At 32.2% G+C, this 57,671-nt stretch carries 50 protein-coding genes (1 of these 50 running past the window's edge); 33 read left to right on the forward strand and 17 right to left on the reverse strand.

The window, feature by feature from the left end; genetic code table 11:
• From infB to ABRY23_05570, 33 genes are all read left to right on the forward strand, one after another.
• On the forward strand, positions 1–610 hold the 3' portion of the coding sequence (gene infB, locus ABRY23_05410) for a translation initiation factor IF-2 (GenBank protein ID MFA3782486.1). The gene continues 2,048 nt to the left of window position 1, outside the view; the window shows 610 of its 2,658 coding nt (coding positions 2,049–2,658); its start codon lies off the left edge, out of view; its stop codon occupies positions 608–610.
• Between the two features lie 2 nt (positions 611–612).
• Positions 613–960, forward strand: coding sequence for a 30S ribosome-binding factor RbfA (rbfA, locus tag ABRY23_05415; protein MFA3782487.1), 348 nt, complete (start codon positions 613–615; stop codon positions 958–960).
• Complete coding sequence (truB, locus tag ABRY23_05420) at positions 950–1,684, forward strand: tRNA pseudouridine(55) synthase TruB (protein ID MFA3782488.1); 735 nt, start codon at positions 950–952, stop codon at positions 1,682–1,684. Before rbfA ends, truB begins: the two co-directional genes overlap by 11 nt.
• Complete coding sequence (locus ABRY23_05425; GenBank protein ID MFA3782489.1) at positions 1,659–2,600, forward strand: bifunctional riboflavin kinase/FAD synthetase; 942 nt, start codon at positions 1,659–1,661, stop codon at positions 2,598–2,600. The genes truB and ABRY23_05425 overlap by 26 nt, the downstream gene beginning before the upstream one ends.
• Positions 2,601–2,652: 52 nt before the next feature.
• Positions 2,653–2,922: a 30S ribosomal protein S15 gene (gene rpsO / locus ABRY23_05430; GenBank protein ID MFA3782490.1), complete on the forward strand. Its 270-nt coding sequence runs from the start codon at positions 2,653–2,655 to the stop codon at positions 2,920–2,922.
• A gap of 12 nt (positions 2,923–2,934) precedes the next feature.
• On the forward strand, positions 2,935–5,037 hold the full coding sequence (gene pnp / locus ABRY23_05435; GenBank protein MFA3782491.1) for a polyribonucleotide nucleotidyltransferase: 2,103 nt from the start codon (positions 2,935–2,937) through the stop codon (positions 5,035–5,037).
• Between the two features lie 46 nt (positions 5,038–5,083).
• Entirely contained in the window at positions 5,084–6,160 is a 1,077-nt protein-coding gene (gene dusB, locus ABRY23_05440; protein MFA3782492.1) for a tRNA dihydrouridine synthase DusB, read from the forward strand.
• Positions 6,161–6,183: 23 nt separating this feature from the next.
• The gene (locus ABRY23_05445; GenBank protein ID MFA3782493.1) at positions 6,184–7,779 is read left to right on the forward strand and encodes a ribonuclease E/G; all 1,596 of its coding nucleotides are present in this window, start codon (positions 6,184–6,186) and stop codon (positions 7,777–7,779) included.
• Positions 7,780–7,873: 94 nt separating this feature from the next.
• Entirely contained in the window at positions 7,874–8,518 is a 645-nt protein-coding gene (gene fsa / locus ABRY23_05450) for a fructose-6-phosphate aldolase (GenBank protein ID MFA3782494.1), read from the forward strand.
• 5 nt (positions 8,519–8,523) lie between these two features.
• Positions 8,524–9,606, forward strand: a complete 1,083-nt coding sequence (gene gcvT, locus ABRY23_05455) for a glycine cleavage system aminomethyltransferase GcvT (GenBank protein ID MFA3782495.1) — start codon at positions 8,524–8,526, stop codon at positions 9,604–9,606.
• Between the two features lie 2 nt (positions 9,607–9,608).
• Positions 9,609–10,337, forward strand: coding sequence for a 2-phosphosulfolactate phosphatase (locus ABRY23_05460; GenBank protein ID MFA3782496.1), 729 nt, complete (start codon positions 9,609–9,611; stop codon positions 10,335–10,337).
• 19 nt (positions 10,338–10,356) lie between these two features.
• Complete coding sequence (locus ABRY23_05465) at positions 10,357–12,834, forward strand: DNA translocase FtsK 4TM domain-containing protein (protein ID MFA3782497.1); 2,478 nt, start codon at positions 10,357–10,359, stop codon at positions 12,832–12,834.
• A 1-nt stretch (position 12,835) separates the two neighbouring features.
• Positions 12,836–13,450: an outer membrane lipoprotein carrier protein LolA gene (locus tag ABRY23_05470; protein ID MFA3782498.1), complete on the forward strand. Its 615-nt coding sequence runs from the start codon at positions 12,836–12,838 to the stop codon at positions 13,448–13,450.
• The gene (locus ABRY23_05475; protein ID MFA3782499.1) at positions 13,431–14,510 is read left to right on the forward strand and encodes a lysylphosphatidylglycerol synthase transmembrane domain-containing protein; all 1,080 of its coding nucleotides are present in this window, start codon (positions 13,431–13,433) and stop codon (positions 14,508–14,510) included. Before ABRY23_05470 ends, ABRY23_05475 begins: the two co-directional genes overlap by 20 nt.
• Complete coding sequence (locus ABRY23_05480; GenBank protein MFA3782500.1) at positions 14,507–15,148, forward strand: hypothetical protein; 642 nt, start codon at positions 14,507–14,509, stop codon at positions 15,146–15,148. Before ABRY23_05475 ends, ABRY23_05480 begins: the two co-directional genes overlap by 4 nt.
• A 10-nt stretch (positions 15,149–15,158) precedes the next feature.
• Entirely contained in the window at positions 15,159–16,007 is an 849-nt protein-coding gene (uppP, locus tag ABRY23_05485) for an undecaprenyl-diphosphatase UppP (GenBank protein MFA3782501.1), read from the forward strand.
• A gap of 8 nt (positions 16,008–16,015) precedes the next feature.
• A complete protein-coding gene (locus tag ABRY23_05490) occupies positions 16,016–16,633 on the forward strand; it encodes a peptidylprolyl isomerase (protein ID MFA3782502.1) in 618 nt (205 codons plus the stop codon).
• A 2-nt stretch (positions 16,634–16,635) separates the two neighbouring features.
• Entirely contained in the window at positions 16,636–18,105 is a 1,470-nt protein-coding gene (locus tag ABRY23_05495) for a sodium-dependent transporter (GenBank protein ID MFA3782503.1), read from the forward strand.
• Positions 18,106–18,225: 120 nt separating this feature from the next.
• Positions 18,226–19,242 carry a DNA polymerase III subunit delta gene (gene holA / locus ABRY23_05500; protein ID MFA3782504.1) on the forward strand — a complete coding sequence of 339 codons (1,017 nt, stop codon included), beginning with the start codon at positions 18,226–18,228 and terminating at the stop codon, positions 19,240–19,242.
• A 231-nt stretch (positions 19,243–19,473) separates the two neighbouring features.
• The gene (locus ABRY23_05505) at positions 19,474–20,064 is read left to right on the forward strand and encodes an RNA polymerase sigma factor (GenBank protein ID MFA3782505.1); all 591 of its coding nucleotides are present in this window, start codon (positions 19,474–19,476) and stop codon (positions 20,062–20,064) included.
• 5 nt (positions 20,065–20,069) lie between these two features.
• Positions 20,070–20,771, forward strand: coding sequence for a hypothetical protein (locus ABRY23_05510; protein ID MFA3782506.1), 702 nt, complete (start codon positions 20,070–20,072; stop codon positions 20,769–20,771).
• A 63-nt stretch (positions 20,772–20,834) separates the two neighbouring features.
• Complete coding sequence (gene rpmE, locus ABRY23_05515) at positions 20,835–21,044, forward strand: 50S ribosomal protein L31 (protein ID MFA3782507.1); 210 nt, start codon at positions 20,835–20,837, stop codon at positions 21,042–21,044.
• A gap of 137 nt (positions 21,045–21,181) precedes the next feature.
• On the forward strand, positions 21,182–22,546 hold the full coding sequence (gene rsmB, locus ABRY23_05520) for a 16S rRNA (cytosine(967)-C(5))-methyltransferase RsmB (protein MFA3782508.1): 1,365 nt from the start codon (positions 21,182–21,184) through the stop codon (positions 22,544–22,546).
• Positions 22,547–22,554: 8 nt separating this feature from the next.
• A complete protein-coding gene (locus tag ABRY23_05525; protein MFA3782509.1) occupies positions 22,555–23,406 on the forward strand; it encodes a helix-turn-helix domain-containing protein in 852 nt (283 codons plus the stop codon).
• 6 nt (positions 23,407–23,412) lie between these two features.
• Entirely contained in the window at positions 23,413–25,434 is a 2,022-nt protein-coding gene (ligA, locus tag ABRY23_05530; protein ID MFA3782510.1) for an NAD-dependent DNA ligase LigA, read from the forward strand.
• A 1-nt stretch (position 25,435) separates the two neighbouring features.
• Complete coding sequence (locus ABRY23_05535; protein MFA3782511.1) at positions 25,436–25,963, forward strand: hypothetical protein; 528 nt, start codon at positions 25,436–25,438, stop codon at positions 25,961–25,963.
• A gap of 71 nt (positions 25,964–26,034) precedes the next feature.
• On the forward strand, positions 26,035–26,394 hold the full coding sequence (locus ABRY23_05540; GenBank protein ID MFA3782512.1) for an STAS domain-containing protein: 360 nt from the start codon (positions 26,035–26,037) through the stop codon (positions 26,392–26,394).
• 81 nt (positions 26,395–26,475) lie between these two features.
• Positions 26,476–28,677 carry an HD family phosphohydrolase gene (locus ABRY23_05545; GenBank protein MFA3782513.1) on the forward strand — a complete coding sequence of 734 codons (2,202 nt, stop codon included), beginning with the start codon at positions 26,476–26,478 and terminating at the stop codon, positions 28,675–28,677.
• Positions 28,678–28,699: 22 nt separating this feature from the next.
• Positions 28,700–29,590 (forward strand): site-specific tyrosine recombinase XerD, encoded by an 891-nt coding sequence (xerD, locus tag ABRY23_05550; GenBank protein MFA3782514.1) that lies wholly within the window; start codon positions 28,700–28,702, stop codon positions 29,588–29,590.
• A gap of 54 nt (positions 29,591–29,644) precedes the next feature.
• Complete coding sequence (locus ABRY23_05555; GenBank protein ID MFA3782515.1) at positions 29,645–30,910, forward strand: hypothetical protein; 1,266 nt, start codon at positions 29,645–29,647, stop codon at positions 30,908–30,910.
• A 7-nt stretch (positions 30,911–30,917) separates the two neighbouring features.
• Positions 30,918–32,759 (forward strand): ABC transporter ATP-binding protein, encoded by a 1,842-nt coding sequence (locus tag ABRY23_05560; GenBank protein MFA3782516.1) that lies wholly within the window; start codon positions 30,918–30,920, stop codon positions 32,757–32,759.
• 216 nt (positions 32,760–32,975) lie between these two features.
• Complete coding sequence (locus tag ABRY23_05565) at positions 32,976–33,875, forward strand: NAD(+)/NADH kinase (GenBank protein ID MFA3782517.1); 900 nt, start codon at positions 32,976–32,978, stop codon at positions 33,873–33,875.
• Positions 33,872–34,378, forward strand: coding sequence for a thioredoxin family protein (locus ABRY23_05570; GenBank protein MFA3782518.1), 507 nt, complete (start codon positions 33,872–33,874; stop codon positions 34,376–34,378). The genes ABRY23_05565 and ABRY23_05570 overlap by 4 nt, the downstream gene beginning before the upstream one ends.
• 52 nt (positions 34,379–34,430) lie before the next feature.
• Here ABRY23_05570 and ABRY23_05575 read toward each other — a convergent pair whose 3' ends face one another.
• The 17 genes from ABRY23_05575 to ABRY23_05655 all read right to left on the reverse strand — a co-directional run bounded on the left by ABRY23_05575 (position 34,431) and on the right by ABRY23_05655 (position 57,385).
• On the reverse strand, positions 34,431–35,594 hold the full coding sequence (locus ABRY23_05575) for a KamA family radical SAM protein (GenBank protein MFA3782519.1): 1,164 nt from the start codon (positions 35,592–35,594) through the stop codon (positions 34,431–34,433).
• 12 nt (positions 35,595–35,606) lie between these two features.
• Positions 35,607–36,080, reverse strand: coding sequence for an N-acetyltransferase family protein (locus ABRY23_05580; protein ID MFA3782520.1), 474 nt, complete (start codon positions 36,078–36,080; stop codon positions 35,607–35,609).
• On the reverse strand, positions 36,058–37,116 hold the full coding sequence (locus ABRY23_05585; protein ID MFA3782521.1) for an ATP-grasp domain-containing protein: 1,059 nt from the start codon (positions 37,114–37,116) through the stop codon (positions 36,058–36,060). Before ABRY23_05585 ends, ABRY23_05580 begins: the two co-directional genes overlap by 23 nt.
• Positions 37,113–38,219 (reverse strand): ATP-grasp domain-containing protein, encoded by a 1,107-nt coding sequence (locus ABRY23_05590; GenBank protein ID MFA3782522.1) that lies wholly within the window; start codon positions 38,217–38,219, stop codon positions 37,113–37,115. The genes ABRY23_05585 and ABRY23_05590 overlap by 4 nt, the downstream gene beginning before the upstream one ends.
• Before the next feature lie 81 nt (positions 38,220–38,300).
• A complete protein-coding gene (gene recG / locus ABRY23_05595) occupies positions 38,301–40,478 on the reverse strand; it encodes an ATP-dependent DNA helicase RecG (GenBank protein MFA3782523.1) in 2,178 nt (725 codons plus the stop codon).
• A gap of 98 nt (positions 40,479–40,576) precedes the next feature.
• Positions 40,577–41,575 carry an NAD(P)H-dependent glycerol-3-phosphate dehydrogenase gene (locus ABRY23_05600; GenBank protein ID MFA3782524.1) on the reverse strand — a complete coding sequence of 333 codons (999 nt, stop codon included), beginning with the start codon at positions 41,573–41,575 and terminating at the stop codon, positions 40,577–40,579.
• Between the two features lie 20 nt (positions 41,576–41,595).
• Positions 41,596–42,261 carry a glycerol-3-phosphate 1-O-acyltransferase PlsY gene (gene plsY / locus ABRY23_05605; protein MFA3782525.1) on the reverse strand — a complete coding sequence of 222 codons (666 nt, stop codon included), beginning with the start codon at positions 42,259–42,261 and terminating at the stop codon, positions 41,596–41,598.
• Positions 42,262–42,335: 74 nt separating this feature from the next.
• The gene (gene ispD, locus ABRY23_05610; protein ID MFA3782526.1) at positions 42,336–43,010 is read right to left on the reverse strand and encodes a 2-C-methyl-D-erythritol 4-phosphate cytidylyltransferase; all 675 of its coding nucleotides are present in this window, start codon (positions 43,008–43,010) and stop codon (positions 42,336–42,338) included.
• A gap of 2 nt (positions 43,011–43,012) precedes the next feature.
• Complete coding sequence (gene queA, locus ABRY23_05615) at positions 43,013–44,050, reverse strand: tRNA preQ1(34) S-adenosylmethionine ribosyltransferase-isomerase QueA (GenBank protein MFA3782527.1); 1,038 nt, start codon at positions 44,048–44,050, stop codon at positions 43,013–43,015.
• Positions 44,051–44,195: 145 nt separating this feature from the next.
• Positions 44,196–46,973, reverse strand: coding sequence for a pyruvate, phosphate dikinase (ppdK, locus tag ABRY23_05620; protein MFA3782528.1), 2,778 nt, complete (start codon positions 46,971–46,973; stop codon positions 44,196–44,198).
• Positions 46,974–47,046: 73 nt separating this feature from the next.
• Positions 47,047–48,099, reverse strand: coding sequence for a tetraacyldisaccharide 4'-kinase (gene lpxK, locus ABRY23_05625; protein ID MFA3782529.1), 1,053 nt, complete (start codon positions 48,097–48,099; stop codon positions 47,047–47,049).
• Positions 48,087–48,752, reverse strand: coding sequence for a lysophospholipid acyltransferase family protein (locus ABRY23_05630; GenBank protein ID MFA3782530.1), 666 nt, complete (start codon positions 48,750–48,752; stop codon positions 48,087–48,089). Before ABRY23_05630 ends, lpxK begins: the two co-directional genes overlap by 13 nt.
• Complete coding sequence (gene lpxB / locus ABRY23_05635; protein MFA3782531.1) at positions 48,742–49,878, reverse strand: lipid-A-disaccharide synthase; 1,137 nt, start codon at positions 49,876–49,878, stop codon at positions 48,742–48,744. The genes ABRY23_05630 and lpxB overlap by 11 nt, the downstream gene beginning before the upstream one ends.
• Complete coding sequence (locus tag ABRY23_05640) at positions 49,875–50,462, reverse strand: isoprenylcysteine carboxylmethyltransferase family protein (GenBank protein MFA3782532.1); 588 nt, start codon at positions 50,460–50,462, stop codon at positions 49,875–49,877. Before ABRY23_05640 ends, lpxB begins: the two co-directional genes overlap by 4 nt.
• Before the next feature lie 14 nt (positions 50,463–50,476).
• On the reverse strand, positions 50,477–51,202 hold the full coding sequence (locus ABRY23_05645; protein ID MFA3782533.1) for an MtnX-like HAD-IB family phosphatase: 726 nt from the start codon (positions 51,200–51,202) through the stop codon (positions 50,477–50,479).
• Position 51,203: 1 nt separating this feature from the next.
• Positions 51,204–54,791 (reverse strand): chromosome segregation protein SMC, encoded by a 3,588-nt coding sequence (gene smc / locus ABRY23_05650; protein ID MFA3782534.1) that lies wholly within the window; start codon positions 54,789–54,791, stop codon positions 51,204–51,206.
• Positions 54,792–54,802: 11 nt separating this feature from the next.
• Entirely contained in the window at positions 54,803–57,385 is a 2,583-nt protein-coding gene (locus ABRY23_05655; protein ID MFA3782535.1) for a hypothetical protein, read from the reverse strand.
• Between the last annotated feature and the right edge of the window lie 286 nt (positions 57,386–57,671).

The following is a 57,671-nucleotide window of genomic DNA, read 5'->3' on the forward strand; positions in this document are numbered from 1 at the left end:
AGAATTGCCAATTATTGTTAAAGGTGATGTCGATGGTTCTATAGAAGCTCTGTCGGATTCTTTGATGAAATTATCTAATCAAGAAGTAATAGTGAGAGTTATTCATAAAGGCGTTGGCGCAATTAGCGAGGGTGATGTGCTGCTTGCCGCTGCTTCTAATGCTGTAATTATAGGATTTCATGTTCGACCTAATACTAATGCTAGAAAATTGGCTGAAGCCGAAAATGTAGAAATTCGGCTTTATAACGTGATTTACGATGCTATTAATGAAGTTCGCTCCGCTCTTGAAGGTATGCTTTCTCCAGTTGTATCTGAGGAATTAACGGGTACATTAGAAGTTAGACAAATATTTAAAGTGCCAAAAGCTGGTACTGTTGCAGGTTGTTATGTACAAGATGGGAAAATATCCAGGACCAATAAAATTAGATTGTTTAGAGACGGAATTGTAATTTATGAAGGTGAACTTTCCTCTCTGAAACGATTTAAAGATGATGTTAAAGAAGTTGATCAAGGATATGAGTGCGGACTTACAATTTCTAATTTTAATGATATCAAAGTCGGCGATATTATTGAATCTTATAAAATTGTAGAAACAAAAAAGAAATTATAGCTATGACCCCAAGAAGAGTAAGTAGAGTTGCTAGCTTAATTAAAGAAGAGCTTAGTTTAATTTTTCTTCATAAAATACAAGACCCGCAATTAGGTGTTATTACTATTACAAATGTTAAAGTTAGTGCCGATTTGCGTTATGCTAAGGTCTATATATCAGTCTATGATAAAAAAAATAGAAATGCACTACTAGATAAAGTAGACGAATTAAAAAGCATGATTAGAACCGAACTTGCCCACAGAATTACAATTAGATTTGTGCCAGAGCTGAACTTTTTTATAGATGATACAAATGACTACGTTGAAAGAATAGAAGATATTTTTAAAGAAATTCATAAAAATGATAACTAATAAAAGCAAATTGGAAATAATGCCAAATTTTCAAGAAGGTGAAACTATACTAATTGATAAAGAATTAGGCAGCACTTCTTTTGATGTGGTCTATAAAATCCGAAAAATTACTAAAGTCAAAAAAGTTGGGCATGCTGGTACGTTAGACCCTCTTGCAACAGGTTTGCTGATTATTTGTACAGGGAAAATGACTAAACAAATTTCTCAGTATTCTAACTTGGACAAAACTTACACAGGAATTATTACACTTGGAAAAACCACGCCCTCATTTGACTTGGAAACTGAGTTTGATTCAGAAAAACCATTAGATGATATTAAGGTTGATAACATATATCAAGCACGTAAAGAATTTTTAGGTGCTGTTAAACAGCAACCGCCTATTTATTCTGCAATTAAACATAAAGGGAAAACACTTTATAGCCTTGCAAGAAAAGGAATTGATGTCGAAAGGCAACCAAGAGAAGTTTTTATTTCAGAGTTCGAAATTCTTAATATAGATTTGCCCGACATTTATTTTAAAATCACGTGTTCTAAAGGAACTTATATAAGAGCATTGGCAAATGATTTTGGAAAAGTACTTGGCTGCGGAGCTTATCTAAAGAAACTTAGAAGAATTAAAATTGGTGATTTTCTTGTGAGTGATGCTTTAAGTGTAGATGGATTCAAAAAAATGATTAATCAATTTTTAGAACTAAATTATGAAAATATACTCCGATACAGTTAATATAAATAATAATACCATAAGATATGTGGTAACCGTCGGTACTTTTGATGGATTGCATATTGGCCATATGAAAATTATTGACTCTGTTGTTAGGAAAGCTCAAAGTGTTAATGGCCAATCTGTACTTGTAACTTTTGAGCCGCATCCACGACTGGTGTTGTCTAAAGATTACAATATAAAGCTGCTTACTACCTTTGATGAAAAAAGAAAATTATTGCAAGAGGCAGGAATTGATAATTTGATAGTGATTAATTTCACAAAACAGTTTTCGCAATTATCATCAGAAGAATTTATTTATCATTATATAGTGCAAAAAATAGGTGCACAGCACATGATAATAGGATACGACCATAAATTTGGGAAAGATAGAAACGGTGATGTCAACAAACTAAAACAATTAGGTGAAAAATGGAATTTTAGTGTTACTTCAGTGCCACCAGCAAAAATTAATGGTGAAATAATTAGCAGTACTTTAATTAGAAATGCATTGAATGATGGAGATATTGAAAAAGCTAATTTATTTCTCGGTAGAGCATATTCATTTTCTGGTACGGTTGTCGAAGGTGTCAAAAGAGGTAGAACTTTAGGATTTCCTACAGCTAATATTCATCTTAACAACGAAATGAAATTAATTCCCAAGCGAGGAGTTTATTTTTGTAGCGTTAAGTTAATGAACGAAAATTTATATGGACTGATGAACATTGGCATACGCCCTACGTTTGAAAATAAAAAAGAATTAGTAATTGAAGTGCACATTCTTAATTTTAATGATGATATATACGGACAAGAATTGGAAATTGATTTGATAAAAAGAATAAGAGACGAAAAAAAATTCGAATCAAAAGAACAATTGGTTAATCAAATTGAAAATGATAAAAAACAAGCTTTAGAGTATATAAACGTTTTAATTAATTAATTCCGGTTAAATAAACTGGAGTTGAATTGTATAATAATAAAAGGAGTGAAAAATGTCTTTAACAAAAGAAGAAAAAGCACAAATAATTAAAAAATTTGGTAAGAATGAAAAAGATAGCGGAACTGTTGAGGTTCAGGTTGCAATACTTACCGAAAGAATAAATAGATTAACAGAACACTTTAATTCTCATGCAAAAGACCATTCTTCCCGCAGAGGATTAATGCAATTAGTAGGCAAGAGAAGAAGACTTTTAGATTATCTTGCTGAAAAAGATATTAATCGATATAGAAATATTATCAAAGAACTAAATATTAGAAAATAAGAGGTGTATTTAATGCTGTATAAAAAAGAAGTTGAAATTGGCGGTAAGAAATTAATTTTTGAAACAGGAAAATTAGCTAAACAGGCTAACGGCGCAGTTACCGTTCAATACGGTGAGACTGTTGTGTTGGTTACTGCTGTAGCCGGAGAACTTAAAGAAGATGTTGATTTTCTTCCACTCTCAGTTGAATATAGAGAAAAATCATTCGCTGCTGGTAAAATTCCCGGAGGTTTTTTCAAACGTGAAGGTAAACCATCGGATAAAGAAATATTAAGCGCACGATTAATTGATAGACCAATTAGACCATTGTTCCCGGATAATTATTTTAATGAAACACAAGTTGTTGCTTTTGTCTATTCTTATGATAACGAAAATGATGCTGATGTTTTGGCAGCATGCGCTGCTTCTGCGGCATTGACAATCTCCGATATACCTTTTTTAGGTCCTATTGGAGAAGTAAGAGTAGGAAGAGTAAATGGACAATTTTTAATTAATCCTACTTACTCTCAAATTGAAGAAAGCGATCTTGAGCTGGTGGTTGCTGGTACCGAAAGTTCAATAATGATGGTTGAAGGCGAGGCAAAGGAAATTTCAGAAAATGATTTGCTTGAAGCATTGAAGTTTGCCCATGGTGAGATAAAAAAGATTGTACAGGTTCAAAATGAACTGCGAGAAATTTGTGGTAAACCTAAAATGGAAATCCAAGAAAATCAAATCGATGAAAATTTGCTTAACGATGTAAACATCTTAGCTTATGATAAAATGAAAGAACTTGTTGCTACTGTTCTTTCGAAGGAGGAAAGGAGTAAAAAGAATAAAGAGCTAACCGAATATGTGGTTAATTTGTTAAATGAAAAATATCCAGAATCTGAAAAGAAAATAAAATTAATTTTGCATGATATAGAAAAAGAATTGATGAGAAAAAGAATTCTAGAAGAAGGTTTGCGTTTGGATGGAAGAAAAACAAACGAGATACGACCGATAAGTATTGAACTTGGAATTCTTCCCAGACCACATGGAACTGCTCTTTTTACTCGCGGTGAAACTCAAAGTTTAACTACACTTACATTAGGCACTAAAGGAGATGAACAAATCATCGACGGATTGCAAACTGAATATAAAAAAAGATTTTTGCTTCATTACAATTTCCCCCCCTTCAGCGTTGGCGAAACTGGTAGGTTTAGTGGACCAGGTAGAAGAGAAGTGGGACATGGAAACTTAGCTGAAAGGTCGCTAAAGTATGTTATTCCACCTGAAGATAAATTCCCTTACATAATTAGAATTAATTCTGATATTCTTGAATCTAATGGTTCTTCTTCGATGGCAACAGTTTGTGCGGGTTCACTTGCATTGATGGATGGCGGAGTGCCAATAAAATGTGCAGTTGCCGGCATTGCAATGGGGTTGATAAAAGAGGGTGATAAATATTCTATACTTTCTGATATTCTTGGAAATGAAGACCACTTAGGCGATATGGATTTTAAAGTTGCGGGCACCGAAAATGGAATTACTGGTTTTCAGATGGATATAAAAATACAAGGTATATCTTATGAAATTATGGAAAAAGCCCTTCAGCAAGCCAAAGAGGGCAGACTCCATATTTTAAAAATTATGAATGAATCAATATCTCATTCACGCGCTAATATTTCAAAATTTGCACCTTCTATATTAATGACAAAAATTAGCCCAGATAAAATAGGTTCTGTAATTGGTCCAGGCGGTAAGGTTATCCAAAAAATACAAAAAGATTTTAACGTTGAGATTGTTATTGATGAGGATGGTACAGTTAATATTTCTGGACAAGATGCTGCACTTGCCAAAGAGGCACGCGAGTATATAAAATGGTTAACAGCAGATCCTGAAATTGGTAAAACTTATGATGGAAAAATTATTAAGATAACTGACTTCGGCGCTTTTGTTGAAATTTTGCCTGGTATTCAAGGTTTACTTCATATTTCCCAAATTGATAATAAAAGAATTAATAAAGTTTCGGATGTTCTAAAAGAGGGCGATTCAGTTAAAGTAAAATTAATTGGTATAGAAAATGGGAAGTACAGTTTATCAAGGAAGGTTTTGTTGAACGAGAAAACTGAAAAAGAAACAGCTGCTAATTAAATTACTATCTATCTTAATTTTAGTTCTTTTTTAGAATAGGCATTGTATGAGAATCGGAAACCTTGATTTAGGAAACAAACTTATTTTAGCCCCAATGGCTGAGGTTACCGATTCTTCTTTCAGAAAAATTGCTAAAGAATTTGGTGCCGGATTAACCTTTACCCAAATGGTTAATGCTGAAGGAGTAGTGAGAAATCATTTTGGCACTTTAAAACTTCTTTCTTTTAACCGCAGCGAAAAGCCCATCGGAGTGCAAATACTCGGTAATGAACCGGAAATAATTGGTGAATCTGTAAAAGAAATTTCAAAGTTCAATCCTGATATTATTGACCTAAATTGCGGCTGTCCTGTTGAAAAGGTTGTAAACAAAAAAATGGGCAGTGCTCTTTTAGATGATTTGAATTTGCTTGGCAAGCTTATTAGAAAGATGAAAGATAACTCAAACGGCATTCCAATTTCTATCAAAGTCAGACTTGGAAAAGATAGAAATCATATTAATATAATAGATACAGTAAGAACAGCACAAGACAACGGGGCTGATGTTGTTTTTGTGCATGCAAGAGCGCGTACTGATAAATATAACCAAGAGCCAAATTGGGAATGGGTTAAAAGGCTTAAAGAACAATTCGAAATTAATATTGTTGGGAATGGTTCAGTCTTTACGCCTCAACAAGCCAAAGACCTTATTGAAAGTACCGGTGCTGATTCTATAATGATTGCACGCGGCGCTTTAGGGAACCCGTTCATTTTTTCACGTTATGATCATTTAGTTCAATATGGAGAAGACCCAGGTGCAGCAGATATTCTAACCGTAAAAAACACTATACTTAGGCATTTAGATTATTTGGTTAATGACTTGGGTGAGTTTTGGTCATTGGATAAAGCAAAAAAAAATGTTATTTGGTATTTCCACTATTTCAATGGTGTTAAATTTATTTTAGATAGAATTTTCGCTTTAAATTCTATAAGCGAGATAAAAGAATTGGTAAATGAGCATTCATATAATTTGCTGAATTATAAGTATGAATATGATGACTTGTCTATAAACCATAAAAAATTTAAAAGGAAGGTGCTTTTTTGGTTGAATGAAATTAAGGAGGAAGTTACTTCAGAAGTTAACTAAAAAAGCCACAAAAAGAGATTGAAATGATTAAAGAAATTATTATTAGTTCATCTACTACTCAAAATAGAGTAGCAATTACAGAAGATGGTAATTTGGTCGATTTCTTTGTTGACCATTCCGAAAAGCAAAGAATGGTAGGCGATATTTATCTTGGTAAAGTTGCACGAGTATTGCCTGGCATTAGAGCTGCTTTTATTAATATCGGCTTAAAGCACGATGCATTTTTGCATTTCTCTGATATAGGAGATCGTTTAGAAGCTTTACAAGGAATTTTTGAGGAAGATGATGAAGAGACTTACGATGAAGAATCAACTGAAATTTCATCGGAAAATAATAATGTAGTAGTGCAACCCCATCCCAAAAAAGAAAAATTAGAAACTACCCAAAAAGAAATACCAAAATTGCATAAAGGTCAGGAAATTTTAGTACAGATTATTAAAGAACCTGTTAAAGATAAAGGTGTTCGAGTTACATCTTCGATTTCTATTCCAGGTAGGTTTTGTGTTCTTCTCCCTTTTGACAATAAAATTGGTGTATCGAAAAAAATTACCGACGTAAGAGAAAGAAAAAGATTAAGGAAAATTGCACGAGAAATTATTCCAGAGAATTGTGGACTTATCATTAGAACAGCTGCGAAAGACCAATCTGAAGAAACTCTTGCCGGTGACTTGAGGTATCTTGTAAAAAATTGGAAGGAAATTGAAGAAGAAGCTAAGAATAGCAATCCACCTGCATTGCTTTACAAAGACTTGAGTACAACAATTAGTGTAATAAGGGATTTGTTTACGCCGGATGTTTCTAAAGTTTTTGTCGATTCAAAAAAATTGTACCGTGAAATAAGAAATTACGTTGAATTCATACAGCCTGAGTTGTTAGACAGAATTGAACTTTATAAAAGTGAGCAGCCTATATTTGAGGCATTTAAAATTGATGAGCAGATTAAAGCCTTAATGGGCAGAAAAGTTCCTTTACCAAGCGGCGGACATATTGTTATCGAACACACCGAAGCTATGGTAGTTATTGATGTTAACAGCGGTAGATATGCAGCTAAAAAAGAACAAGAACTAAATTCTCTTAAAACTGACCTTGAGGCTGCAAGGGAAATTGTTAGACAACTTAGATTGAGAGATATCGGCGGTTTGATAGTGGTAGATTTTATTGACTTAGAAGAAGAAAAAAACCGCAAGAAAGTTTATGATGAGATGAAAAAAGAATTTAAAAAAGACCGCGCTAAAACTGCTATCCTTCCTATGACTGAATTTGGATTGATGCAAATTACAAGGGAACGTGTACGTGAAAATATCATTCAATCTATGTTTGAAGTTTGCCCGTTCTGTCAAGGAACGGGACTTTTAACTAAAAAGACTCATATTATTCATGAAATAGAAAAATGGCTGCAACGTTATAGTATTGAAGGCAAAAAATATAAATCGCTTACTATTAGAGTACATCCTAGCTTAGCAGAAGTGCTAAAGCAGGGTTTTATCTCTATGATTACAAAAATTCAGCTTAAGTACTTCATAAAAATTAAACTGGAAGAAGATGAGAAAATTAACCCGCAGATTTTTCAGGTATTTTCAACAAAGACAGGAGAAAATTTAACACAAGCATATTTATAAAAATCAATTACTTTTTTTGAATATTATTTATAATATTGAAATCACATAAATTTTATAAGATTGCATTCAATGCAATGTAAGTAAAGGAGGTATAATGAAATTTTTTATTGACACAGCTAATTTAGAACAAATCAAAGAAGCTGCCACATTAGGTTTGGTGGATGGCGTTACCACTAATCCTTCTTTAGTTTCTAAAGAGGGAAAAAATTTTAGAGAACTGCTTGATGAAATTGTTAAAGTTGTTGATGGACCTATTAGTGCTGAAGTTGTATCCACTGATTACAATGGAATTCTTAAAGAAGCTTTTGAATTGTCTAAGATACATAAAAACATAGTTGTTAAGGTGCCATTGATTAAAGAAGGAATTAAAGCAGTTAAAAAGCTTTCTGATGAAGGCGTTAAAACTAATGTTACTTTATGTTTTTCTCCTTCACAAGCAATTTTAGCTGCAAAAGCAGGAGCAACTTATATTAGTCCCTTCGTTGGCAGATTAGACGATATTAGTACTAATGGCATGGATTTAATACGACAAATAGTTCAGATATACAAAAATTATAGGTTTAAGACTCAGGTTTTGGTGGCGAGTGTTAGGCACCCACTGCATTTAGTTGAAGCTGCATTAATTGGTGCAGATGTTGCAACTATGCCTTATGATGTTATCATGAAGTTATTTAATCATCCTCTCACTGATATTGGATTGAATAAATTTTTAAGTGATTGGGAAAAATTACAGAAATAATTTTTATGAAATACACAAAACTTTACAATATTCACCAAAAATTAGGCGCTAAGATTGTGGACTTTGCTGGATTCAAAATGCCAGTTCAATATTCTTCAATTATAGCAGAACATAAAGCCGTTAGAAATTCTGTGGGAGTTTTTGATGTTTCTCACATGGGAGAAATTTTTATACGCGGCAGCAAAGCATTAGAATTTGTTCAATTTATTACGATTAACGATGCATCTGTGCTTTACAATGGAAGAGTTCAATATTCCGCTATGTGCTATGAAGATGGTGGCATAGTTGATGACCTCCTTGTTTACCGCATTAATGAAAAGGAATTTTTGTTTGTAGTTAATGCAGCGAATAAAGATAAAGATCTCAATTGGATGAAAAAGAACAATAATTTTGAAGTGGAAATTTCAGATGAAAGTGATGAGTACTCTTTGTTAGCGGTCCAAGGTCCAAACTCTAAAGAAGTTGTTCAAAGTGTATGTGAAAGAGCGGTTGACTTGGAATATTATCATTTTTTCTTTGCAAAGGTTGCCGGTGTTGATATGATAGTTTCACGAACAGGTTATACAGGTGAGTTAGGCTATGAACTCTACTTTAAGGGTAATGAAACAGTAGCTGAAAAAGTTTGGAACACAATTTTTGATGCAGGTAAAAAATTTGATATTCAACCAGCAGGTTTAGGTGCAAGGGACTCACTTCGCTTAGAAATGGGCTATTGTTTATACGGCAATGATATTGACCAAACTACAAATCCTCTTGAAGCTGGACTTGGTTGGATTACTAAACTCAAGAAAAATAATTTTATTGGTAAAGGCGCTTTAATCAAAATTAAAAATGAGGGATTAAAACGCCGACTGGTCCCCATCATTTCTGAAGAGAAAGCGTTTCCTCGACATGGCTATGAGCTGACTATTGATGGCCAAAAAGTGGGTAACGTAACAAGTGGTACTGTAAGTCCTATTTTAGACAAAGCAATAGCTCTTGGATATGTTGATTTTAAGTACGCATCGGAAGGCAATAAAATTAATTTTCTAATTAGAGGAAAAGAAATTCCAGCAGTAATTACTAAACTTCCTTTTATAAAGAAGTAAAAATGAAAGTAAACGTATTTTTTTCCCCAGCTAATGTGGATGAATTATTTTTTAGTGGCAAAACTACAGTTGTTATTGATGTTTTGAGGGCAACTACAGTTATAACTACTGCTTTGCATAATGGAGCGCGCGAAGTTATTCCTGTTAATACTGTCGATTTTGCTATGAAAGTTTCAGGAAGTGCATTCGGTGGACAAACAATTCTTGGTGGTGAAAGAAATACTAAAATGATTGAAGGCTTTAATATAGGTAATTCACCTCTTGAATATAATGCGGAAACAGTAGCAGGTAAGTCAATTATTTTGTATACTACTAATGGTTCTAAAGCAGTTGTTAAAGCTAAATTTTCAGAGAACCTTTTTGTTTGTTGTTTTAATAATCTTTCTGCTATTGTTAAACACTTATTTAATCTTGATAAAGATTTTTTAATTCTTTGCGCAGGAAATTCAGGAGCATTTTCCTTAGAAGATACAATTTGTGCCGGCAGATTAGTAAATGATATGCTTGAGATAAATAGTTCCATAGAGATTTCAGATTCTGCAAAAGCAGCAGTAGCTTTGAATAAAACATTTGGTAAAAATATTCTTAAGATGCTCAAAGAATCGGAACATGGGCAACTGCTTATACAAAATGGTTTTGCAGATGACTTAACCTATTGCGCAAATGTGGATTCAATTGATATTATTCCATATTATTCTACTGGTGTAATAAAAAAAATGATAGTTCAATAAAAGATGAACTATATTAACAATGGCTTCAAGAAAAAAATTAAAAGTAGTAAAAGAAAATACTTCCAATAGCAATTATTTTATTATATCAATAGAGAAAAAGAAAAAAATATTTGCAATTTTTCTAATTGTATTTGCTCTTTTAATATTTCTAAGCATACTCTCTTATTCAAGATTTGATGACGCTAATTTCTCATACAAGATTACAGACTTAATTAAAGTATTTTCTTCCAATCCAGAAATTGCAGCAAAAGCAAGTTCTACTCATAACTGGTTAGGCATTTTTGGTGCTTTTATCTCCAATTTTTTTATTCATGCAACCTTGGGCTACTTTTCAATTGTATTCCCAATCATCATGTTTATTTGGGGCTACTCGATTTTACGTTCCCAGAATTATAGAGCTGCTATCTACCTGTCTAACTTTTTAATTATTATGGGTGTGCTTTTAGCAACATTTTTTGGCATGCTGAGATTTACACCCGAAATCAGTTTATTTACTGATACCTTTGAACTCTCCGGTAATACTGGTGCGTTCTTAGGAAAAGCAATTGGAAAATTATTTGGTGGTTTAGGAAGTATAATTTTTCTTTCTGCAGCAATTTTTATTACTCTTTTAATCGCTTTTGATATTAAAATAACTAAAACTCTTGAATTTATAAAAAGTATATTTGTACACGAAGATAGTAACGATGCTGAACCTATAAAAATTAAAGCTCCTGTTGAAGAAAAAACTGAAGACAATCTTGAAAAAATTAAAGAACTTAGGAGAGAAAGCAGATTAAAATCCCTCTTTGAAAGCAAAAAAAGTAAAGAAGGATTGGCAAATGAAGAAGAAGCTGGTACAAAAATTAAGATTATAAAAAATGTCGATACCGATAAAATAATTGAGCCTTATTTAGAAGAAGAACTGGATAAGCCAAAAGAAAAGAAACAGAAAACTATAGCTGAAGATCAGATTGTACCTGAGATTGATAAAGATGAAGAAGCGAAACTGCCTGAGCAGTGGGAAGAGGAGATTGATTATGTATTTCCGAAGTTAGACCTATTAACAATGCCTGAAGATGAAGAAGTTAAAATTCATGAAGAAGAGTTAAAACGGAATGCTGAGTTATTAAAAGAGAAACTTTCATTGTTTGACATTCAAATTGAAGATATAACTGTAACCCCTGGTCCAGTGGTAACACTTTATGAAATTGTACCCTCACCTGGAGTTAAAATAAGCAGAATTGTTAGTCTTGAGCATGACATTGCATTAGCATTAGCAGCACGTGGAATAAGAATTATTGCTCCAATTCCTGGTAAAAGTGCAATAGGTGTAGAAATTCCAAATGCTGAAGCTTCACTTGTTAGAGCAAGATCAGTTATTGGAAAACTAAAAGAAGCAAAAGCTGAGCTCCCCTTAGCACTTGGGAAAACAATTTCTGGTGAAGTTTATATAACTGACCTTGCAAAAATGCCTCATTTATTAATTGCTGGTTCTACTGGTTCTGGAAAAAGCGTTGGTATAAACATGATTATAAACAGCTTAATTTTTTCCAAGCATCCTTCAGAGGTTAAATTTGTAATAATCGATCCAAAGAAAATTGAATTGTCCTTTTACAAAAAATTAAATAAACATTTTTTAGCAATATCTCCGGATATTGAGGAAGAGATAATTACATCTCCCTCTTATGCTCTTTTAGCATTGAAGGCAGTAGAATACGAAATGGAAAAAAGATATGATAAACTCGCAAAAGCAGGAGTTAGAAATATTGTTGATTACAATAAAAAAATCTCAAATCCCAAGACAAGACCTAAAGATACAGATGAAATGAAGCATTATAAGTTGCCGTACATAATAATTATAATTGATGAGCTTGCAGATTTGATGATAACCTCGGGTAAAGAAGTTGAAGAACCAATTGCAAGATTAGCGCAGCTTGCACGCGCAGTTGGAATTCATTTGATTGTTGCTACTCAAAGACCATCGGTTAATGTTATTACTGGTACTATTAAAGCTAATTTTAGTGCAAGAATGGCTTATCAGGTGGCAACTAAAATTGATTCAAGAACAATACTTGATATGAACGGGGCAGAACAACTTTTAGGTGCGGGGGATATGCTCTTTTTACCTGGTGGCGTACCTAAACCAATAAGAATTCAAAATGCTTTTATAAGCACTGAAGAAGTAGAACGAGTTACTAACTTTATTTATGCACAAAAAGGTTTTTCTAAACGATATTTTCTTCCCTCTTTATATGAAAAGAAAAAAGAAGGTGCTGGCGATTACCTTTCAGAACTTGACCCGATGTTTGAAGAAGCTGCTAGGATTGTTGTACGGCATCAACAAGGTTCAGTTTCTCTTCTTCAACGACGCCTTAAACTTGGTTATTCCCGTGCTGCAAGAATTGTAGACCAATTAGAGCAAGCAGGTATTGTGGGTCCTTCTGAAGGCAGCAAAGCAAGAGAAGTTATTGTAGAAAACGAAGAACAATTAGAAACCATATTAAGGTCCTTATAAAATGATAATTCGAAGCTTAATCCTTTTTTTCATTTCGACACTTTTATTCCCCCAGTCTGGTAAATCTATTCTAACTAAACTTCAACAGAAATATTCCAACATTAAAACTTTTTCCGCATCTTTCCAGCAAAAAATTAAAGGACAAAACAACTTCGAAGTAAATGCTAAAGGTAAATTTTATTACTCGCAAAAAAATAAGTTTATCATTGAATTTAATAATCAAGTTATTGTTAGTGACGGCAATACCGTGTGGAATTACAACAAAAAGAGCAAACAAGTTATAATAAGCTCAATTACTGATGAGCCGACTTCTTTATCTATTGATCGAATAATTTATGACTATCCTTCAATCTGCAATGTTACATTGGAAAAAAATTCTGATAAGAATCCTGCTTTTACAGTCTTAATGTTAACCCCAAAAGACGAAGACGCTCCTTTTAAGGATGTAAAGATATGGGTTACTCAAGATTATTTAATTAATAAATTAGAAATCAGTGATTTAAGTGGAAGTACATTTATTTTCGAATTGAGCAACATAGAACTGAATAAAGACTTATCAAATATGGATTTTGTTTTCACCCCCCCTAAAGGAGTACGTGTTATTGATCTTAGATAAAATAAATACTCGTTCTGTAAAGAAAATTTTAGGATTTATTTTACCGCTGGTCTTTACAATTTTCTTTTTGCTGCTTGCATTTCAAAATGTTGACTTGAAAAAGTCAATCTGGCTAATAACTAATACATCACTTCCTTGGCTTTTGGTTTTTATTTTTATTTTCTTTTTTTCTCATTTTATTAGAGCAATTAGATGGAAAATAATTATTAATTCCATTAAAAAAGAAACATCTTTGCTCAATCTTTTTAGTGCGGTAATGATTGGCTACGGTGTAGGTTGTGTTGCTTCCCGTCTTGGCGAGGTTTATAGAGGTTTTTTTTTAGGCAGATGGGAAAAGTTATCCAGAACGTCAATGTTCGCAACTGTTGTTGTAGAAAGAATTATTGATATGTTGGCACTCGGATTTTCATGTGTAGTAAGTATATATATTTATTCAGGCGACTTGTTAAATGAGGTTATTTGGTTGAAAGCATCACTAATTGTTGCTTTCAGCGTAATGGCTGTTTTTATTGCTCTTATTTATTTATTAATTGTGAAGAAAGAAAGTTTCTATAATGCTATCGTTAAATTTGTTGGGAGGTTTTCACATAAAATGGCTGACTTTTTAGCTAAGACCTTCACAACGCTCTTAGAAGGTTTTAGTAGTATTAAAGGAATTAAAAGTTATTTACTGATTTTAGTTTACTCTGTAATTATTATGCTGCTTTACGCATTAAATGCTTATATCGGTTTTTATATTTTAGAATTAGAGAATACATATACTATTACATTTGGAATGGCTTGGGTATTAATGACAATAAGTGCTTTTGGAGTTGTGATACCTACTCCGGGTGCAACGGGCTCGTATCATCTGATTACAATTTTTGTACTAACGCAGCTATATAATTTTAACTACACGGAAAGCGGTGCATATGCAATATTAACACACTTTATTTCTTATGTTTCTTTTATTGTTTCATCGTTGCTTTTACTATACGTAGTCAATAGAAGGAACTTTAAGAAAGGTATACCAAAAGAAAATTTTCTTTCTGTGTTTAGATTAAATATGGATGAGAAATGAAAAAACTATTTATGATTATATTGATATTTGCAACAGCTATTACAACAACAGCTCAAATAGATTTAAGTTTTGGAATGGGTTTAGATTTCAATAATGTTTCTTCTTACCGTGATTATGTGAACGAGAATTTTGCACCGGCAGATAATCAAATATCAACCTTTAAAAGTTCAGTAATGTTTTTGTCTGAAGTAGATTATTATTTGCCTGATAAATTCCAGATTGGACTTGAATATAACTTATTAATTGATTCTTATAATACTCCCGTAGGCGTAGCAGGTATTTATGAAATTTCTTACAATGTTCATCGACCCTCATTACTTGGTTATTATGTTATTTATGGTAAAGGGTATAAATTTAAATTTGGTGTGGGTGCGGGCCCTAGATTTGCTTCTTTAACCGAAAAAATTGTTACTCAAACTAACTATAATTCAACGGGACTGGGATTTCTTCTTAAGGCTGAAGGGCATACTGCCTTGAGTACTAATTTTTATGCAGTTATCGGTGTTGATGCGAGATATGATTTAGTAGGTGAGCCTTCCTATTCGAATGGTAAAATACATAACAACGTTAACGGAGAAAATCTTAATCTTAATTCTATTTCAGTAGGATTAAAACTTGGAATTTCACTTACTTTTTAAGGAGTAGTTTTTGAATATAATTGAGTCAATTTTTTTGGGAGTAATACAAGGACTTACTGAGTTCTTGCCAATCAGCAGTACAGGCCACTTAACTTTAGCTGGCAAATTAATGAAATTAATTTCAGATACTCATCCTGAGCAATGGACTGCATTTATTGCTGTTATTCAGCTTGGTACAATGATTGCCGTTTTTGTTTATTTTTGGAATGACCTTATTAGCATTGTAAAAGATTTTATCTGGCAAAGTTTAATTAAAAGAAAAAGTTTTGCAGAACAAAACATAAATTCTAAATTAGGCTGGTATTTAATTATTGGAACAATTCCAGTTGTAATTGTGGGCTTAGGATTTAAAAACATCATCGAGGGTGCAATTACAAAAAATCTTTTTGTAATTTCTTCGAGTTTAATTGTGCTTGCAATATTTTTAGCAGCAGCTGAAAAAATATCCTCTTTTAATAAAAAGATAGAAAATATTAAGTGGTACGATGCACTTTTAATAGGTATAGCCCAATGCCTTGCTTTAATTCCAGGCTCGTCAAGATCGGGTACCACAATAACAGCGGCTTTGCTTCTTGGATTTGAAAGAGAAACTGCTGCTAAATTTTCTTTTTTGTTGAGTCTTCCGGCTGTTTTAGGAAGTGGATTGTTAGAACTTTACGAGTCACTTAAATTTATAGACTCTTCAATAACAATTAATCTCATATTGGCTACAATTATTTCGGCTGCCGTTGGTTACCTTTCTATTGAGTTTTTATTGAAATATTTACGTAAACATACGACTTACGTTTTTGTTTATTACAGAATTACAATTGGATTGCTAATTCTTGCCCTAATATTATTTGGTGTAATTACTAAATAGGAGGAAACATGAAATTTGTTTCTGTATTATTGATTTTTTTGTTTATTATTACCTCAGGTTGTAATAATAAACGAAACGAAGGCGAACAAAAAATTAATAATAGCAGCGAGGACAAATTGAATGAATTAATGGATACGAAAAATGGTGAGAAACTTATTGCAACAGTCTACACTACAATGGGAAATTTTGAAATTGAACTTTACCCAAAACTTACTCCTGTTACAGTTAAAAACTTTGTTGGACTGTCGTTAAGAAAGTATTATAACGGTGTAACTTTTCATAGAGTAATAAAAGACTTTATGATACAAACAGGCGACCCTACAGGCACTGGTGAAGGGGGGGAAAGTATCTATGGCGGCGAGTTTCAAGATGAATTTAATTCATCGTTGAAACACGATTCACCAGGTGTTGTTTCAATGGCTAATAGTGGACCAAATACTAACACGAGCCAATTTTTCATTACTGTTGTTCCTACACCTTGGTTAAATGGTAAGCATACAATTTTTGGCAGAGTAGTTAAAGGCATGGATGTGGTTTTTGCTATTAGTAAAGTTAAAACGGGACCTATGGATAGACCAATAGAGCCTGTGGTAATTGACTCAATTGAAGTAGTTAAAAGAAAATAAAAATGAAAGATCCTGAGTTTTTTACTTCACGGTGGGGTTTAATTTTAGCAACTTTGGGGATTGCTGTAGGCACTGGTAATATTTGGAGATTTTCGCGGATAGTTGCTCAAAATGGGGGAGGATCATTTCTTATTCCATGGGTTATTTTTCTTCTAATTTGGTCAGTACCTTTAATAATAACAGAGTTCGCAATAGGTAAATTAACAAGATATGCCCCAGTAGGAGCATTTACAAAAACTGCAGGCAGTAAGTTCACATGGATGGGCGGCTTTGTGGCGTTTGTAACTATAGCTATAATGTTCTATTATTCTGTTGTGACTGGTTGGTGTATCAAATACATGATTTCTGCATTCACTGGAAATTTATTTAATGTGAGCGACCAGCTTCAGAATTGGAATGAATTTTCTTCCAGTTATTGGCCAATGTTTTTCCATTTTATCTCTATGCTGTTGGGTTCTGGAGTAGTTTATTTTGGTGTAGTTAAAGGTATAGAAAGAACAAGTAAATTCTTAGTTATTACTTTGCTTGTAATCTTATTTGTCCTTTTATTTCGTGCGTTAACTTTGCCAAATTCTTTTGAAGGTATTAAATTCTTTTTTACACCGCAATTAAAATATATTACTGATTATAAAGTTTGGCTAAGTGCATTAACACAAAATGCATGGGATACCGGCGCTGGCTGGGGCTTGATTTTAACTTATGCAACTTACATGCGGCAAAAAGAAGATATCCCTTTAAATGCAGCATTAATTGGTTTTGGAAATAATTCTGTATCCTTGATGGCAGGTATAATTATTTTTTCTACTGTTTTTGCATTAAGCAGTAATAACGCCATTGAACAAATTATGCAATCAGGTCCTGCAAATACAGGAATTACTTTTATTTATCTTCCAATTCTGTTTTCAAAATTTTCAAATAGTTATTTCGTTAACTCAATGTTTGCTTTCTTATTCTTTCTGGCGCTTTCTTTTGCCGCTATTTCATCATTAATTTCAATGATAGAACTTGCTACGCGAACTTTAATTGATTTTGGTTTAATAAGAAAAAAGGCAGTTATGATAGTTGGTATAGCGGGGTTTTTATTCGGTCTTCCAACCTCTCTTAGCTTAAAAATTTTTTTAAACCAAGATTGGGTTTGGGGTGTCGGTTTACTGATTAGCGGTGCATTTATGGCTTTTGCTGTTAATAAGTTTGGCGTGGATAAGTTTAGAGATGAGATAATTAATGGTATTGGCAGCGATGTAAAAGTAGGCAGCTGGTACAACTTCTTAATTAAATTTGTTATTCCAATAGAGGCAATAATATTAATTTTTTGGTGGCTAATTTCTTCTATTACATGGGATAGTGAATGGTGGAATCCTTTTCATATTGAAAATGCGGCTACGTGTATTTTTCAATGGGGAATAGTATTGATTGTATTAATTATTTTAAACGAAAAAATTACAAGACAAATACAGCGGGCAAGCAATTGAGCTTTTACGTCGTAATTAATATGGTCGTTGTGTTGAGTGTTGTATGGGGAGGTTTTACTTTTTTCTTGTATAAAGCAGTAAAAAAAGAAAACGAGAAACAAGCTAACGATTGATAAAAATATGTCTAAACCTAAGATTCAAAGTGTTAATGAACTGCCTAATTGTTTAACAAAAAAGAAATTACAGCCTGTATTTTTTTTCTTCGGGGAAGATTTTTATTCCATTGATAATGCAGTTAAAATGGTACTTGAGGCGGTGCAGCCTTTAATTGCTTCCGAGTTTGATAAAGAGATAATAAGCATAGAAAAGGGAGGAAAAAGCTTAAGCGAAATTTTAGACAACGCCTACACATTTCCTTTTGGCGGTAAGAAAAGATTAATTATTATAAAGAATTTTGAAAAAACAACAGATAAAAAATTGTTAATAAATTATCTTAAGCAACCCCCAGAATTTACTATTCTCGTAATAGCATATTATGATAAAATTACTGACGTTTCTAAAGAACCGTTTAACACGTTAAATAAGTTTAACTTTATCTTTGAAGCAAAAAAACCAGATGAAGATGACCTTTCAATATGGATTGCTGAAAAAGCAAAAGAAAATAAAATTACCATTAGTAACGAAAATGCTAAAATGCTTATTGATATAGTTGGTAATGATAAATTTTTGATAGAAATGCAACTAAAAAAAATTTATAACTTCCTTAACGAGGGAGATGAAATTACATTAGAAATAATACAAAATTTAGCTTCCTATACTAAAGAGTTTTCCATTTTTGATCTTCAAGACGCACTTGGGAAAGGAGATAAACTAAAAGCCTTGGATATTGCTTATAATCTTTTAGATAACGGAAATGAAATAACGTACATCTTGGCAATGCTTACAAAATTTATAGCTACAGTAGCTCAATCAACAGAAATGATTTCCCAAAATGTAAATGATAATGAAGCATCAAAAAAGATAGGGGTCAGTTGGGCTTATTACGTTAATTGTAAAAAAGCCAAGTATTTTTTATCAGATAAACATTTGCTCAACGCATCAATGGCTTTATTAGAAGCTGATGCAATGGTTAAAACAATGTCTGTAGATGTGAAAACTATTATTTCAATGCTTATTTCTAATATGATAAAAGAATAAGACATGGGAAATTTACTCAATGTGGTTTTATTTTTATATTATAATTCTAAAAAGCTTGATTACAGCCAAAATTGTTTTTCAAAAATAATGTAGTGTAAATCACTTATTGGTGAAATTAAATTGTAGGAGGTGGATTTACATTTTTTGATACTAATTTATACAGCTATTTTAGATAATTAATAAATACAGTAATTAGATTTGTGAAACTTTTTAAGAAAAGAGAGAGTATAATTGACACAAAATAAGCAACTTGAATCTTTAACTGATGAGGAATTAATTAAAGAGTTTCAGGATAACGATACTATTGAGGCATATGAGATTTTGGTTAAACGCTATAAAGACCCGCTGATGAATTTTGTCTTTAGGTTTGTTGGTGACCGAGATGTCTGCACAGATATTGTACAAGATACAATGATAAAGTTTTATCTAAATAAAGATTCATACCGTTCTTTTGCAAAATTTTCAACGTGGATTTATACTATAGCCGGCAACCTTGCTAAAAATGAGTTGAAAAGAAGAAAACGCAGAACAATATTTTCTCTTAATAACGATGAAGAAGATAGGACAATACAAGTCGAAGATAAAACTTTTTTTGCACCAGATAGGGTTGCCGATAGTCAAATTAAAGGAGAAATTATTCAAAGGGCTTTAATGAAAGTTAAACCTGTTTATAGAGAGGTAGTTATATTGAGAGATATTCAAGGTCTTTCTTATGAGGAAATAGCCGAAATTAGTGGGTTATCTTTAGGTACTGTTAAATCAAGAATTAATAGGGGGAGAACACATTTGCAAAAACTTTTGGAAAAAATATATAAAGAGTAACGCCTATGGGAATTAAAAATTACAACGATAGTGAAGCAAAATACTCAAGTATAATTTCTCAACTGAAAAGTTTGCCTCAAATAAAAGCTCCTGCAGATTTTGAACTTAAGCTGATGATTAAAATTCGTAACAACGAACTTGACTACCAAAAGTATAAAGACAGACAATTTAGTTTAATTAAATTCTTTGCACCAACTGCTGCTATAATAATTGTATCGGCTGTTTTGTTCTTTGTTTTGATAACTCCTCAACCTGAGGCTGAAAATCCTTTAATGATAGAACCTAAGCTTATAGAAAATAATATTCAAAACAACAGCCAAGTAGCTTCTGTGGGTCAATCTAAAATTAAAGGAAATAACACTTATACTAATAAAACAATACTGCCACCCCAAAGCTCTAAATGCCCTTTCGTAGTTAAACCGAATGACGTAGTGGTTTCTGTTGAAAAAAATAATGTTCCCCTTAATTCCGATAAAACTATAAATCTTGACGAATACATATCAGGACAAGCAAAGTCTGAAAAGACTATTACCGGTGGAAATCTTGTTAGCAGCGAAAATGATAATTATGATTTTGGAGGTTTTTTTGTAAGGGAAGAACCTGACCCAAAAGTACTTCAAAAATATAGAGCAATGATTGACTCTATTAACTTAGCTAAAAAAGTAAATTCTTTGAGGAAAAAGGATAATAATTTAAAAGAACGATAATTTTGTTTTTTGATTAATATCAGCTATATTTGAACCCTAATTTGATAAAAAAAGTAGGAAATTATGAAAAAAGGTATTCATCCCGCATACAAAACATGTGAAGTAACGTGTGTTTGTGGTAACCATTTTGTAACAAGGTCAACTGTAAGCAGCATTAAACTTGAAATTTGCTCAGAGTGCCACCCCTTTTTTACAGGCAAACAAAAAATAGTAGACTCAACCGGTAGAGTTGAGAGATTTAATAAAAGATACGGATTAAAAACCCAATCTTAAAGAAAAAATTCCCTTTGGGGCTGCATTCCTATGCAGCCTTTTTTATTTTAAACGAATCCTATTGTGAATTTCCTGTCAATGATATTTTTTTTACTTTGTATGGCAAATATTTTTTTGTTGGAATAAAATAGTTAAATATGGAAGCAGTAACCGAGCAAAAAAGCCTAAATCTATATCAAGGCGTAAGAGGAATTGCTATTAAACTCTTGAATAGGGTAGATAGAACAGATGCTTATCTTGACAAATTACTTGAAATAGAAATAAAAAATTCTGAATTGTGTGGCTCAGAAAAAGCACTGCTATTTGAAATTGTTCATGGTGTTGTTAGATGGTTGGGTAGAATAGATTGGATACTTAATGGTTTTTTTAAGGGGCAGTTTTCTAAATGCATACCAAACGTGAAAAATGCTTTACGAGTAGCTCTTTATCAAATTCTTTTTATCGATAAAATTAATGATATTGATGCAATTAACGATGCAGTTGAATTTGTAAGAAAGTTGCAAGGCCAAAAATCAGCTGAGTTAACCGGCATAATATTACGAAATATTTCCCGTAATAAAGAATCAATCCGTTATCCTAATCCAGAAGAAGATATTATTGCATATTTTAGTGCTTATTATTCTCACCCGTCTTGGCTTGTAAAAAGATGGATAAACAGATTTGGTAAGGAAGAAACAGAAAAACTTTTAGTTTCCAATAACAATAAACCAACTATGACGTTATGTGTTAATACTATTAAGACTAACGATGAAGAGCTTAAAAGTCTGTTACAAAAAGTTGATTTAAAGTATAATGAAGGTAAATTCTCTAAAAATTTTTTTAAGTTGACCAATCTTACTAACATCACCGCTTGGGAATATTACGCTAAAGGATTTTTTACAATTCAAGATGAAAGCAATATTTTACCTGTGCTTTTATTAAACCCTAAGCCGAATCAAAAGATATTAAATTTGTGTTCACCATCAGAATGTAAAACGGTAAACATAGCAAATATGATGAATAATGAAGGTGAAATTGTACTGTTAGATAAATTTGAAAGCAGAATGAAAATTCAAAAAAGAAATTTAGAAAGACTTGGCGTAAGCAATGTTAGAATGGTAATAGCAGACGTAGATAATTTTACAGAGTATGATTTCGATTCGGTTATTATTGATGCGCCCTCTACTGGATTTGGTACATTGGCAAAGAAACCTGACCTTAAATGGAAACAAGATTTAATTGATGTAAGAAAAATATCAAGTATTCAATATCGACTACTCGAAAAAGGTGCAAACTATTTAAAGAAAAATGGTACACTTGTTTATACGGTAAACTCATTTGAACCAGAAGAGACGCATGAAATTATTGAGAGATTTTTGACTAAGAACAAGAACTTTAAATTAATCGATGCTTCTAATCTCCTTGAAAAAGAGTTAGTAGATTCACATGGCTTTATTCAAACTATGCCGCATTTACACTCAGTGGATGGCATATTTGCTGCTAAGATTATAAAAGAAAATTGAATATAAAAATGTTATCAGAACTATTAGATAATTTTGCAAAAGAACTAAAAGCAATTAGAGAAGAAAAAAAGATATCACTTCAGCAAATATCCATCAAAACAAAAATAGATCCAAAATTTCTTGAAGCTATAGAAGAAGCTAACTTTGATATACTGCCTCAAGTATATATGCGGGCATTTATTAAAGAGTATGCTGAAGTATTAGAACTTAACCCAAATGAGGTAATTGCTAAGTATGATAAAGCTATGAGCGGGTCTATTAGTAAATTCTCAACTGAAGAAAATAATGAACATGAAAAAACCAAAGGTGATATTGCTATTAAAGATATTTTTCATGGAACTGATTTTTTGTTAAAAATAAAAGAAAAGTTTGCGGTTAATATTAATTTAGTTAAGAGAGCACTCCATACAAAAAAAAACTTGCCTTATTTTTTAACAGGTCTGGTTGTAATTTTATTTTTTGTGATATACTTTTTTTCTAATCATGGTTCAAATAAAATTACAGAAGAAAAGCCATACGACCAGCTACTCAAAGAACAGGCGAACATCGAAAGCGCTGCTAATGCTAATATTCAGAATTCTTCTAAGTCACCATTAGACAGCTTGTCTTTGTTTATTAAAACTAAAGATTCTGTTTGGATAAAAATTACTGCCGATACAACTACACGCGAATATCTACTTCCACCTAATAATTCGATTAAAATTAAAGCACTTAGAAAATATAGGCTGGTAGTTGGCAATGCTGGCGGGGTAGATATTCAACTCAATGGTGAACAACTCCAATCGTTAGGTAAACCTGGTGAGGTTAAAACAGTAACTATTGACAGACAAGGTCTCAAATTTTTACCTAATAATTTGTAATCTTCTATGAACAAAACAGTTGAAGAACGCATTGAAGAATTAAGAGAAATTATCCGTCAACATGATTATAACTATCATGTTCTTGCTCAGCCCACCATAAGTGATTTTGAATATGATAAATTAATGCAAGAATTAATTGATTTGGAAAAAGCCCATCCTCATTTAATTACGCCGGATTCCCCAACTCAACGAGTTGGTTCTGACTTAACAAAAGAATTTAAACCTGTTCAGCATACTACCCCAATGTTGAGTCTTGCTAATACTTACAATGAAGATGAGCTTTATGACTTTGACAGGAGAGTTAAAGAAGGTTTGCCTGCATCAGAAAAGATAGAATATGTTTGTGAACTGAAGATTGATGGAGTTTCTGTTAGTTTAATATATAACGATGGAAAACTTGCAGTGGCTGCTACAAGAGGAGATGGAATAACTGGTGAAGATATTACTCCTAATGTAAAGACAATTAAATCTGTTCCACTCTCAATCAATAAAAAAATATTGAGTGCTTACAATCTCTCTAATTTTGAAGTTAGAGGTGAAATATATATGGAAATTGAAGCTTTCAATAAATTAAATCAAGAACGTGAATTGCTCGGTGAACGAACATTTGCAAATCCAAGAAATTCAACTGCAGGAACAATTAAATTACAGGACCCTAAGATAGTTGCCAAAAGACCACTAAAAATTTTTCTATATTATCTTTTTTCAGATGAGTTAAAATCAAATTCTCAATACGAAAATTTACAACTAATGGAAAAGTTAGGTTTTCCTGTGAATAAAAACTATAAATTATGTAGTAACATGAAAGAGGTAATTGAGTTTTGTAAAGCATGGGAAGAAAAAAGAGATGATTTGCCTTACGAAATAGATGGCGTTGTGATTAAAGTAAATTCTTTAGCTCAACAAAAAGTTTTAGGTACTATAGCTAAATCGCCAAGATGGGCAGTAGCTTTTAAGTTCAAAGCCAAGCAAATAACAACAAAACTTAAAAAAGTTATTTGGCAGGTTGGTCGACTTGGTACATTAACACCTGTAGCCGAATTGGAACCAGTATTTTTAGCTGGCTCAACTATAAGCAGAGCTACTCTTCATAATTTTGATGAAATAAAACGCAAAGACATTAGAGAAGGCGATACTGTTTTAATTGAGAAAGGTGGTGATGTAATTCCTAAAGTTGTATCTGTGATAATTTCAAAAAGAAGTAAAGATTCTAAAGAACTGCTTCCACCTAAATTTTGTCCTGTCTGCGGCTCAAAATTATATAGACCTGAGGGAGAAGTTGCTATTTATTGCGAAAATAATTTATGCCCAGCACAAATTCGTGGCCGCCTGTTGCATTTTGCTTCACGCGGGGCTATGGATATTGAAGGCTTGGGAGAAGCATTAATTAATTTGTTTGTAGATATGAACTTTTTACATTCTTATTCAGATATATATAATTTGAAAAACAGACGCGCTGAGTTGATTAACATTGAGCGACTTGGTGAAAAAAGTGTCGATAACCTTATCAACGCAATAGAAAAAAGTAAAGAAAAAAGCTTTGAAAAGGTATTGTTCGCTTTAGGTATCAGATATGTGGGTGCTGGTGCAGCAAAGAAAATTGCTGAGCACTTTTTATCTATTGACGCTTTGATGAAAGCAACTGAAGAAGAAATTGAATCAATCCATGAGATTGGTCCAAGTATTAGCAAAAGTATAATTAGATATTTTTCTGAAAAGAAAAACAGAGATGAAATTGAAAAGCTTCGACAAGCAGGCTTAAAGTTTGAAATGGAGAAACCCAAAAAAACTTTATACAAATTTGCCGGCAAAACTTTCGTTTTAACAGGCACTCTTTCCAGCATGACCAGAGACGAGGCTAAGGATAAAATTATTTCCTTAGGCGGCAATGTTACAAGTACTGTTAGCAAAAATACTAACTATGTTGTTGTTGGAGAAAACCCTGGCTCTAAGTTGGATAAAGCACAAAAACTTAATGTAACCATACTTTCTGAAGAAGAATTTCTTAAAATGCTAAGTAATAAATAGAATGCTAAATAAAATTAAGACTAAGCTTGCATATTTTTTAATAAAAAAAAAGTATTTATTAAAGACCGGCCCAATTTATTTTAATAATATTGTTTCAACTGCAAAAGATATTTTTATTGTTTTGCCTAAAAATGATAATGACTTTTACCATTCCTTATTCATTCTTAGATATTATCTGTTGCATAAAAAACGAGTAACAATTTTTCTGGCAGCTCACCGTTATAATTTGATACCTGAAAAAGAAAAATATAAATATATATCTTATCTGCCTGTGGAAATGAATAAATTTTATTTGCCAGGGAAAAAATTAATTGAAAGATTAAAAGTGGACAAATATGATGTTTTAATTGACTTAAATAGAGATGAAGATGTTTTTTTAACAGCTGTCTCTTGTATAGTTGCTGCAAAACTAAAAATAGGATTTATGAAAAAAGATGCCGACTTTTATTATAATCTGATATTGACCAATCAAGAATTAGAGGCTGAGGTTTGTTACAAAAAAATGTTAAATTCTTTACAAATGTTTTGATATTATTATATTTGCAAAAATAAGCCTAATTCTTAGATTTGTAATAGAATTAAATAAAATAAGGGAATTAAATGAGTGAAAGCATTAATTATGAGATAAAAAAGACAGGTGATATAACTGTTTTTAAATTGAATGAAAAAAAATTTGATTCATCTATAGCCGGTTTTGTTAAAGGAGAATTGACAATTTTGCTTCACACAGAAGATGTAAAAAAATTAGTCTTTGACCTATCGGAAGTTGACTATTGCGATAGTTCTGGTTTAAGTGCTATTTTATTAGCCTTCAGAATTTTACAATCCAATGATGGCCATATTAGACTTGCATCACCCACAAAAAATGTAAAAACTCTCATTGAAATTTCTCAATTAGATAGGGTTTTGCCTATACGCACTAATGTAAATGAAGCAGTTGAGGAACTTAAATCAATATAAACCAATTTTTTAAATAAAACCTTATATTGCCTACTAAAGTTATAACTTTTTCCATGCAGTAAATAAAATAAAATCATCTCTATGGTTGAAAATAAAAAACCTAAATTGAAGTCGAGCTTAAGTATAAAATTACTTATTCTTTTTTTACTTGTTAGCTTAATTGTTCTTATGTTTCCAATGGGGGAGTCTATTGAATCCGATGTAAGTGTTGGTTCAATTTGGATTCATGACGACCTTATTGCATCTAAGACCTTTGAAATATTAAAGGACCCTGAGACTTACAATAAGGAAAGACAAGAAGCTGCCTCTAAGGTTTATCAAATATTTGTCTTACATAAAGATGCACTGGATACTACATTGGACTCAGTCAAAAATTTTAACAAAGTCTTAATAAGAAAGCTTGATGAAAGTATAAAACTTAAGAATAATGACGAGGCTAATTCTACCTTCTTAAGTAAAGACTCGTTTTTATATTTCTTGCAGCTAAGAAAAAAAGAAAATCTTTTCGTTACAAAAGGGAAGATGTCTTTTAACGAGGTTATTGGCTTTATAGAAGACATAATAAAAAAAGTTTATCAACGCGGTTATATTGACCAAACATACAATCAAATAAAAAAAGATAGTATTGCTTTAAGAGATGGTAAATTTGAAAGAGTTGTTCCCAAACGGGTTTATCTTGATAGTAATTCTTTAAGGGATTTTATAGACCTTTACATAAGAAATTATTTTGGTAACAATGAGAAAGTGGTAAATGCAATAACTGAATATCTAGATAACTTTCTAAAACCCAATGTTATTTACGATTCTAAATTAACCGACTTGGCAGTTCGTAGTGCTATGGATAAAGTATCTAAGAACATTGGGATTGTAAATCAGAACGAACGCATAGTAGCAAAGCACGATAGAATAACGCCAGAAATAAAACAAAAGATTGATTCTTACCGTGTAGCTAAGGGAGAAGAAATAGGTTTTTGGGGAAGATTTGCACAAAGTATAGGCAAATATTTTCATATTCTAATCATATTAAGTCTCTATATTATATACATATATTTATTCCGTAAGAAAATTTTCTTGGATAATTTTAAGCTGTTATTAATCTCAATGATTATTTTATTTATAAGTTTTTTGACGTATATCATTTTACAGTTAAATGTGAAAGCACCGGTTGAATTTTTTGTACTTGTTCCTGTAGCCTCAATGCTTTTGACGATAATTTTTGATTCAAGAGTAGGATTTTATGGTACGATAGTAGTTGCCCTTGTGTGTGGTGGTCTGCGAGGCAACGATTATGTCTTTTCAGTTATGAATATATTTGCTGGAGCCCTCGCTGCTTATACTGTAAGAGATATAAAAAATAGAACACAAATATTTAGGTCATTTTCTTTTATACTAATTGGCTATGTTATTGGAATAATTTCATTTGGACTGGAGAGATTTGATTCGATTCAAAATATGCTTGTAAGCTCTGCTTTTGCTACTGCTAGCGCATTGCTGAGCCCGGTTTTTACTTATGGGTTTATTATTTTTATTGAAAAATTTTTTGGTATTACTACAGATCTAACTCTTTTGGAGCTTACTGATCTTAATAGTCCATTATTAAGAGAACTTGCTCGGTCAGCCCCAGGTACGTTTACGCACTCTATGACAATGGGAACTCTTGTTGAAAGTGCAGCCGAAGCAATTGGTGCAAATCCTACTTTGGCAAGGGTTGGAGCTTATTACCACGATATTGGCAAAATATTAAATCCATCTGGTTTTGTAGAAAATCAGTTAGATAATAAAAATATTCATGACAATTTATCCCCTGAAGAAAGTGTACAGATTATTTTAGAACATGTTGAAAAAGGTGTCACGTTAGCTAAACAGTATAACTTACCTCAAGAAATTATAGATTTTATCCCAATGCATCATGGTACAATTGTTATTTCTTTCTTTTATGAAAAAGCAAAAAAATTATATGGTGAAAATAATGTCGATGTTAATTATTACAGCTATAAAGGTCCAAAACCAAATACAAAGGAGACAGCTCTTGTAATGCTTGCCGATGCTTGTGAGTCCACTGTGAGGTCTATGAACGATGCCGACTCTCAAAAAGTTGAAAATGTTATTAATAATATAATAAATAATAGACTTAACGAAGGACAACTAGACGATTCACCGCTTACTTTTAGGGATATTAAAAAAATTAAGGAGTCATTTCTAAGTATTTTAATTGGACAACATCATAAAAGAATTAGATACCCAAATCAAGCAGAGATTGAAAATAAAAATGACTCTACATGAAAATACAATGAGAATCTAACTGATGGAACAATTCATTAATGAGTACCTTACTTTAATAAGAATTGAAAAAAATCTTTCCGATAATACTGTTAATTCCTATTCATCTGATATAAAAAAATTTTTGAGTTTTGCAGAGAAAAACAATATAACCGATTTGAACGATATCGATTCCAACTTGATTGCACAATATTTTCATTTACAGCGTGAACGTGGTATTAGCGGCTCATCTATGGCACGCTATCTTTCATCACTTAAAGGTTTTTTTAAGTATTTGTTTAAAAGCAAATATATAAAAAAAAACCCAACTGAAAGCTTAAACTCTTCTACTAAATCAAGAAAGCTGCCATTAGTTTTGACTTTTCCTGAAATAGAAAAAATCTTGAATGCACCAGAAGTAAATAATAAACTTGGCTTGCGTGATAAAGCTATACTTGAACTATTATACTCTTGTGGATTGCGAGTTTCAGAACTTATCAACATAAAAATTACTGATTTATTTTTTAATGAAGATGTTATAAGAGTGTTTGGAAAAGGATCTAAACAAAGAATCGTCCCTATTGGTAGAAGTGCTGTTGAATGGATTAAAAAATATCTCGTTGAATCGAGACCTTTAATTGAAAAAAAAAATCATAGTAAAAATTATTTGTTTCTCAACAGCAAAGGCTCGAAACTAACACGTATGGCAATTTGGAAAATTGTTGCCAAGTATGCTCAACTGGCTGGCTTAGAGAAAAAGGTTCACCCTCATATCTTTCGACACAGTTTTGCAACTCATTTATTGGAGGGTGGTGCTGACTTAAGAGCAGTGCAAGAAATGCTTGGTCATGTAGATATTTCAACTACTCAAATATACACCAATGTTGACAGAAACTATGTAAAGCAAGTTCATAAGGAACATCATCCAAGAGGCTAGTTTTTTATGAATATGAAATATTCTTCTTCAAATCATAATTATTATCTTTGAGTGATGAATAGTAAAGGATATATCTTATTGCTTGTATTAATCGCTGTTTTAACCTTTTCTTGTAGAAAAGAAAGTAAATCTTCTTATGAAAAATCCCAATTGAGCAGTGATACATTAAGAAAAACATTTTTTTATTCAATATTATTGACTTCTGATTTCAACAAAAAAGCTGCCGATTCTGTTGTTTATAATCTGAAAAATAAGCTTGAAGACACACTCATTATAAAAAAACAATCTGACAACAAATACGCTGTTTTTATTGGAAATTTTAATGATAATTATTCTGCTGGTAAACATGCTTATGAACTATTTGAAGATTCCCTAATTTCAGATTATAAAATTGTTAAAAATGATTCTGTAATATTCGACCTGTATTCTAATATCCCTTTTGTTGCAAATTTTGAAAATAGACCGTCTGTTTATAATTATAGTTTGTTAAGTAACAAGTATTACTTAGTCTGGAGCAAGTGGGGAAGAAAAGTTATAAATCTTAATATGACGAAAAACTTTGAACTGTGTTTTATTTCTACTGCAATGGGAATGGGCTGGCAAGGCGGTTTCCCATATATTCTTGATGCAAGAATTTTTATTTATCGGAGGCTGACAGGCGATATTAAAGAAATTGATTTTCTCGGACAAGGGCTGCAATTGTACACTTATTGGGAAACGCCAGATACTTTTAAGGTTAATTTTACAGTTTTAGATTCAATTCATACCAATATCCTAATTCAAAAAATAATTGCTTTTAATGACAGCGGGAAAAAGCTTTATCAAATAGAAAGAAAATATAATTTATTGAAAGATGGATTTCCTTATCCCCCGCAAATTGTACCTAACTTAATCTCGCCTAATTCAAGGTATAATCTTAATTATGAGCAGACAAATTCAAAGAATACATTTTATTTGTACGATGTGCAGTTAAATTTACGCTACGAAATAATAAAATCTAAGTATAACCTTTTTAATTCTGATTGGACTGAAAATGGAAATTATTTATTTATTATGCTACAAGATAAAAGGTCAAGAGGTAATAACAATGGCATTAAAAGGGCATTAGAATTTATTATTTATAACGTAGTTGAGAAGAAAATTGTGCGTTACTTTAAAGGCTACAAATATAAAAACTACTTGATAAATGGTAACTTGGTTTTATTTGATCAAAGAAACGAACATGAATCGAAAATTGTTGTCTATAATTTTGTAAAAGACCATTTGATAAATGAAATTAAATTGAAAAGTGGTGTTGGGCTAAATAATATTCTATTTTAGTGAAAAAATGAACAGTTATAAAAGAACATTAAAATATGTTAGACCTTATTGGAAGCATCTTACCCTTTCGGTAATATTCACTTTTTTATACTCTATTCTTAATGGTGCATCAGTTTATCTATCCATTCCTTTGCTTGATACTCTATTCCAACAGACGGGCGTAGAAACTGTACAGAAGTCAACTAATATTGTGTCGTCTGCCAATTGGATTGATTCGATAACAAGAAGTATTTCGATATGGTTTAAGCATCTTATCTTTACAGGTAGCGTAACTGAAATATTAATGCGTATTTGTATTTTGATCTTAATAGCTTTTCTTGGTAAAAATATTTTTGGCTATTTGCAATCTTATTTCTTGTCTTACGTTGAGCAAGGAGTTGTAAAAGACTTAAGAAACGATGCTTATCAACACCTTCACAAGTTACCCATGAGTTTTTTTAAAAGTGAAAAAACTGGCAACCTGATTTCAAGAATTACAAATGATGTTAATATGGTACAGACCAGCATATCAGCAGTTTTTCTTAATTTGCTTAGGGAGCCCTTAAATATTATTGTTTTTTTAGGTATAGCCATATCAATAAGCTGGAAGTTAACTTTGTTTTCTATCTTTGTTTTTCCATTTTCAATTGGGATAATAAGTTGGATTGGCATTAAGTTACGAAAACAAAGTGGACTACTTCAGAAAAAAATGGCTGATATTACAACTGTACTGCATGAAACGATTACAGGTGTTAAGATAGTTAAAGCATTTGGAATGGAGAGCTATGAAAATTCTAAATTTAGAGAACAGACCGAGAAATTCTTTCGGCTTACGCTTAAAATTGTAAGAATAAGAAACACAGCAGCCCCTTTAACCGAATTTTTAAGTGTTCTTGCAGGTATAGCAATAATTTATTTTGGCTCCAGGTTAGTCTTAATTGATAAATCACTTTCTGCCGGCGAATTTCTTGGATTTTTATTTGCCATATTTCAAATGATGCCGCCTATTAAAGAACTTAGCAGTGTCAATAATAGAATTCAAGAATCAAGTGCTGCTGCAGATAGAATATTTGAGATATTAGACACTGAGCCTATGGTTAAAAATATAGAAAACCCTGTTATCATTAAAAACTTTAATGAAGAAATTAAGTTCAACAATGTTTCTTTTCATTACGATGATTCGGATGAGTTGGTGCTCGACAAAGTTAATTTTAAGGTGCGTAAAGGAGAAATTATTGCATTGGTAGGAAGTAGTGGCGCTGGAAAGACTACCTTAGTAGATCTCATACCTCGTTTTTATGACCCTACGGAAGGAAACATTACTATAGACAATATTGATATAAGAAAAATCGAAATTGATAGCCTAAGAGCTTTAATGGGAATTGTAACACAAGAAACTATTCTTTTTAACGAATCTGTTAGAGATAATATTGCATATGGTTACAAAGATTACCCACTTGAAAAAATTATTGAGGCTGCTAAAGCAGCCAATGCACATAATTTTATAATGGAACTACCTAATAAATACGATACTATTATTGGTGAAAAAGGTACTAAACTATCGGGTGGACAAAGACAAAGAATTTCAATTGCTAGAGCTTTATTAAAAAACCCACCCATAATGATTCTTGATGAGGCTACTTCTTCATTAGATAATGAATCTGAAGTCTTAGTTCAAGAGGCAATTGAGAGATTAATGAAAGAACGTACTACTTTTGTTATTGCTCATCGACTTAGCACAATCCGAAATGCCGATAGAATTTTAGTTCTTGATAAAGGTAAAATCGTTCAGGATGGAAAACATGAAGACTTGCTAAAAGATCAGTTTGGTATTTACAAACGGCTATATGAGCTTCAATTTAGAGATTAATTTGTGAGATATGGCAAAAAGTGATTAATTAAGCAAAATATAGAATTAAACGTAAAATTTTCATTAATGAATTTTTTGTCTAAAATAAACGATATCTGATGCTAACATTTTATTGCTTCCTCATCTTTTTCTGAAAATGTATATTTTTGTAAAGAGTTTCTGTTAAATAGTGTAACTAACAAAGTATTGCTTTAGAATTTTTAAAATGGGAAATAAATGAAGATAGGTATAATACCTAACATTGATAAAGAAAATATTGTGAATGTAATAGAACGAATTGTAACTCTCCTTAAAGCTGAAAATCTTGATTATGTTATTTGTGATTCGATGCTGAAATTTCGAGGCCAGTTCAGTCAAATTCTTAAAGACTCGCAGTATGAAAAAAGCAAAAACGTCATAAAGTACAGCGACATGGTTGTTTCTGTAGGGGGTGATGGAACGATGCTTCATACAGCTTATGAAGTGTGGAATTATAGCACACCAATGTTAGGTGTAAATATTGGTAAGCTTGGATTTCTTGCAGAATTTGATTTGGAAAGCTTTAGTCAGTTTGTAAAAGAAGTAAAGTCAAATAATTATGTAATTGATGAAAGGATGGCACTTGCTGCAGTATGCAACGGAAGCAAAGAAGAACTTTTTGCAATTAATGATATTGTAATTGACAAAGGACAGTGGTCGAAAATGATTGAAATAACAATTAAAGTCGATGAAAACTATGTTGCTACATTCTCTGCCGATGGAATTATTGTGGCAACTCCAACAGGTTCTACAGGCTACTCGCTGTCTACCGGAGGTCCAATTGTTAGCCCAAAAGCTGATGCTATTACTTTGAGCCCTATCGCACCTCATACACTTACTATACGTCCATTGGTTCTATCAAGCCGCCAAAATGTTTTACTTTTTGTAAAATCACCAATTGATAAGATTAGAATTAGTTTAGATGGACAAAGAGTTAGCTACTTCGATTCTCCGTTAACTGTTTCTATAAAAAGAAGTGAAAAGCCAGTTAGACTTGTACATTCAGCTAAAACAGATTATTTCCAAATTTTAAGAAATAAACTTTATTGGGGTTTGGATTTAAGAACAATAAACAACAAAAAGTCGAGTGTAACATGAAAAAAATGTTATCCATCTTTTTTTTAATTTTCGCAGTAAATATAAACGCGCAAGAAAAATGCGTGACAAAGCTTGATGAAAAATCTGGAAATCCAATGTTGATAGGATTAATTAACAGAGAAGCTTTTGCCGATACAAACTATGCGTGGTGGTTTGATGCTGAATATAAAAATTATAATGTTGATTCAGCTTCTCTTGAAAAAGTTATAGATAAATTAAACGCTTACAATATTGTTATTGTAATGGGAACTTGGTGTTCAGATAGCAGGAGAGAGGTGCCGAGATTTTTTAAAATTCTTGATTATTTAAAATTCCCCCAAGAAAAAATAAAAATGATCGCTGTAGATAGAAATAAGAAAGCATTGGATCGAGAGATAGATAAGTTAAATATTGAGAAAGTCCCAGATTTTATTTTTTATAATGGCGCGACAGAAGTTGGAAGAATTGTAGAATCACCGAAAGAATCCTTAGAGAAAGACATTTCCGCAATTATAACAAAATAAAAAAAGAGGCTGCTAATTTAGGATTATCGTTTTAGCAGCCTTAACTATTTTTTTAATTTTCTACAGTTTCGTATTCTGGAATTTTAACAGTTGTAATGTTCTTGTAATTTTTTGGTTTCTTCGAACCACCATTTTTCTTGTCAGATATTTCAATTGGAATATTGTTGACCTTATCATCTTTCACATCCCTGTAGACGTAAATCTCATTTTTATAATTACGTAAAACAATTTTATCACTGTCTCTGTGCAAAACATATTGAGGCAGTATTGGCACCTTTCCGCCTCCTCCTGGTGTATCAATAACTAAATGAGGAATAGCTAAACCACTGATGTATCCCCTTAGTTTGTCCATTATTTCAAGTGCCTTATCTATAGAAGTCCTAAAATGATTGGTTCCTTTGGTTTCGTCTGCCATAAATAAATAATATGGTTTAACTCGTATTTTAAGTAACTTTAAGAAAAGTTCTTTCAAGATTTCAGGGTCATCATTAACTCCCTTCATTAAAACAGATTGATTACCAATTGGTATTCCAGCATCAGCTAACATTGTACATGCTTTTGTGCTTTCTGGTGTGATTTCCCATGGATGGTTGAAATGAGTGTTAACATAAATTGGGTGATATTTTTTTAGCATTTCACATAATTTTGGAGTAATTCTATGAGGAAGTACACAAGGCATTTTAGTGCCAAGACGAATAATTTCAATATGCTTTATTTTTCGTAATCGAATAAGAATTTTTTCTAACATTACATCGGTTAACATTAGAGGGTCACCACCGGAAAGAATAACATCTCTGATTTCTTTATGCTGTTCAAGGTACTTAAATGCGGATTCAAGTTCTTTCATTGAAATTTTATCTGAGTTACCTACTTTCCTTTTACGTGTGCAAAAACGACAATACATTCCGCATTGACTAGTAGTTAGAAATAGAGCTCTGTCTGGATATCGATGAGTTATATTTGGCACGGGGCTCATTTCATCCTCTTTTAGAGGGTCCTCGAACCCATCCATATCTTCAAGTTCCAATTTATCTGGGACGCATTGTTTCCAAATAGGGTCTCCCGGATAACGAATGAGACTGAGATAATAAGGGTTGATTCGTGCTTGAAAAAATTCATCTAAATCTTCCGCTACTTTCCGGTCGATCCCAAATTTTTCAACAAGCTGGTCGACACTGTGAATGCTATCGCGGATCATTTGTTGCCATAGTTCCATTTGTTTTACCCTTTATGTTATTATGTATTTACCAAATACTATTAAATTGTCATTTTTGGTGTAAAAATCTTTTATTTCGGCAACTATAGAGTATTTATTTCGTAAATAAAAAGTTCTCGTTGATGAATAACTTTCTTTGGAAGATGTCTCTGCCAATAACCATCTTCCGTTTTTTTCTTTAACAAACTTTTCAGCGTGCGATAGTAACGCTTTACCAATTCCCCTGCTTCTTGAACTGGGTTCTACAACAATCCAGTATAAATCATATACTCCATCTGTTAATGGCCTTTTGCCGATGCAGTAATAGCCTAAAACTTTATCCGATTCTACGTAAACAAAAGTGTTGTAATAATTTTCGCTGGACTTATTTAATGTTTCGTCTATTAGTTCCACAGCTACTTTCTTTTCCTCTTCGTTAAAATTTTCTGTCCTTTTAATTATATCTAATATTTCTTCTCTGTCATTATACTGTAACTTGCGTATCATGCTTAATTCTCTTAAGTGCTAACATTATTATTGTGTAAAGCAATTTATCATAAGAATACCCAGCTGTTGCTGCCGACCTCACAAAACCAGAATCTGGTGAGATATCTGGATTGGGGTTAACCTCTATAACATAAGGAATGCCTTTTTTATCAAGTCGAATATCGATTCTAGCATAGTCTCTGCATTCCATGGCGTTAAAAGATTCAATTGCAATTTTCTCTAGTTTGCTTTTTATCTTGTCATCTAATTTTGCTGGGCAGATAGGCTTTGTGTGTTTAAAATAAGTACTGTTTTCAGACCATTTAGCCTCGTAAGTTACAATTCTGGGAAGGTTTTCAGGCAGTCCATCAAAAATGATTTCTGATATTGGGAGTACTTGATTACCCAAAATAGCAACATTTAATTCTCGTCCCTCAATATATTCTTCAATAATTATATCCTGCTTAAATAAATCAAATAAATAAATCAATCTTTGTTTTAAGGTACGATAATCACTTATCACAGAGTTTTCTGAAATGCCAATACTTGCGTCTTCGTTAAGCAATTTTACTATTACAGGGTACTTAATATTGATATCATTTTCTTTGGGAATGTTACAATAAGTTACTGTTAAAAAATTTGGAGTATTTATTCCGTAGGATTTCAGGATTAATTTTGTTCTTGACTTGTTTAAGCAATTTCCAAGGCAAGCTAAGTTGTTTCCAGTGTAAGGTATTTCTAGTATATCAAATAAGCCGGCGTTATAGCTTTCAAAATTTGATTTGCCGTCTATAGATTCCACACAATTGAGAATTATATCTGGTGAGTAGGAAAGAATATTCTGTACATTAATCTTAACGTTACTACCTAATGCTATGGAATTAACTTCTATGAAATGCATTTTTAATGCTTGTTCGATTGTTGTAATTAATTTAGAAAACTCGCTCTCCGATAAATCTACATTGCTTTCGACGTCATTTACTTCCTTACCCAAGTAATTTTGGTAATAACGAACAGGTTCATTGTAACAAACAAGTACTCTTGTTTCGTTTATCATATTAATTTATGCCGTTTTGCCGCTGCAATTAATACTTTATTTATCATTTCTTCATAGCTTAAGCCAGCAGCTCTAGCTGCTTTTGGAAAACAAGAATTGTCAGATGGGTCAGGTAATACTCCTGGCAAAGGATTAACCTCAATTATATTTGGTTCTCCCTTTGAATCTAGTCTAATATCAATTCTGCTCCAATCCTTACATCTTAAAATTTTGTAGGTTTTCAAGGCAATGCCTTTAATTTTTTCTTGCAGTGAACTTTCAATGTTTGCAGGGCATGTAAAAATATCGAGAGGATTTTGTCTGGTGTCATAAATCCATTTAGCTTCAAATGAATAGACAGGTAGGATGCCACTTGGTAACTGGCTGAAATTAATCTCAATAATAGGTAATACTTCAGTTTCTGAATCGTTACCTAAAATAGCAACAGTAAATTCTCTGCCGGGTAGGTATTCTTCAATTATACAAGGTTGGTTATAAGTCTGAAGGCATTGCTGGAGTCTTTGTTGTAATTCTGTTTTATTTTGTATAAAAGAATTATTAAAGATTCCCTTTCCCGAACCTTCTCCAACAGGTTTAATAAATAGGGGGTATTCTAAATTGTGGTTTTCAATATCAGCTAAATTTTCTGCTGTTATAAACTTGGCTGTTGGAACACCATAGTATGAAAGAATTTCTTTAGTTCTGGCTTTGTCTAAGCAAGTCATCATTGTTAACGGGTCAGAACCAGTATAAGGTATTCGAAGCATATCTAACATAGCAGGAATTTGACCTTCTCTGCTAATCCCGTATGCACATTCTGCAAAGTTAAAAACAATATCAGGGCGTTCTTTTTTAAATTTTTCGTATGCATCTTCGTTTGCTTCAATCATTATTACATTATGAAATAGTTCCAAAGCACTTTTTATTGAGTTAACAGTTTCAATTGTATCCCATTCTGCAAATGTATCGTTGTAAGTGGTTGAGTTTTTAGAGAGAGGCGAGACCATTGCGTACTCGAAAGAATTTTCTTCTTCCGGTTTTAAGTTGTATGTAAGAGCAACTTTCAACTTTTTATTTAGTATAAAGGAACTAATACAGAAACCTTCAAAAATTTTTTCATGCAATATAACTTTTTAAAATTTATATGCAACAACTTTGCTAAAATTTTTTTAGAAAATTTTTTCTAATCGATCTTTGTTGTGACGTTAAACAATGTAAGAGAGTTTAAGTAATGATGAATAATTTTCAGCGAGAGTTTTTCTTACTACCGAATTTTTTTCTTGACGAAGTTTATCATCGCTTGCAATTAAGTTAAAAGCAGTTTGCTTTGCGTCCTCAATAATTTCTGAGTCGTTTATTATATCAGTATACTTTAATTCCGGCAACCCGCTTTGTTTTGTTCCAAAGATGTCTCCAGGTCCTCTAAGTTTCAAATCAATTTCAGAAAGCTTAAAACCGTCAGCATATTTTATCATTGCGTTTAATCGTATAATGGATTTATACTTTTCTATTTGAGCTGGTGACATGTATTCAAAGTCAAAGTTATATTGTTTCATCTTAATATCATATTCATCCTTTGTTATTAGAATGCAATATCCCTGCTCTATACTTCTGCCAACCCTTCCTCTTAGTTGATGCAGTTGTGATAATCCGAACCTGAAAGCATCGTTAATAACAATAATATTTGCTGAAGGGATATCTATTCCGACTTCAATTACAGTAGTAGAAATTAGAACATCAAACTCCTTGCGTGCAAATTTTAACATTATTTCTTCTTTTTCTTTCCAGTTCATCCTACCGTGAATAAGAGATACTTTTAAGTCACTTAAATACGTCTGTTTTAGCTGATTGAAATATGTCTCAGCTGCCTTTAGTTCTAATTTTTCTGATTCTTCAATAAGAGGGTAAACTAGAAATGTTTGACAGCCTTCTTTTGCTTTAGCCTTTATAAAATTATAGACTTCCGGTAATTTCTTTTCACTTCTTATGTATGTTTTTACAGGTTTTCTGTTAGCTGGCATTTCTTTAATATATGAAATATCTAAGTCGCCATATAAAGTCATTGAAAGCGTTCTCGGAATGGGAGTTGCAGTCATAACCAATACATTAGGGGTAAAACCTTTTTCAATTAATCTTGCACGTTGAACAACACCAAATCTATGCTGTTCGTCTATTACAACTAAACCCAACTTATGATAGACAACATTTTCCTCTATAAGTGCGTGTGTGCCTATAATTATATCTGCATCGCCAGTTTTTATCTTATCTAAAACTGTTGCTCTTTCTTTTTTAGATTGCCCGCCAATTAATAAGACTACCTTAATATCTGAATCGGAAATCAGTTGGCAAATTTTTTTATAATGCTGGTCAGCGAGAATTTCAGTAGGAGCCATAAGAACAGATTGATAACCGTTATATTTAACAATAATCATAGAAATAAGCGCAACGATTGTTTTTCCACTGCCTACGTCTCCTTGTAAAAGTCGATTCATTGGTTTTTTGCTTTCAAGGTCTTTTCTTATTTCGGATAGTACATGCAATTGATCCTTAGTAAGTTCAAAAGGCAGTCTTTTAAGAAATTTTTTAATGGGTTCCGCCTTTATTTGAAATGGAATTCCTGTTATGGTTGATTTCACAAAATTTTTTCTTATTGCAACTAAACATTCAAAGTAAAACATTTCTTCAAATTTTAGTCTTTCCCTTGCTTTTTCTAAAAGAGTAAAATTTTGTGGGAAATGAATATTTTTAATTGTTTGTTTTATATCGAGTAACTTTTTTTCTTGAATAATATATTCTGGCATGCTTTCTTCAATTTGATCAGAAAAATGTTCAACAGCATAATGAATAATTTTCCTTAAACTAAAGTCACCTAAATTGCTTTCCTTTAGTTCTTTTGGAATTCTGTAGAAGGGAATAATTTTGCCAGTGTGAAGAAAATCATCAGTTTCATTTTTCCCAAGTCTGTCAAAATCTGGGTGAACAAACTGCAGATTTCCGTATTTTGTTATAACAGGTTTAGCAGAGATTGCATAAAATTCACCTTTGTTAAACAATCCACTGAAATATCTTATACCTTGAAACCAGATTCCCTCATAAAAACCGTTATTGTCTTTGAACTTTACTTTTAGAATTTGCTTTCTCCCATACCTAATTAGTTCTTTGTTAATTACTTCACCAATTATAGTAACTTCGCCATTATATCCATTAATTACATATTGAAGAACTTTTGAACTTGTTAGTATATTTGCTCTATCCAAATGTTTATATGGCATATAAAAGAGAAGGTCTCTAATTGTTTTGATTCCAACCTTAGCAAAAGATTCGGCTCTTTTGGGGCCAACTGATTTTAAGTATTGAATATTTATGGAAGGTTCAAAAGGCATTTAATATACTTATTAAAAAACTGACTTAAATATAAAAGTCTTACTCAATATTATAAACCTCAATTTAGCGAAGTTTACATTTTAATAAAAAATATTGATTAGTCTTCAGACTTCATGTCGCGGGTCATTAATTCGTAGGTAACTTTGATTGGGTCGCGCTCTTCAAAAAGTATTTGATAGACGGCAGAACAAATTGGAGTTTCCACTTCGTGTTCTTTTGATAATTGATGGACAGCTTTAGAGGTTTCAACACCTTCGGCTACCATGTTCATTGATTTTAGTATATCCTTTAGTTTTTTCCCTTTTCCAATCTGTTCACCAACATATCGATTTCTGCTGTGTCTGCTCATGCATGTAACTATTAAATCACCCATTCCGGAAAGACCGGAGAAAGTTTCAGGTCGTGCACCCAAATAAATTCCGAGACGTGAGATTTCTGCAATACCGCGTGTCATAATTGCAGCTTTAGTATTATCGCCAAACTTAGCTCCATCAACTATACCAGCGCCTATAGCAATTACATTTTTAAGTGCTCCGCCATATTCAACGCCAAGTATATCAGTAGAAGAGTAAACACGAAAATAAGAGGTCATAAAGGTAGCTTGAATTTGCTTTGCTGTTGAGATATCAGTAGAAGCAGCTACAACAGCGGTAGGAATTTTTCTACTTACTTCTTCAGCGTGGCTAGGACCAGAAAGTACACCAATAGCTGGACTTTGGATGTCTTTTATTTCGTCTTTTATTACTTGGGAAATTGTCATTAAGGATTTTTTTTCAATACCTTTTGCAACACTTACAAAAGTAGTGTTTTTGTAGTCGAATTTTTTAATTTCCTTCAGCACATTTCTAACAAATTGTGAAGGTATTGCAATAACTAACATGTGTTTGTTAAATGATGCGGTTTCAAGGTCGTGTGTTATACTAATTTCTTTTGGTATTTTAATTCCAGGCAGGTAAATTTTATTTTCTCGGTGGCGGTTAAGAATTTTAGCATAACTCTTTTTGTATTCCCATAAAGTAACTTCATGACCATTTAAGTGCAGTAAAATAGCAAGAGTAGTGCCCCATCCACCAGCACCAAGTACAGAAATTCTCATGCTTAGATTCCTTGCCTAAGTCATCTATCCTTTTTGAACAATTTAATCTTATTCTCGTTGCCTTGTACTAATCTTCCGATATTTTTTCTGTGAGTAAAAATTACGAGGAGAACCAATGCAATCACAAAAGGAAGAATGGTATTGTAATTTTGGATGTGTGCGTCGAAAACATTTTCCCTCAAGACTAAAAATAATGGTACTGAAACTGCAGCAGCAAGTGAGCCAAGCGAAATATAACGAGAAAATGAAACCACAATTACAAAAACTACAAGTGCAAGTAACATATCTACAGTGATAAGTGTAATTAAAAATCCCAATGCAGTAGCTATACCCTTTCCACCCTTGAATCCAGCAAAGACAGTCCAAATGTGCCCTATAACTGCTGAAGTACCACATATAATTTGGATGAGAGTAAAATCATCGAATGGAGTTATATTAGCGAAAGGGAAGTTATCGAAATAAAGTCGAGCTATAAATATAACAACTACTGCTCCTTTTAACGCGTCTAGAATTATTGTTAACAAACCATATTTCCATCCTAGTACGCGAAAAACATTTGTACCACCAGCATTGCCGCTACCATAATCTCTAATATCTATTCCTCGTACAAGTTTACTTATTATTATGCTAGTAGGAATTGAGCCAATTAAGTACGAAGCAATTATTACAACAATTAAATTTAACATGAAACAGACCTCAAATATTTATTAACTAAATTATGCAAAAAGATTTTGATAAACAATGCAAAGGTCTTTGAGCTTTACTTTAGTATTTTTCTTAGCAAATCTACATCAGTATTATCAGTAACTTTAAAATTTAATGACGCGCCTTCAACAATTTTGATATTAAATCCAGCTCGTTTAACTATAACAGATTCATCTGTACCTAAGAATTTTTCTTTCTTTATATTATCGAAAGATTTTTTAAGATATTTATAGCGAAATATTTGAGGCGTTTGCACATAGTAAATATTTTTTCTATCCACATAGTCTATAATATTTCTTTTGCCTTTAATTAAAGTGTCTTTTGCTTTAATAGCAACCACAACGTTACCATATTTTTTTGCAGATTTAATTGCCCTGTTAAGAACTTCGTTTGGCAGTAATGGTCTTACAGCGTCGTGAATAACAATTAAATCATTTTCTTCAGCATCTAAAGAATTCAATGCGTTAAGTACAGAATATTGACGATGAGAGCCACCCTCAACAATTTTAATTACTTTGTCAAATTTATATTTGTTCTTTATTTTATTTATTAATCCGAAGTATTCTTTTTTTGCTGCAACTATAATTCCATCTATCATAGAATTCTTTTGGAATAATTCAATAGTATAGGCAATTATTTCCTTGCCATTTAATTTTATATATTGTTTTGGGATGGAAGATTTAACCCTTCTCCCAGAACCAGCCGAAGGGATTATAACAAATATTTTCATAATTAAATTATAAGCATTGCATCGCCGTAACTTAAGAATCTATATCCTTCTTTTAATGCTTTTTTATATGCCTTCATAACATTTTCATAGCCGCCAAAAGCAGCTGCAAGCATTAAAAGTGTAGATTCCGGCGCATGAAAGTTTGTAATTAGTTTTTTGACAATCTTAAAATCATAAGGTGGAAAAATAAATTTGTCAGTCCAACCAAAATTAGGTTTTACAAAACCTTCTGCAGTAACACTGCTTTCTAGTGCTCTTGTTGTACTGGTGCCAACTACAAAAACATTCTTTTTTTCTGACAAAGTTTTATTTATCGCTTCTGCAGTTTCCTCAGGTATTTCGAAGTATTCTGAATCCATCCTGTGTTTAGTTAAATCTTCTACCTCTACTGGTCTAAAAGTTCCTAAACCAATATGAAGAATTACAGGCACAACTTTTATTCCTTTTTTTTGAATTTTTTTTATCAGCTGCGGTGTAAAATGGAGCCCTGCAGTAGGGGCAGCAACAGAACCATCGACTTTAGCAAAAATAGTTTGATAATTCTCACGGTCTTCCGGTACAGGTTCTCTTTTAATGTATGGTGGGAGGGGAGTAGTACCTATTTTTTCAATTGCTTGGAAGATATCCCCGGCTTCTTCATTAAAGCGAACCGTTCTGCCGCGCGAAGTAGTATTATCAATAACTTCGCACCAAAGATTGTCAGAAAAATAAATTCGGTTGCCAATTCTAACTTTGCGGGCAGGGTCAACAATAACATCCCAAATTTTATCTTCTTTATTTAATTCCCTTAGCACAAAAACTTCTATTTTTGCGTTTGTTCTTTCTTTTTTGCCAAATAAGCGTGCTTGCATTACTTTACTTTCGTTTACTACAAGCACGTCACCTTTGTTCATATAGTCAATAATGTCTGAAAATATTTTGTGTTCTATTTCACCTGTTTTTCTATCGAGCACGAGCATTTTAGCTTTATCCCTTGGATTGACAGGGAATTTAGCTATTGCCGTTTTAGGCAAGTTGTAGTTGAAATCTGAGAGCTTCATTTTTTCTTCTAACATTTTACTCCCGCTTTTTAATTAATTGATACAATCTTACTTATAGAAATAAAAGGGGTTGACTAAAAATTAAATTTACGGTGCATTTTTGTTTTAATGAACATAACTTTTTTAGACAACCCCTTTGATTATTTTATTTTTTCTTTTTAGTAACTTTTTTTGAACTCTTTTTGGTTTTGGGTGAACCATTTACTAAAGCTGCTCTTGCTGCAGCCAATCTTGCAATAGGAACTCTAAATGGTGAACAGCTAACGTAGTTCATTCCGACTTTATGGCAAAAATCGATTGAATCTGGATCACCGCCATGTTCACCACAAATACCCACTTTAAGATTTTCTCTTGTCTGTCTACCCAATTTTGTGCCAAGCTCTACCAATTTACCTACACCTGTTGTATCGAGACTTTCAAATGGGTCTTTTGGCAGAATTTCTCTTTCAACATATTTAGGAAGGAATTTACCGGCATCGTCCCTTGAAAGCCCAAATACAGTTTGCGTCAAGTCATTTGTCCCAAAACTGAAAAATTCAGCTACCGTAGCAATCTCATCTGCTGTAACGGCAGCTCTTGGAAGTTCAATCATTGTACCAAGCAAGTAGGGAATTTTAATTCCTTTCTCGTTGAAAACCTCTTCAGCCACTTTTCTTACGATTTTTTCTTGCAGCTTAAGCTCGTTAACGTGACCAACAAGTGGAATCATAATTTCGGGTTTAACTTTAATTCCTTTTTGTGCAACGTTAGCAGCAGCTTCAAAAATAGCTCGGGCCTGCATTTGAGTTATTTCTGGATAGCTTATTCCTAATCGGCAGCCTCTAAATCCAAGCATAGGATTAAATTCTTTAAGTGATTCAATTTTTTCTTTTATCTTATCTATGGGCATATTAAGTTCTTCAGCCACTTGTTGAATTTCATGTTCTTCGTGGGGCAAGAACTCATGTAATGGTGGATCTAAGGTTCTAATTGTGACTGGCTTACCAGCCATCACCTCAAAAATTCCTTCAAAATCTGCTCTTTGATAAGGCAGCAATTTATCTAAAGCATTTTTTCTTTCTTCTTCACTTTCTGAAAGAATCATTTCTCTAACGTGTAATATTCTATCACCGCCAAAAAACATGTGTTCTGTTCTACAAAGCCCAATTCCTTCTGCACCGAATGCAATTGCATTGGCTGCTTGGTCTGGCTGGTCAGCATTAGTACGTACACCTAAAGTTTTATATTGGTCTGCCCATTTCATTAAGCTATTGTATGTTTGGAAAATTTCGGAATCTTCAGGTTTGAGTTCTTTAGTTATAAGCACTTGAATTACTTCTGAAGGTTTTGTTTCAAGCTGCCCTAAAATTACTTCTCCTGTAGTTCCATCAATTGAAATATAGTCGCCTTCTTTAATAGTTACATCTTTGCCCTCAACTTTCATCAAGCCATTTTTGTAATCAATATTAAGTGCACCGCAGCCGGCAACACAGACTTTACCCATTTGTCGTGCAACTAAAGCCGCATGAGATGTCATGCCGCCTCTTGCAGTAAGAATTCCCTCAGCTGCGTTCATGCCTTTAATGTCTTCTGGTGAAGTTTCAATTCTAACAAGGATTACTTTTTCGCCCTTAGAAGCCATTTCTTCTGCGTCTTGAGCTGAAAAAGCAATTTTGCCGGAAGCTGCGCCCGGTCCTGCATTCAAACCTTTTGCTAAAAGTCGTCCATTTTCAATTGCACTTCTTTTTTGATTAAGGTCAAATATAGGTCTGAGCAACTGATTAAGTTGGTTTGGTTCAATTCTTAACAAAGCCTCTTCTTTCGAAATTAGTTTTTCTTTAACCATATCAACGGCCATTTTAATTGCTGCGAAGCCGGTTCTTTTTCCTACACGACATTGAAGCATCCATAGCTTGCCTTGTTGAATTGTAAATTCAATATCCATCATTTCCTTATAATGTTTTTCAAGGATGGATCTAATTTTAACAAGCTGTTTATAGACTTGTGGATTATCTTTTTGAAGGTCTTTAATTGGTAGTGGAGTGCGAATGCCTGCTACTACATCTTCACCTTGAGCGTTAAAGAGATATTCACCGTAAAAAACATTTTCGCCTGTAGCTGGGTCGCGAGTGAACGCAACACCAGTACCCGAATCATCGCCCATGTTGCCGAAGACCATAGATTGAACGTTTACGGCTGTTCCCCAGCTTTCCGGGATGTTGTTCAATTTGCGATAAACTATTGCTCTTTCATTCATCCAAGAGCCAAATACAGCGCCAATTGCTCCCCAAAGCTGTTCCATCGGGTCCTCAGGGAAATCGTGGCCTGTTATTCTTTTAATTTCTGCCTTATACTCTGAAACTAACTCTTTAAGATGGTCAGCATTTAGTTCTGTATCTTTTGTAACTCCAGCTTGCTGTTTCTTTCTATCCAAAATTACTTCAAATGGGTCGTGGTCGTGCTTGTCTTTTGGTTTTAATCCAAGCACTACATCACCATACATTGCAACAAATCTTCTATATGAATCATAAGCAAATCTCGGATTTTTAGTTTTCGATATTAATCCTTGAACCGTAGAATCATTCAGTCCTAAATTAAGTATTGTATCCATCATACCAGGCATAGATGCCCTTGCACCGCTGCGCACCGAGACTAATAATGGGTTTTGAGGGTTACCGAACTGCGCAGCCATTTCTTTTTCAATTTTTTTTAAGGCATCTAATACTTGTTTTTTAAGTTCTTTCGGGTATGAATGATTATGTTGATAATAATAAGTACATACTTCGGTAGTAATTGTGAAGCCTGCTGGAACGGGAAGACCTATATTAACCATCTCGGCTAAATTTGCTCCTTTTCCGCCCAATAGGGCTTTCATATCTGCTTTCCCTTCTGCACGTTTACCACCGAAAAAGTAAACGTACTTTGGTGTTCTTTTCTTTGCCATTTACATTTCCTCCAATAAATAGGTTAATTATTAAAGTTAGTTACTAATTGTTCATTGCCCAACAGCAATTTATTTAAAATTTGTTAAGTGTTTTCAACAGTAGTTTTTCAAATTCGTTATTTTCTTCTAAGTTTAGTTTTATTTTTAGATAGTAAATATCAATATCGTCTAATTCTCTTGCGAAATTTATAAATTTAACTGCATCTTTTTGAGTAGTAAGTACCGAGTAAGCATTAGTTTGATAGAATTTTTTCCTTATTTGTTGAATTTCTTTTAGAGTGTAATTTTTATGGTCTGGGAATAACATTTTATTGGTAAAATCAATATTGTTCTTTTCCAATACCCTTAAAAATGAGTATGGTTTAGCAATTCCACATACGACTAAACTTTTTTGTCCCACAAAATCTTGAATGTTGTAATAATGATGAGTTTTAACATCGTAAATGCCTTCAGCAGTATAATAGCCGTTGAAGACTGGTTTACTTTCAAAATATTTTTTGATTTTAGCGGGTATTTCTTTTTTTTCAGAAAACTTTCTATTTAAGATTATTACATCAGCCCTTTTTAACGAATCAAACGGTTCTCGCATTAAACCAAGTGGTAAAAGGTTCTGTTCGGTTTGTTCTTCTTTTATTAAGAAGCGCTGGTCAATTATTAAAATATCCAGGTCCCTGTAAATCCATCTATGTTGAAAGCCATCATCTAAAATTATCATGTCAAGTTGTGCATCTTTAATAAATTTTTTTGCCCCCTTAACTCTATTTTCACTTACTGCAGCCGGAACCTTTAATTCATCTGCTACAAAGTAAATTTCATCACCGCATTCATTAACTTTAGTAAAAATTTTTTGCCCATCTGAAACAAATAAATATCCTTTGGAGTTTCTTCTGTAGCCTCGACTTAAAACGCCCACCTTTATTTTTTTATTTTTTAAAATATTAGCTAAATAAATTACGGCTGGAGTTTTACCAGAACCGCCGACTGTAATGTTGCCAATGGATACAACTTTCACTGGTACTTTTTTAACCTTAAAAATATTTTTGTCGAAAAGAAAATTTCTAAATCTTACTATTAACGAATACACTAAAGTTAGGGGTGAAGCTAATATTCTAATTATTCCGAGCACAGTTTTGAAGCTTCCTTTCTTAGTTTGTTCAGTTTAATTTCACAGTCGGTTATTAACTTGTTAGTTTCTTCGTAATTCAATTTTGAATCAATCCATATTGGTTCAGAAAAAACTACATTAATTATGCTGAAGGGATATGGAACCTCAAAATTATCCCAGCTTTTTAGTACTTTTTTTTTGCAGCATGAAATTCCAGCAAGTATTAAAGGAATTTTTTTTGTTTTTGCAGTTATTACTGCTCCAGCTTTCATTTTGTAAGGCGGCCCTTTAGGTCCATCCGGTGTAATAGCAATTGAATATCCATTTTCTGCTAATTCTAATAATAGGAGCAAAGCTTCTTTTCCGCCATTGCTGCTGGAACCACGAACTACTTTGTAACCCCACCTTCCTAATAGTTTTTCAAGTATATCTCCATCTTTACTTTTACTAACAAGTGCCGCGATATTTGTGTCTTTGTGAATATACCAGCCCGTTAGCATTGTACCATGCCAAAAAGCAGAAACAAAATTTTGTTTCTCACTTTTAAATTTTTCTATAGTTGAATAATTTTTGTAACGAATCTTTACAGTCTTCATCAAAAAATTTATCAAAGAACTTAGAACAGTTAAACCCAGATAGTATAATATTTTTTTCCTTACTTTTTTAGTGCTCATTCAATTCTGTTATAATTAGTTCTGCTGCTTTTTTAGATGCATTACCGTCACCCAATTTTTCTTTAATTGAACCTAATTTATTTTTTAAATTATTGTACAGTATTTCATCTTTTAATAATATTTTGCTTTTTCTATAAATTTTATCTGTTGTTACATCCTTTTGAATTAATTCCTCCACAATTTTTTCACCAGCGATAATATTAGGCATTGCAATTGTTTTAATGCTGGCCAACAATTTTCCTATGATGTAGGAAAAGACACTTGTTTTGTAAACCACTATAAAAGGTAACTGAAGTAGTGCAGCTTCCAAAGTTGAAGTGCCAGATTTAATTATGCCAAATTTTGAATATTTTATTAAATCATAAGTATTTCCTCTAACAAGATGATAATTTGATGATGAGGTAAATTTGTTGAAGACCGAAACCTCAATGTTTTCGGAACAGGCAATAACTATTTGCAAGTTAAAATCTTTTGCAAGTTTTTCAGCAGCAGTAATTACAGCTGGGAATATTTTTTTAATTTCTTGCTGTCTGCTGCCGGGCATTACCAAAAGAATATCTTTGTTTTCTTCTAAGTTAAATTTGGTTATAAGTTCTGTCCTGGTTAAAAACTTATAATTGTTAATTCTGTCAATTAAGGGGTGACCGGTATAGTCGACTTTAAAATTATGTTCTCTATAAAAATTGACTTCGAATGGGAAAACTACAATCATTTTATCTATAAGCTGCTTAATTTTATTTACTCGTTTTTTGCCCCATGCCCACACTTGAGGGGAAATGTAATAAATAATTTTTACTCCCATTTCTTTAATTTTCTTAGCAAAGTTAAGATTAAAACCCGGGTAATCGATTAAAATTGCTGTGTGAATATTTTCCTCTTTGATTTTGTTAATCAAAGTTTTTTGAACAGCTTTGATAAAAGGGATATGTTTTAGCACCTCTACAAAACCTAAGAAAGACATTTGTTTTATGTGGTATTGAGCAATAAGTCCTTCTGCTACCATTTTGTCTCCGCCTATGCCATAGAATTTAATTTTGGGATTAATATTCAACAGTTCTTTTATTAGTGCTGCCCCGTGTAAATCACCAGAAGCTTCGCCTGCAATAATCATTATTTTATTAGTCAATTTTTAACCAAGAAAAGTATTACTAAAATTAATGTTACAGAAAGAATTGCTTGTAAAGTTCTAATTTCAGACTTCAAACCTGCCCTTGGGTTGTAGGGCGGTTGTTCGGTTATTTGTTTTTTATAGGGTGTAAATTTAGGAATTAATTTTGGTACATTTAACAGGTAATCTTTATATGCGTCCCCGAACTTTAATAGGAGAAATTTTTCTTCTTCTTTTATTATTTGGCTGTATTGGAAGTAAAAGAACAATAAAGCGAAAATTTGAAGATATGGGAAAAGAGCCAGCGACATAATTCCAATTCCCAAGTATATGAGCATATTACCAAGATATAATGGATTGCGCACATGAGCGAAAGCACCAGAGACTACTAAATAAGTAGCTCCAACCCCGGCTGTAGTTCTGGTTTCACTGCCTGCGTAACTTACCCCCCAAAATCTAAAGAGTTCTCCTATAAGTAAAATAACAAAGCCAATTAAAAGACTTAACAAGTTAGTTCTTTGAAAAATGAGCATGACAATTAAAAAGGGTAAGGGAGTATAACTCCTGTACTTAAAAAAAATATTTGAAAGATTTTTTGCCATAGTTAAAACTTAGTTTATCCTTGCATATAAACTTCTTTTCTTTTTAGAACAGCTTGATGCCGTTTACGGAGGTGCTTTTTGTTTTTTAATTCTTCTAATTTCTTTATAATATCACTAAAATCTTTGAACGGGTAGTAAGAGATTCGATTTTTTTCACAATATTTCAATAAAGAGTTCTTTGCAAAGATGAAATCACAAAATTGAGCGGGACAGGTATCAGAATAGCCGTCGCCAATGTAAACACTAAAATCATCATCACTAGAATGTTCAATTATGTGATTGCGTTTGCAATTTGCACAGCTTTTGCACTCTTCATCTGTGTACGGGAAAAAGGGTATTAGTTCATTGTTCTTTCCAAAAATTAATTTGTTAGAATAGAAATTAAGGTAGCTTATTTTTTCTTTTGATAAGATTCTTTTAATATAATAATCGAGTCCGTCACTTAATATCCAAATTTGAAAGTTATTCAATTTGCAATAGTCTATGAAATTTAAAAATGTCGGTTGAATACACATCGAATCTATAAAAGAATCAAATTCTTCAAGGGAAAGGTTATTTACAGTTTTACACAGTAGTTCCCATGTTTGGATTGAATTTATTTTTTCATCTATCCAGTCCTTAACAATTTTTTTTGCTTTTGATGGATCACCAAAATGAAGAAAGATTTCTTCACCTACATCTTTAACAGTAATAGTGCCGTCAAAATCAACAAAAATTTTGAATGTACTTTTATTCAGCATTTTAGTTTACGTTAATTTCGTTAAACTGGACAGCTGCAAGTTTAGAGATACCTTCTTCTTGCATTGTAACACCATACATAGTCTCGGCTGCTTCCATTGTACGCTTGTTATGTGTGACGATGATAAATTGTGTCCTTTTACTGAACTCGGCTAATAGTTTGGTAAAACGGTCAATATTTGCATCGTCAAGCGGTGCATCTACTTCATCTAAAATGCAAAAAGGACTAGGCTTAACAAGGTAAATAGAAAACAGCAATGCTATTGCGGTTAAAGTTTTCTCGCCGCCAGAAAGCAATTCAATTGTTGTGGGGCGTTTACCTTTAGGTTTACCTATAATTTCAATTTTAGCTTCAAGAGGATCAACACCTTCTTCAAGTTTAAGATCTGCTTCATCACCAGGGTTAAATAAAGTCTGAAATATTTTTGTAAAGTTATTTCGTATCTGCTCAAATGTATCTAAAAATAGTTTCTGAGCTGTTTCATTTATTTCATTTATCGTATTGATTAAATCTTTTTCAGACTCTATCAGGTCGTTTCTTTGTTTTAGTAGGAAATCTAATCGTTCTTTTTCTTCTTCGTATTCGGAATACGCTAATAGATTTACTGGACCAATCGATTTCAGTTTATCTTTTAATCTGTTGACCTCTTCAGCACGTTCTTCAAAATTGAATTGGTCTAAATCGTCGAACGTTTTTTCTTCTATAGTTAAAGAGTAATTTTCTTTTATGTGTTCTATAAGATTTGTTATTCGCAGCTCAATTTCATTTTGTTTGATTTGCAGTGAATGAACATTATCTGAGACATTTTGACGCTTATTTCTATAATTGTTGAGCTCAGTTTCTAGCTTAGTAGATTTCTCTTTAAGCACTTTTAATTGATTTTCAATTTCTTTTTCTTCTTCGAAAAGATTTTTACGTTTGTTATTAACTTCTTCAAGTTTGTTTTTAATTTTTGAAAGTTCTGTGTTTATCCCCTCAATTTCGCTCTTACTTTTTATAATTTCTTTTTCTCTTTTGTTAATTCCATTATTGATTAATATTTTATTTTCTTCAGACCTTTGAATAGAATTAAATGCGTTTTGAATTTGTCCTTTTATCCTTTCTTGCTCTAACTCCTGCTGATTTAATTTACTAATAGCTAAGTTAAAGTTATCCTCAGCAGTTTTTAACTCTTCTTCCGCTGTGTTAATATTTGATATAAGATTATCTTTGTAGTGACTAAGCTCCTCCATTTCTCTTATAAGGACTTCTTTCTCGTTACTAAATGAGGTAGACCTCGTAACCAATTCTTGAATTTGTTTCATTGTATTTTCAATATCTTCATCATATTTCTTTTTCTCAAATTCGAATTGGGATACTTGTTTTTCAATATTGGTAATGTCGTTTGAGAGGATTTTTATTTTTTCATTTAATTTTTTTAAATCAATTTTAGAAAGAGTGGCTTCAATTTCTTCGATTTTTTGACTCAGCGAATTTAATTCTGTTTCTAATTTAGGGTATTCGTTCTTAAGATTTTCGAGCAGTTGTTTTCTGCCGAAAAGGGTTTCATCTAACTTAGGCAACGAGCCGGCCTCGATTATACCGTTGCAACTAACATAGTCTCCTTGAAGTGTAACAAAGTTTATGTTGTCATATTTTTTATGCAGTTCAATGGCATTTTCAAGACTGTCGGTAATTACTGTAGAGTTTAATATTTTTTTAAAGTAAGGCTTCCATTTATCCTCAGCTTCTACAAACTCAAAAGCCCAACCTAAAAATGATTTTTCATTTGATAATTTTTTTATTTTTTTTCTGTTAGCATAGCCGTTTATCAATTTAAGAAACGATTTTTTCCCGTTAGATGCATTTTCTAATAAATAAAAAGATGCTTTCCCCAGTTCGTTTTGTTTTAAGTAATCTACTGCTTTCTTTAATTCCTCAAAGTTCTCTATTAGAAGGTTATTTAACACAGATTTTAAAGCAGCATTTAGAGCAAATCTGTATTTTTCATTTGCAGTGCCAACATCGGCAAAAATGTTTTTTTCTTTGGTAGTCCAATTATCATTTTCAAGTAATGTTTTAGAACCTTTAGAGATTCCTTCTAAGTTTGTAATTAATGACTGTAGGAAATTTATTTTTTCTTTTAAGCTTGCAATTATCGTCTTTTGCTCAATTTCATTCTCTTTTAATAAGTTTAATTCTCTTTCAAGTTTTTCTTTTTCTTTTTGTTTTTGATTGTAAAGCTCCTCAGTCTCTGCTAATTTTTTCCCGATTTGATTTTTTTCGTCGGTTAACTCTTCAATATAGCCGACAGTTTTAGCAATATTTCCAGTGGTTGTCCGTATTTTTTCATTTAATTTTTCAATGAGGGCGTAAGTATTGGTTAATTCGCTTTGTACAGTAGATAATTGGTTTTCTTTTTCTGAAATAACTTTTGTATGATTAAGAAGTTTTTCATTTAAGTTCCGTAAAGTCTGTTTTTTTTCATTGTGTACTTTTCGTTTAATATTTATTTCTTCATTTGTCTTAGTTAATAATTCTTCATTTTCTTTTTGACTTATATTTAGTTTTTGCAGAAGCAAATTATTTTCTTGAATTAATTTTTCGTTTTCAGATATCTGAGCATTTAGTTCAATAATTTCCTCATAAAGTCTTTCCAAGTTTTTCTCTAAGGCTTTTTGTTTTTCTTCGGCCACTGAAGTATCTTTTTGCAGACTGTGAAGAAGTTCGGTATTTGAAGTTATTTCGTTTCTTTTTTCATTTAATTTGGATTCAACCTCGCTAATTTTAATTCTAAGCTCGAGCAGTTCATTTTCAATTTTTTTTATCTCGTCATCAATTACATTTTTTTGAGAATTGTAATTGTAAATGTTCTGCGTAAGTTGCTCATTTTTAATTTTGTAAAGAGCCATTTCACGTTCTGCAAGTTCAATTTCTTTTTGTCTAAGAACAGATTGAATTTGATTGTATTGGTCGGCTCTTTTTGCTTGCCGTTCTAAGGACCGTACTGTTTTTTCTACTTCGGAAATTATATCGTTAACTCGTGTTAAATCTGCCTTTACATCTTCTAATTTGTTTAGTGCTAACCTTCTTCTTAATTTATATTTATTTACCCCGGCTGCTTCTTCAAACATTTTCCTTCTTTCGTCGGCTTTGTTACTTAGAATTGTTTCTACCATTTTTAATTCAATTACTGAATAGGCATTCGTACCCATTCCAGTATCCATAAAAAGATTTGTAATATCTTTAAGCCGACAGATATTTTTATTTAGCAAATACTCGCTCTCGCCAGAACGAAATATTCTACGAGTAATTGTTACTTCAGAGTATTCAGTTGGGAGTAGACCTAAATCGTTTACAAGGGTTAATGAAACTTCAGACATGCCCATTGGTTTTTTATTACGAGTACCGTTGAAAATCACATTTTCCATTTTGTCGCTACGCAGCGTAGTTGTTTTTTGTTCGCCTAATACCCACCTAATTGCATCCACAATATTTGTTTTGCCGCAGCCATTCGGTCCCACAATCCCTGTAATACCTTTTGTAAAGTGTATTGTTGTTTTATTAGCAAAGGACTTAAAACCAAATATTTCTAGTTTTGATAGATGCACTACTTATTCCCCTAAAATATCATTGAGTTGTATTGTTTAATAGAATTTGAAATATAGTAGAATGATAAATGAGAAATTTGAAGATATAGTGCAGTGCCACCAAAAACTATTAGAAAAAAAAGAGCGGCATACAAGTAAACTAATATTGGTCTTGTATCGAAAATAATGTAAACTCCTTTAAGCATTCTCAGTAATAACCATAACATAAATATTATAAGGAAAATAAAAAAGTAATAACTGCTAAATAAGTTTGCTGTAAGTATTTTATATAAAACAAGTTCAACAGGTAAAAGAAGAGTTAAAGGTAGAAAAGACCAGACCATGCTGAAAAATATGTTTCTATAACTAACTTTTGTTTTAACTGCAAAAGATGCTATCTTTATTATGGCGCTGACCAGTATAAAAATTAAGATTAATCCAATTGTAAAGTAAATAAACGACTTATGCGGGTTCCATGCTAACAAGCTAAAAAAGTTTAATAATTTACTACTGCCTAAGCTAATAAGAATTTTTTCGAATAAAAGGTTTTGTTTTTCATAATACATTATTATGGTTGCTAAAAGAGAAAGTGAGCCGCTTACTACAATTAGTAAAATAAATACTTGCGGAGTGGATAAGATTCTTTGGTCACGGATATCAGCATAAAAATTGTATGACCTGAAAAGAGCGCGAGTGCAATCTTCCTTAAATCTACGGTTTGTGTTTATCAATAAGGCCATGAATAGTGATAGGCCTAATGAAATTAGTATAAACGAAACTGGACTGTCATCTTTTTTATTTCCAATTGGAATGGTTATTTTTTCTTTATTAAGGAGCTTGTGAGTTACGGCCATATAATTAATGGAATTTAAATTTCTGCTTTCGTCTAAAATTCCCACATTATATTTGTTGTTGTAAGAATAACCAGCATAAAAGGATTTGTAATTGCCATAATAATTATATATTGAATTAATAACAAAGCCGCTCATTTTTAATTTTCTAGAATAATCAATAAACTCAATAAAATATTTTGCTTCTGCCTCATTGGAATAATCAGTTAAATAACCGCTGGCACTTCCATTAAAGTTCGGATAAGTAATTTCGCTAAAAAAGAATTTTGACGGTTTAATGTTTTCTAAAGAATTAGAAATGAAATTTTTTTGCGAGTTAAAAGAGCCGCCAAACAATTCTATTCCAATAAGATCTAACGCAGAGTAGTTATCTTTGGGTATTCCCACAAACGAAGCATAAGTCAACCCGTTCCATTTTGTTTTGATAATAGAATTAATCTCGTTAATAAAATTGTAAGTTATTTGAGAATTACACAAAAAAGAAGTTCCAATACCAATTGCTGAAACTGAACTGAACTGTGTGTAATAATCTAAAAAATATTGTAAAAAAGATTTGTACCTAATTTTGAAATCATTATTGCTCAGTATTTCTTCTGGTATAGAATTAACAGGTATTTCAATAAGTGCAAGCAGTCCAATTTCTTGACAATACTTGAGTGCAATGGGACGCGGAATTTTTTTGGCAAATCGAACTGCATTAAATCCGCTTTCTTTTATCAAACTCAAATCTTTTTTTAATTGTTTTTCGGAGATAATTCCATTGCCTTTTTCAGTACAATAATAGGTTGTTCCATTAATGCTAAATTTATAATTATTTAGATAAAGCCCATCGCTGTTACTTTTAAGTTTATAAAGAGAGATTAACTGCTGCGTTTCATCTACTATGGAACCATTTTTTAAAAGTAATATTTGGACAGTGTAATTGTTAGGATTAAAGGGCGACCAAAGCAATGGAGATTTAATCTCAGTTTCTATAACAGTGTCAACACTTGCTCTGTTGATTAATGCAAAAGTCAACTCATTTTTTGTAACGGGGAGTTTGCTATCCTTGGAAAATGCATTTATGATGATTGTATAATACGAGTTTGCATTTTGATTGTAATCAGATGCTTCTAAATCGGTTACCTGCAGTTTAGTTTTTAATTTGACGCGAGTTAAATTCTCATCTATCGAGTAAGTTATTGCTGATTTAGTAATGTTAGTCAGTGGTAAGAATTGTAAATAAACTCTGTCGATAATTCCACCAAAACTTGCCGGGAATAAAAACCTTTGTTTTGTCGGTATTGTGGTTTGTGAATTTAATTTATAGCTGACAACAACTGTGATTTTATTTTTACTATCTGGAACTAGTAAATCTCTTGGCAATTCAAGTGAAAGCGGTAGACTGCCACCATAATATTTATATATTGTTTTATTGTTTAAGTTAATATCTGCAGAATAATTTATACCCAAGAAATTTATCACAATTTTGTAATTATCAATTTGGTCTTTTGACAAATAAAAACTCTTTGTATATGCCAAAGCATCTTTGTTTTCAAATTCTGAAGGGAGGTCAACAGTTTCTTTACTTCTCTCGTTTTCTATGGAGAAAACATCCCAATCATCATTTAGAAACATTATTTTTCTATAGTAATTTATATCGTAAAAAATTGAATCTACATCACTTGAATTAAGATTTGATAACTGATGTAGTTTGGGCTGAGATAAGTAAAATGTAGGAATTAATATAAAAAGCAGAAAAAGAGCTTTAAGGAGTTTTCTCATTTTGTCTCGAAAACATTAAATAAAGTTTGCAAATATACTAAATAAACGAGGGGTAATCAATTTAAAGACTATCTGAGAATAAAAGAAAAATTTGAATTTTTAAATACTGCTATGCAAAACAAAGCTTACAAGCAAGTGAAAAATAGTTTTTTGCCCAAGTGGTCATACTAAAAAAATATTCAAAAAAGAATTTTTAAGTTTAGATAAAAATTTAGGACTTAACAAATAATTAATAACCTACTTTTTATGATTAAGCCTTAATTTTAAGATGGAGGAATAAAGCACT

The organism is Melioribacteraceae bacterium 4301-Me (assembly GCA_041538185.1).
Classification (GTDB): Bacteria; Bacteroidota; Ignavibacteria; order Ignavibacteriales; family Melioribacteraceae; genus Pyranulibacter; species Pyranulibacter aquaticus.

Excerpts from the sequence above, each read along its gene's own strand:
- rbfA (MFA3782487.1), top strand. The coding sequence starts at position 613 with ATGACCCCAAGAAGAGTAAGTAGAGTTGCTAGCTTAATTAAAGAAGAG.
- truB (MFA3782488.1), top strand. The coding sequence starts at position 950 with ATGATAACTAATAAAAGCAAATTGGAAATAATGCCAAATTTTCAAGAA.
- ABRY23_05425 (MFA3782489.1), top strand. The coding sequence starts at position 1,659 with ATGAAAATATACTCCGATACAGTTAATATAAATAATAATACCATAAGA.
- rpsO (MFA3782490.1), top strand. The coding sequence starts at position 2,653 with ATGTCTTTAACAAAAGAAGAAAAAGCACAAATAATTAAAAAATTTGGT.
- pnp (MFA3782491.1), top strand. The coding sequence starts at position 2,935 with ATGCTGTATAAAAAAGAAGTTGAAATTGGCGGTAAGAAATTAATTTTT.
- dusB (MFA3782492.1), top strand. The coding sequence starts at position 5,084 with ATGAGAATCGGAAACCTTGATTTAGGAAACAAACTTATTTTAGCCCCA.
- ABRY23_05445 (MFA3782493.1), top strand. The coding sequence starts at position 6,184 with ATGATTAAAGAAATTATTATTAGTTCATCTACTACTCAAAATAGAGTA.
- fsa (MFA3782494.1), top strand. The coding sequence starts at position 7,874 with ATGAAATTTTTTATTGACACAGCTAATTTAGAACAAATCAAAGAAGCT.
- gcvT (MFA3782495.1), top strand. The coding sequence starts at position 8,524 with ATGAAATACACAAAACTTTACAATATTCACCAAAAATTAGGCGCTAAG.
- ABRY23_05460 (MFA3782496.1), top strand. The coding sequence starts at position 9,609 with ATGAAAGTAAACGTATTTTTTTCCCCAGCTAATGTGGATGAATTATTT.
- ABRY23_05465 (MFA3782497.1), top strand. The coding sequence starts at position 10,357 with ATGGCTTCAAGAAAAAAATTAAAAGTAGTAAAAGAAAATACTTCCAAT.
- ABRY23_05470 (MFA3782498.1), top strand. The coding sequence starts at position 12,836 with ATGATAATTCGAAGCTTAATCCTTTTTTTCATTTCGACACTTTTATTC.
- ABRY23_05480 (MFA3782500.1), top strand. The coding sequence starts at position 14,507 with ATGAAAAAACTATTTATGATTATATTGATATTTGCAACAGCTATTACA.
- ABRY23_05490 (MFA3782502.1), top strand. The coding sequence starts at position 16,016 with ATGAAATTTGTTTCTGTATTATTGATTTTTTTGTTTATTATTACCTCA.
- ABRY23_05495 (MFA3782503.1), top strand. The coding sequence starts at position 16,636 with ATGAAAGATCCTGAGTTTTTTACTTCACGGTGGGGTTTAATTTTAGCA.
- holA (MFA3782504.1), top strand. The coding sequence starts at position 18,226 with ATGTCTAAACCTAAGATTCAAAGTGTTAATGAACTGCCTAATTGTTTA.
- ABRY23_05510 (MFA3782506.1), top strand. The coding sequence starts at position 20,070 with ATGGGAATTAAAAATTACAACGATAGTGAAGCAAAATACTCAAGTATA.
- rpmE (MFA3782507.1), top strand. The coding sequence starts at position 20,835 with ATGAAAAAAGGTATTCATCCCGCATACAAAACATGTGAAGTAACGTGT.
- rsmB (MFA3782508.1), top strand. The coding sequence starts at position 21,182 with ATGGAAGCAGTAACCGAGCAAAAAAGCCTAAATCTATATCAAGGCGTA.
- ABRY23_05525 (MFA3782509.1), top strand. The coding sequence starts at position 22,555 with ATGTTATCAGAACTATTAGATAATTTTGCAAAAGAACTAAAAGCAATT.
- ligA (MFA3782510.1), top strand. The coding sequence starts at position 23,413 with ATGAACAAAACAGTTGAAGAACGCATTGAAGAATTAAGAGAAATTATC.
- ABRY23_05535 (MFA3782511.1), top strand. The coding sequence starts at position 25,436 with ATGCTAAATAAAATTAAGACTAAGCTTGCATATTTTTTAATAAAAAAA.
- ABRY23_05540 (MFA3782512.1), top strand. The coding sequence starts at position 26,035 with ATGAGTGAAAGCATTAATTATGAGATAAAAAAGACAGGTGATATAACT.
- ABRY23_05545 (MFA3782513.1), top strand. The coding sequence starts at position 26,476 with ATGGTTGAAAATAAAAAACCTAAATTGAAGTCGAGCTTAAGTATAAAA.
- xerD (MFA3782514.1), top strand. The coding sequence starts at position 28,700 with ATGGAACAATTCATTAATGAGTACCTTACTTTAATAAGAATTGAAAAA.
- ABRY23_05555 (MFA3782515.1), top strand. The coding sequence starts at position 29,645 with ATGAATAGTAAAGGATATATCTTATTGCTTGTATTAATCGCTGTTTTA.
- ABRY23_05560 (MFA3782516.1), top strand. The coding sequence starts at position 30,918 with ATGAACAGTTATAAAAGAACATTAAAATATGTTAGACCTTATTGGAAG.
- ABRY23_05565 (MFA3782517.1), top strand. The coding sequence starts at position 32,976 with ATGAAGATAGGTATAATACCTAACATTGATAAAGAAAATATTGTGAAT.
- ABRY23_05570 (MFA3782518.1), top strand. The coding sequence starts at position 33,872 with ATGAAAAAAATGTTATCCATCTTTTTTTTAATTTTCGCAGTAAATATA.
- ABRY23_05575 (MFA3782519.1), bottom strand. The coding sequence starts at position 35,594 with ATGGAACTATGGCAACAAATGATCCGCGATAGCATTCACAGTGTCGAC.
- ABRY23_05580 (MFA3782520.1), bottom strand. The coding sequence starts at position 36,080 with ATGATACGCAAGTTACAGTATAATGACAGAGAAGAAATATTAGATATA.
- ABRY23_05585 (MFA3782521.1), bottom strand. The coding sequence starts at position 37,116 with ATGATAAACGAAACAAGAGTACTTGTTTGTTACAATGAACCTGTTCGT.
- recG (MFA3782523.1), bottom strand. The coding sequence starts at position 40,478 with ATGCCTTTTGAACCTTCCATAAATATTCAATACTTAAAATCAGTTGGC.
- ABRY23_05600 (MFA3782524.1), bottom strand. The coding sequence starts at position 41,575 with ATGAGAATTTCTGTACTTGGTGCTGGTGGATGGGGCACTACTCTTGCT.
- plsY (MFA3782525.1), bottom strand. The coding sequence starts at position 42,261 with ATGTTAAATTTAATTGTTGTAATAATTGCTTCGTACTTAATTGGCTCA.
- ispD (MFA3782526.1), bottom strand. The coding sequence starts at position 43,010 with ATGAAAATATTTGTTATAATCCCTTCGGCTGGTTCTGGGAGAAGGGTT.
- queA (MFA3782527.1), bottom strand. The coding sequence starts at position 44,050 with ATGAAGCTCTCAGATTTCAACTACAACTTGCCTAAAACGGCAATAGCT.
- ppdK (MFA3782528.1), bottom strand. The coding sequence starts at position 46,973 with ATGGCAAAGAAAAGAACACCAAAGTACGTTTACTTTTTCGGTGGTAAA.
- ABRY23_05630 (MFA3782530.1), bottom strand. The coding sequence starts at position 48,752 with ATGAGCACTAAAAAAGTAAGGAAAAAAATATTATACTATCTGGGTTTA.
- ABRY23_05640 (MFA3782532.1), bottom strand. The coding sequence starts at position 50,462 with ATGGCAAAAAATCTTTCAAATATTTTTTTTAAGTACAGGAGTTATACT.
- ABRY23_05645 (MFA3782533.1), bottom strand. The coding sequence starts at position 51,202 with ATGCTGAATAAAAGTACATTCAAAATTTTTGTTGATTTTGACGGCACT.
- ABRY23_05655 (MFA3782535.1), bottom strand. The coding sequence starts at position 57,385 with ATGAGAAAACTCCTTAAAGCTCTTTTTCTGCTTTTTATATTAATTCCT.